The sequence below is a fragment of the Exiguobacterium sp. s138 genome, assembly GCF_018618775.1.
Taxonomy (GTDB): Bacteria; Bacillota; Bacilli; order Exiguobacteriales; family Exiguobacteriaceae; genus Exiguobacterium_A; species Exiguobacterium_A artemiae.
Genome location: NZ_JACSMW010000007.1, coordinates 1 through 56457, shown reverse-complemented (window position 1 = coordinate 56457; position 56457 = coordinate 1). Strand labels below are relative to the sequence as shown.

The following is a 56457-nucleotide window of genomic DNA, read 5'->3' as shown; positions in this document are numbered from 1 at the left end:
GCGGATTACACCGAAAACGAACCTGAACGTTCGACTCGTGTTAGGAGGCATCGCCGGCCTGATTTCTGTCCTATTAATGCTCAACAGCATCCAGATTGATGTCGCCCGGATTGATTTACGGATTGTTCCTGTCGTCATCGCCATGATGTTCGGCGGTTTACCGAGCGCTCTCGTCACCGGTGCGATGATTATCGTGACACGTTTTATACTGACACCGGTCGAACAAATGGATGCCGCTGTCGTGTCAACAATCGTCATCGGAGTGTTCATCCTGACGATTGCCGTCGTCCGTCGCTATATCCGGTTGACCTTCTGGAACTTCGAACTGATGATCGGCATCGGTATCGTCTATTCGTTACCTGGCATCTATCTGCTGACGAACAGCTGGACGACCTTCATCGAGATTTCCCTGGCTTACATATTCTTTAACCTGATTGCCGGTTTCGTGACCTATCATCTGTTGACAGAGTTACGACGACACTTTGAAAATATCCAGTACCAGCAAAAACTGGCCATGACCGACGCCTTGACAGGGCTCGCCAACCGCCGCCGGCTTGATGACTCCCTGTCACTCGTCGGTTCAGCAGAAGAAGGCTACTCGCTGATCCTGATTGACATTGATTTCTTTAAGCACGTCAACGATACATATGGTCATGACGCCGGTGACGACGTCTTGCGGCAACTCGGGACGACGTTAGCCTCACTGGCACGACCGGATGATCTGGTCGGACGTTACGGCGGCGAAGAATTTTTAATCATTCTCCCGAACACCTCACTCGCCGATGCGAAGAGCATCGCGGAACTTGCCCGGACGACGGTTGCCCGAAATCTGTTTCCGACGACAGCCGTCCCTGATCTGCAGATTACGATTTCTCTCGGCATCGCGCACTCGAGCAGCTCGCATACGTCTCTTGAAGCCTTACAGCAGGCAGATAAAGCGCTGTATCATTCGAAGGACAGTGGACGCAACCGGAGCACGACCTATACCAAACAATTGCAAGTCGAACAGGCCTGATTCCCGCCCTTTCCCGTCATCCGGTGAAAGGGCGGTTTTTTGACATCACTTTAAGTCGATTGTTCCGGAAAACCGATGCTCTTGACTGTTCCGAAAACAATCATCCGGCTGAGTTGATCTGCCATGTAGGCCGCCGAATAAGGACGACCGTTTCGTAACCAGGAAATCAGTAGCCCGAGCTGTCCGCCGATCACGTAATTCAACAATAAATCACGATCGACCAGTTGGGTTTCCGTTACCGTGTGCGCTTCGAACACCCGCTGATAATTTTCCTTTAACGTATCGAGAAAACGCGAGATGAACGTTTTGACCGGACCGTTCAGCAACATCGTCCGGTAAAATTGTTCATGTTGTTCAATATGGATGAACAGTCGTTCGAAGTAACGGCTGACCCGATCGAGCGACGGAGCAGCCGGTGCTCCGGTTCCCTGAATCCGGATTGCTTCCATCAGAAGCCGCATATGATCGTCTACAATCTGATTCATCAAATCATATTTATCCGTAAAGTGCGCATAGAAGGTCGATCGATTGACCGCCGCACCGTCCGTTAACATCTTGACGGTAATCGTCGAAAAAGGATGACGGTCCAGCAAACGAAATAATTCTTTTGTAATACGGTCACGTGACCGCTTTGGTCGTGGATCTTGTCCTGAATTCATCTTCTAGAACCACCTTTTTTTGATATTGTATCCGCTATCATTGACTTTTCCAACACTTTGTCGGAAATTGTCGGTTGTATATTGATTCCTTCTCCATATAATTAACTATATTAACTACTCCTCCCCCAGAGGAGTATTTTTTATGTTACGACTGGGGAACTCAGAGTATACGGAAGAAAGGATGCATTTCATATCATGAACATGAAAAAAGTATTATTGATTAACATTTTGACACTGGTTGTTTTAATCGGTGGAGGCGCGATCGGCTACTACTATTACGATCAAGCGACAAGTTACGTGAAAACAGACAATGCCAAGATTGACGGAAAAATGATTACCATCGCAAGTCCCGGTGCCGGTAAACTGACGGACTGGACAGCCAAAACAGGTCAAACGCTCGACAGTGACGCAACACTCGGTCACGTCATGATGGCGCAAGCCGGTCAAAAACCAGTCAGTACAGCGATCTCTATGCCAACAAAAGCAACAGTCGTTCAGTCGATGGCGACAGAAAACGGCGTTGTCGGAGCAGGAACACCGCTCGCTTACGGTTTTAACTTAAATGAGCTTTGGGTAACAGCGAACGTCGAAGAAACCGACATTGATGAAGTCAAAGTCGGACAGACTGTCGATGTTTACGTGGACAGTTATCCGGACACGACGTTATCCGGTGAAGTCGAACAAATCGGTATGACAACAGCTGGAACATTTTCGATGATGCCGTCTTCAAACGGAACTGCCAACTACACGAAAGTTGCGCAAGTCATTCCGGTCAAAGTCTCACTGTCACAAGAAAAATCACTCGACATTCGACCTGGTATGAATGTGACCGTCCGCATTCATAAGGATTAAGGAGGGACGTCTATGTCTACGACCTTCCTCTTCGGATACATCGCTTTTATGGTTGTCACGATCATCGGTGTCAACCTGATTGCACGGCGTTCACGTCCGGCCCGTCTGGCGGGTGCTGCTGATGCCCCTGCTCCTCTCGATGAGGTGCAACTCAACAATCCGGACAGCGCTCCGATGCCTGCACCGCAAGTAAAAACGCAGGAGCGGGCGCCGCTCGTGACGGCAGATATCAGTATTCCAAAAGTCTTGACGGTACTCTTGATCGGGATGTTCATCGCGATTTTGAATCAGACATTGATCAATGTCGCGTTACCCGTCCTAATCAATGATTTTAACGTCTCGACTTCGACGGCACAATGGTTGACGACCGGGTTCATGCTCGTCAACGGCATCCTGATTCCCATCAGTGCCTTTTTGATGCGGAGTTATACGTTCCGCCAATTGTTCCTCGTTTCCATGACATTGTTCTTCTTCGGATCAATCATTTGTTCGATGGCGATGAACTTCCCCGTCATGATGATCGGCCGTGTCGTTCAGGCAGCCGGTGCCGGTATTTTAATGCCGCTCGGTTCAAATGTCTTCATGACTTTGTTCCCGCCTCATAAACGCGGCGCGGCGATGGGGATGCTCGGAATCGCGATGATTCTTGCTCCTGCAGTCGGTCCGACGATTACCGGCTATGTCATTCAGAATTATGATTGGCATGTCATGTTTTACGGAATGGCCTTTTTCGGTCTTTTGACACTCTTACTCGGTGTCGCCTGGTTTAAACTCGTTCAGCCTTTATCAAAACCGAAGTTTGACGCACTCGGTGTTGTTTTCAGTACGATCGGCTTCGGAAGCCTGTTGTACGGATTCAGTGAAGCCGGTAATGACGGTTGGGACAGCCCGCTCGTCATCAGCACGATTCTGATTGGTATTTTAGGGATCGCAGCGTTTGCGCTCCGCGAGCTTTCCATGGATGATCCGATGTTAAATATCCGGGTCTTGAAAGTACCGGAGTTTTCGTTCACTTTATTCATCAACATCATCGTCACGATGGCTTTGTTCGGCGGGATGCTCCTGCTTCCGATTTACTTGCAGAGTATTCGCGGTTTCTCACCGATTGATTCCGGTCTCTTGTTGTTACCCGGATCACTGATTATGGGAATCACGGGTCCGATCGCCGGTCGACTGTTTGACCGCTTCGGTATCCGGCCGCTCGCTATTTTCGGTTTGACGTTAATGACCTACGGTACGTGGGAACTGACACAACTCGATATGAATACCTCATATAATTCGATCATGGGTATCTATATGCTCCGGTCGTTCGGAATGGCTTTCATCATGATGCCAATCATGACAGCCGGAATGAATGCCTTGCCGATGAAAATGATTCCACACGGGAATGCAACACAAAATACGTTGCGTCAGGTCGCCGGTTCAATCGGAACAGCGATTCTCGTCACGGTCATGACACGTCAAACGACAGCTCACCTGGCAGATGACGCCAATCAGTTTACGACACTTGATCCGACCCTTTCACAGCATTTAAATGAGTTGGGACAACAGCTCGGCAGTTCGCAAGCCGCTTCTGTCAGCTGGATGACGCAGTTGACGAAACAAGCGACGATCAGCGGAATCACGGATGCGTTTTGGGTTGCGACCGTCTTGTCTGCACTCGCCCTGATCTTGTCATTTTTCCTACACGGAAAAAAAGAACCGAATCTCGATTAAGGCTTTTCCTGAACCCGTTGGCGGCACATCGTCAACGGGTTTTTAGTTGTTTGCCTTTGCACTTCTTTCCTAAAATCGCTACACTAGGGTCATTGAGTTTCATATCTAAAAGGAGATGCTTTATGGTTGCCTTTCTGCAATTTTATGCGTTCATCTTTGCCTGCTGTTTCGCCTGGCAAGTCGGACGCCCTTCATCCTGGTCTCAAAAGGTCACACGTGCCTTTTTGATCAGTATCAACAGTCTATTCATCTTTTTCCGTGCGTCCGTCTCCATCTTCCTGTTGATCGGACCGTTACTGCTCGTTTCTTATGTCTTATTTCCACACTTATTATACTTCGCAGGACCTTTGTCCATCATCATCAGCATATTAGTGATCGGTCTGCTGGATCGTCTCGTCAGCTTCGTGATTTTGCCGATTATCCGGTCGTTTTTCCTGAAGAAAAACCGGATGATGCCGCAATTACTGGAAGCTGCCCTTTATACTTTCTCGATGGGCGTGCTTCTTTTTGTGAACTTAACGGTCGTGCCCGGGGTCCAGATTAATATCATGATAGCTGTATTCTTTGGCTTCACGCTCTATTTCGCACATTACTTGTTCGCCTTATTCCGAATTCGGCAACTCAAGAAAAAAATTGCTGCTTCACCCGACAAACGCTGATTCGAACCAGCGTTTTTTTAATTAACCGTTGACAATGATAATCGTTATCAATTATATTCTAAGAGTACTTACGTCAGGAGATGATCACCATGAACACCCGACAACTGATTTTAGAACGACGATCCGTCCGTGCTTACACCGATCAGCCGGTTCCAAATGAAATGATTGAAGAAATTCTCGAAGCCGCCATCTATGCTCCGACTCATAAATTGCGTGAACCTTGGCGATTTGTCCTCGTTAACGAAGAAAGCCAAGAGCGGTATGTCGACCAATTGATGACGCTGCTTGCCAAGCGGGGACAGCTGGATCAAAAAACAGACGAACAACGCCAGATGATGCGTCAAAAATTTGCAGATGTTCCTGTTTATTTGACCATTTTATATGAAGTAAAAGGAACAGAGGATCAGCAGATGGAAGATCTGCTCGCGACTGCTGCCATGATTCAAAACGTTCAGCTTCTCGCGACTGAACTGGGTCTCGGCTGTTGCTGGAAAAGCGGAAAACATTGGTTCACGGAGGAATATGCCGAAATGATCGGCGCTTCCGAAAATGAACGTGTCGCAGGAATCATCCAATTCGGATGGCCCGCCTTAATTCCTCCGCTGAAAAAACGAACGGCAGCACGTGACAAGTTAACGCACTTCTAAACCGGTGCGCATTCTGCGGACTACCCCTGTCCGCGCCAATCAAGCCCCATCATAATAGTTAAAGCGTCCTTCTTTTCATTCCCTCCCCAAACGGAATCGTAAAAGACGGACGCTTTTTTTGATGTTTGATTCCGAACGACAAACAAAGGTGGCGGATTTAGTATCCACCACCTTTGTTTCGTTTCATCCGCTTCGATTAAATCAAACGGTCTTCCGTTCTTCTGGACGCATCGGTGCATCCGGGAGCGCTCCCGTCAATATATGATTGACGATCCGTTTTGTCGCCAGTCCGTCTTGATACGTAAAGAACCGTGCCGCGAAATCTTCAATCTGTTCCGGTTCGAACTGACCTGCCTTGATCCAGGAAATGACGTCATTGAATGACGAAACAATTGGTCCCGGTACAAAGGATTCGTATGGGAAGTAAAAATCACGTTCTTCCCTATACGCGTTCAAATCGTTCACGAGGAAGATGATTGGTTTTTTCAGTAAAGCAAATTCAAAAATAACGGAAGAATAATCGGTCACTAAAATATCCGCTACCTGCATCAAGTCATTGATATCCGGATAATCCGTCATATCAATGATTTGGTTTGAAAATTCTGCCGGTACGACCGGACGGTTCAAGACAAACGGATGCATCCGTAACAGCAGGATATGATCCGGTCCCAACTGTTCACGAAACTGCTGGAAATCCAGTTCCTGATCGTAATGCGCTGTCGTTTGTCCATTTCCTCGGAATGTCGGTGCCAGTAAAATCAGCTTTTTCGACCGCCACTCCGGATACCGGTCATAGAGTTTATGCTCAATCTGAACTTGCCGCTCCCGGTTCAGTAACTGATCGGTCCGCGGAACACCCAGCGGATGGATCCGGGTGGAATCCATCCCAAATGCTTCAGCAAACGGTCCAATGCAGGCTTCTCCGGAAACATACACTTTCGAATAGTTCCGGTGGATCGCCACCATCTTCAAGTAATCGTCATCCGGTGAATAGGACTTATCGAGGACGCTGTAGCCGAACTTCTTGAAGGCGCCGCAGGCATGCCACAACTGAATGACTTCCGTCCCCTTGCGCAACTTCGAGACATAGACCGGATAGTAATAGTCATCAATGATGAAGTACCGGGCCGTCGCCAGTTCGTATGTTGCCCGCATCATATGAAAGACGTATTTGATTTGTCCGATCAGATTTTGTGGAAAACGTTTCAATAAAAAGACATATTGAAAACCGAGTTCACGACTTTCAAGTTCATCATAAACGGCGCGAAAGTTATCGACGAGCTTATCCGAACGATAGGTCGCAAAGACGACTTTTTTTGTCTGTACCGGAAAGAACTTCGAGATCCAATACGTCACGACAAGCAAATAGTGGACTGTTCGCCGCTGAATCAAACGTAATTTCTGTTTCATAACGTGATCCCTTCTCTTTCCGCTTTCATTCTTACATGCACCATTCCATGACGGTTTTACCGAAACGATTCGTCAAATCACTTTCAAATGCTTGATGAATATCTTCGATTTGTCGAATCTGGAAAACACCGGACACGAGATTCGACAAATAGGCCGGAATATCCGGATACATTTGATACAATTCCATCGTCCGTGCAAAATCAGCCGGTGTACTCCGGCTTGATCCGTAGACACGTAATCCTTTTTCAAGAATCATCCGCGTATTGACGGAAACCGGGTCTTCGGAAACGCCGAGCAGTGCCATCGTTCCTTCTGGAATGATGTAATCAATCATTTGATTAATCGCATACTGACTTCCGATTCCACCAACACATTCAAATCCGTGATTAAATGATACGTCGTCCGGAATTTGATCAATATGATATGTTTCATCAGCAAACGAGAAGTAATCGAGCTTCGATTGCGTTTTTCCGAAGACAAGCAATTTTGCTTCCGGATACAGTTTGCGTAACATCAATGCTGTAATGAATCCGAGGTTCCCGTCTCCCCAGACACCGAATGTTTCCCGACGGCTGTGGGCAATCTGATCAAAACGTGTCATGGCATGAACGGATACACTGACCAGTTCCGTGAAGGCTGCGACTTCCGGGTCAAGATCAGCCGGTACTTCGACAAGACGATCGGGCTGAATGAAGACATAATCCTGCATATAGCCGTCATAACCGCTCGAGCGGAAACGGCTTGTCCGCAAGTAGTTTTCTCCGATGATGTCATCTGTTTCCGACGGTGTGTTCGGAACCATTGCGACCAACGTACCGATCTTAAACGTTCCAGACGGGTCATGCACTACTTTCCCGATGCCTTCATGAATCATCGCCATCGGTAACTTCTTTGCCAATACTTCTGCACTGCGGCTGCCCGTAAAGTAACGTTGATCCGCGTGACAAATCGATAAATACGTCGGACGAACGACGACCCGGTCTGAATTGAGTGACCGTTCGTCGTACGTCACCTCGATTTGGCGTGGCGCCACGAGTTGATAGACTTGGTTAATCATTGGTGAATCCGCTCCTTCAAAATAGCATTGGCGATGCGGAGATCGTAAGGTGTCGTTACTTTAATATTAAACAACTCACCTGTGACGAGAGCCACCGCTTCCCCTTTAAGCAAGAGAATCTTACAGGCATCCGTCAAAATTGCCCGCTCATCGCTTGATAATGCTTCGTAATGATTTTTGAGTTTTGTGATTTGGAAACTTTGCGGCGTCTGTCCTTGATACATCTGATCGCGGACCGGAATATCGGAAATCGTTTTTCCGTCCGTCGAAGCGACGATCGTATCAATCGCCGAGATGACGGTATCACATGCTCCGTACTCGAGTGCCGTTGAAATGTTTTCTTTGATGATCCGGTGCGTCAAGAACGGACGGACTGCATCGTGTGTAACGATGACGTCTTCGTCTGTCAAACCGTTTTTATTTTCAATCCAGTTGATCGCCGCCATGATGGACTCGTTGCGGTCGCTTCCGCCTGCCGTGATGACGATCCGCTCATCGGTTCCGATATATTTCTCAAGAATATCACGTGTATAGTTAATCCAAGCCGTTGGGGTCACAATAATGATTTGATCAAAATCTTCGTGTAAAAGAAACTTTTCAACGGTATGCACGATAATCGGACGTTCTCCGATTGACAGGAATTGTTTAGGACGATCGACATTCCCCATTCTCGTTCCTTTTCCGCCTGCTAAGATTGCTGCATAAATCATCTTGTATCGCAAAGGACCCATCCATAGACAATGGCGCTGTCATGGGTCACTCTGCTTCCCTCCCTTAATAAAAAAAGTTTTTTGTTTCCACTTACCAGCGATGTGGGTATGTTTAAAAAATATGATCTTTTTCTAATGACTCTATCCGCCAAAAGCAAAAAAAATAGACAAAGTTCTATTTTTTTTGCTTCGTCACGATATAATGATGGATGATTTCTAATATCACTATACTATGTTCATGATGATTTTAAAAATCTGTCATTGTTGTGTAAATGCATTGTAATCATTTAAGCGAGGAGAGATTGTTTTGACAGAAGAAACACAGATGCCGACGTTACAGGCACACGTTAACTATCTAGAACTGGCGGGAACCAAATTCCGCTTCGAGGCACGTCTTTTCGGATTAACTGATTTCCTTCAGGCCGAACAGCTACTTTTTGAGAATCCTGCCGCTCCTGAAGACACAGAAGAAACACAACCGGACGATGGATACGTCCAGTCCGAGGCACCAGCGGAACCGATTCCTTTAGAACGGGCCGTCATTTTCCGCAACAAACGGAACAAGCGGACATTCATTCTTCGTTTCCCGTTCGAAGGTGACTGGACAGAAGAAACATTCAGCGGTGAGCTTGATCTCAATCACCTGACTCCGACCGGACGCCCGCTCCCAATGGGTTACTTCGATGCTTTCTTCGCAATCGTCCAAGGAAAGTCCGTTTTACATGAAGCACCATTTGGAGACACACGTTCCTTGATTCCGGTCATTTATCGTGTTGACACAAAACATAGTAACGTCCTGCTCAAACTTGAATATGAACTGGTCGTCCAGTATTCAGAATACAGCAATACCTTAGGTTTCCATTCCCTTAAGCAGGGAGAGACGAAACGGTTTATCCGCTTGATTGAAAAATTCAATAAATCCAAGAAGAATTGGCGGAAGCGTGCGTTCAAATTCCGTCGTTTTACATTCAAGAGCATTTACAATGTCACGAAGTGGACACAACCGATTCAAGACAATAAAGTTGTTTTTGCTTCCGACTCGCGAAGTGACGTCAGCGGAAACTTCGCCTATATCTTAAACGAAATCGAGCGCCGGGATTTAAACCTGGACGTGAAGACGTTCTTCAAACCGAACTTACAGTCCCGCCGTGATTGGCGCGACAAATTTACATTGCCTTACCACCTCGCGACGGCGAAAACGATTTTGGTCGACGATTTTTATCCGATGATTTATCCGCTCAACATCCGAAAAGGAAGCGACCTGGTCCAGGTCTGGCATGCTGTCGGAGCTTTCAAGACATTCGGATACAGCCGTCTCGGCAAGCCGGGTGGTCCAAGTGCCAACTCGCTCAGCCACCGGAATTATACGAAAGCCATCGTCAGTTCGCATAACGTCGCCCGTCATTACGCGGAAGGGTTCGGCTTACGGGAAGATCAAGTCATCGCAACCGGGATTCCCCGGACCGACATGTTCTTTGATCAAACGTATATCGCCGAAGCCAAAGAACGGATTTATGAAGAATACCCTGTCTTCAAAACCAAAAAAGTCATCATGTTCGCCCCGACTTTCCGTGGGAACGGCGCCAAAAGTGCCCATTATGACTTCAGTCAACTTGATTTGGATGCTTTATACGAAGCGTTCCATGAAGATTATGTCTTCGTCTTGAAGATGCATCCGTTTGTCCGCCGCCGGATGGAGATTCCGGAAGTATATGCGGACTTCTTCCTCGATTTGACGGACCACCGGGAAATCAACGAATTGCTGTTCGTCTCTGATATTTTGATTACCGATTATTCTTCGACTTGTTTTGAATTTTCACTGCTCGACCGTCCGATGTTATTCTTCGCTTACGATTTGGAAGATTACATCTCAAAACGCGACTTCTACTATGACTTTGAAGAATTCGTCCCGGGACCGATCGTCCGTACGTCGGAAGAGTTGATTGAACGGATCAAAAACGAAGATTTCGAGATGCAGAACGTCAAAGCCTTTGCGGAATATTTCTTCGAACACCAGGACGGAAAATCGAGCCAGCGTTTCGTCGATCAAATCATTCTTGGAGAAGACAAATGAATCCAACACCAAAACCAATGACCTTTTCTTATGATCATTGGCTCGGGAACTACAAAGTATTATTGATTTTCATGGTCGTGTTCGGCCATCTGATTGAAACGTTCCGTAATCTTGAGCAAAATGATCCGGTGCAGATGGTCTACAACATCATTTATTTACTGCATATGCCGGCGTTCATCTTCATGAGCGGGTACTTTTTTAAGGAAGTCAGACCCAAACGAATCATTTCGTTTGTCGTCCTCTACTTCATCTGGCAGTCGATTCATGAAGTCTATCTCGCTTACGTCAATGAAAAGACGGTCGACGGCTTGATTGACGGGTTGCTTCATCCGCTTGTTCCGAGCTGGACGCTCTGGTATCTGCTCGGGATCATCATTTGGCAAATCGTGACGCCTGGATTCCTGGCCTTACGTTATCCGTTGTTAATCAGTATTGCGTTTGCCCTGCTGATCAATGCCAATCCGGGTTCCATCACGAACTTCCTTTCCTTACAGAAGGTCGTCAGTTTTTATCCGTTCTTTTTGATGGGCTATCTCATCAAAGAGCGGGGATGGCTCGCGGACGGGCAGATTCGTGACCGGCTGACGTCACCCCTCGGTCGTTTGACCGGATTGATCATTTCCGTTGCCATCGCTGTCGCTATGGCCGTTTGGACTAAAAATGGATTTGATACAGTCTGGTTGTTCTACCGGGATACGTACGGTGAATTCGATGTACCGGTTCTCAAAGGTGCCTTGATCCAGCTCTTTTTATATGCGGTCAGTACCGTGATGATCTTCTCTGTGCTGATGATGGTCCCGCATCGCTCCTTCGGCGAACGGTTTGATCAAATCGGAATTCAGACGTTGGCGATTTATCTATTACATTCGTTTATCGTCCGGCTGTTCCGTGATTTTTTTCCGCCGTGGATTGCCGAATCACCGGTGCTATTAATCGGTTCATCCTTCTTGCTTGCGATGTTCTTCGTGTGGATTTTATCCAGTCGTCCGATCGTTCGATTGTTCCGACCGTTGTTATCTCCAAACGTCAACTGGCTTTTCAAGAAAACACCGTAACCGTTCACTTAATAGTTGATACAAAGACCGACTCCAAAAAGAATCACTCGTTTTTTCACGCTCCATCCTGCAGGAGTGGCGTGAAGCGAGTGATTCTTTTTTTGTAACGGGCGGTAAAATTGACAGGATCTTTCTCTTGAAACTAAGATAGTAAAGGTAGATTAAATAAACGCTTACACCAGCGTGTAGAAAGAAGGGATCCCCTTGCAAGCGGATCAACGAAAAAAATTAACGGTTCTGATGATTAACATGTTCATTGCCGTCGGGAGCTTCGGGATCATCATTCCGATTCTGCCCGCTTACTTAGCTTCCATCGGTCAAGGTGGTACGGCAGCCGGTCTGATGATTGCGATTTTTGCCGGTGCCCAGCTCGTCATGTCACCGGTCGCCGGGAAATGGGCCGATCAATACGGTCGACGGAAGATGATCATTTACGGATTGATCGGATTGACGTTATCGATGTTCGTCTTTTATTTCTCGAACTCTGTTACGATTCTCTACATCTCCCGGGCGATCGGCGGTTTCGGTGCCGCGCTGTTGATCCCTGCGATTTTTGCCTACGTCGCAGATATCACGACGATGGATCAGCGTGCAAAAGGTAACAGCTTCGTCTCTGCTGCCATGTCACTCGGTATCGTCATCGGTCCCGGAATCGGCGGTTTCCTTGCCGAGTTTGATTTAAAATTACCGTTGCTCGTCTCGGCACTTGTCTCACTCCTTGCCGTCTTATTTAGCGTTTTACTGTTGCAGGAGAGTGATGTCCATGATGCGACGGCGATGGCACCGGATGAAGGCTCGATGTGGAAAAAGCTTGGAGCATCGTTCCATAAGCCGTATTTCGTTCCGCTCGTCATCACTCTTGTCATGAGTTTCGGCTTGATGGCATACGAGTCTGTCCTCGGTCTGTTCGTCGACAACCAGTTTGGTGCTTCACCAAAAGATATTGCCATTATGGTAACGTCGACCGGTATCATCAGTGTCATTGCCCAGATTTTTGTCGTTGATAAGTTATCACGCAGTCTCGGCGAAGGAAAAGTCCTGAATATCTTCCTGTTGATTGCGACACTCGGATTCTTGTTGTCTCTTTTGACGGCGAGCTACGGCGGATTCTTCGCTGTCACGCTGGTCATTTTCCTCGCGACTTCAATCTTACGTCCGGTCCTGAATACGATGATTTCAAAACTGGCCGGTAACGAGCAGGGATTCGCGATGGGGATGAACAATGCCTACATGAGCATCGGGAACGTCCTCGGTCCGACCCTGGCCGGTCTGTTATATGATGTCAACATTCTGTATCCGTTCATGCTCGGACTCGTTTTCCTTGCCGTGACATTGGTCGGATCCGTCATTTGGCAACGTCGTCAGTCCCGTTTAATTAAAAAGATTGAACAGACATCTTGATTCCGATGTCTAAACAAAAGCAGGAGGTCGCCCGATTAAATAATCGGATGGCCTCCTGCTTTCTTCATCTGGTAGAGAAATATCAGCCGTGCAACGTCGTCCGGTCCCACCAGAGCACTTGCAGGAAGCGGAGCGTTTTGACAAGCGTTTCGACGACCAACAGGACGAGTAAAAAAGCCGTCATCCGCAAATCCAGTACATGATTCAGAACCAGTCCAAATAAAAGGGTCGTCACAAAGACACGCCTAGTAAGCTCAAACGAAGACACTTCGAACGTCGCGACGATGCTGAGTCCGATACTGTATATCAGTAAACCGATCAAAATGCTGACAGGAACGGTTTCCACTGTATAGTCGACCAACAGATACATACTTATAATCAATCCGATCAACGCCGCCCAGTACGTATAACGCATATATTCTCCTCCCTTTTAATCCCATCATAGCAAATTTTGAATCCTTCATTTCCAGTGCCAAGAAACAGGCAAATGGAAAACTAAAAATCCGTTCATCCGTACTGTTTTTGATGAGCTTTCTTTAACTTCAAGTACTCTTCATCCGCCCGGATCAAATCCCATTTTTCCTGAAAAATTTCTGCTGATTTCGCTTTTTCCGGATCAATTTTCCGCTCGTTTAATTCACCCGTCTCTTTGTTTTTATACTTACGTCCGCCTTTATAATTCGTATACCGACGTGCCCGTGTATGTCCCATCTGGATGAACTTCCGCGCCATGTCCATTCCGACGAAGTCTCCGGCCTCTTTATAGTCGAGATACATCTGATAGATTTTTTCGGAAGATTCTTTGGCAATTTCCGGTGTCTTGAACCGCCAATGCGGCAAGATTTCCCCTTTATACGGTTCGACGAGCAACACACCCTGTTCACCCCGTCCGACCCGGTATTTTTCCGGTTCCTTCCGAAAATCGGTTGTCTTAAAATCAAGGTCATAATCAAATGCCATGTGCAACGCCCCCTTCTCCTACAGGTTTCCCGGGAACGAGCTTCTTTAACCGTGTTCGTACAGTCCGGTCGTATACACAGCGGTTAAGGTTTTGGCGATTTCTTCGATTGACGCGGTCGTCTCTTCGCGAACGACTTCGAACAGATACATTTCATTGGCAAAAAACCAGCCGCGGGCAACGAGTGCCGGATTTAAGTCCGGACGAGCCAATCCGGTTCTTTGCGCATAGCGGATATCGCAGCTGATCCGTTCAATAAACCGCTCACGAATCTGTTTCCACTTCGTCCGGATGACGTAAGAGATGCCAATCGCCTGCTCGACGACCCGTAACATCTCCCGCTCCTGCTCAGCCAGCTGTAAAAAGGCCATTGCCTGTTGCTCGATTTGTTTTTTCGCCTCTTCAGCCGTTCCCGGCTCAAACGGCTGTTCCGCCACTTGATGGAAACGATCCATCACGTCTTCCATCAAGACAATCAGCAGTTCATCTTTTCCTTCAAAATGGACATAGGCCGTTCCGTAGCCGACACCTGCCCGTTTGATGATTTGCGAAATCGTCGTCGTCTGAAAGTCATTTTCAAGAAAGACAGCCCGTGCTGCGACCAGCAACTTTTCCCGCGTCCGAACGGTCCGTAAATGCCGTTTGTCCATTTTAAATTCATCTGCTTTCATCGTGATCAACCACCTCTCCTGATTCTCTATCCGATAATATTGACACAGTGTCAATTTGTTTGCTACGCTTTTCTCAAAATTGATTACTGATTCATTTAAGGAGGAACGGACATGACATTGAACGCATCACGCAAGCATGCCATCGAACAGGATCAACAGGATATACTCGCTCCGTACCGGAACGAATTTTATCTGCAGGAAGGTTCGATTTATATGGACGGCAATTCGCTTGGTCTGTTGTCGAAACGGGCGGAAGCGACGTTACTCGAATCGCTCGCCGATTGGCGGGAACTCGGGATTGACGGGTGGATGAAAGGCCGGCACCCATGGTTCGACCTGTCGGAAAAACTGGCTGCCTTGAACGCACCGCTTGTCGGTGGAAGTGCGGATGAAGTCATGGTGACCGGTTCGACGACGGTCAATCTGCATCAACTCGTCGCAACCTTCTTTGCACCAAGCGGAACACGGACAAAGATTTTAGCAGACAGTTTAACGTTCCCGTCTGATATTTATGCGCTGCAAAGCCAACTCCGGTTGCGCGGACTTGATCCGGCAGAACATCTCGTTCAGGTCGAAAGCCGCGACGGACGGTTTCTCGATGAAGCCGATATCATCGACGCGATGACGGATGACATTGCCTTGATCGTTCTGCCGACGGTGCTTTACCGGAGCGGACAAGTTTTAGATATGGAACGGCTGACCCGGGAAGCGCATGCCCGCGGTATCCTGATCGGCTTTGACGGGTGTCATTCCGTCGGCGCGATTCCCCATGCGTTTCACGACTGGGGCGTCGACTTTGCTTACTGGTGCAACTACAAACACTTAAACGGCGGTCCCGGAACGGTCGGCGGTCTGTTCGTCAATGAACGGCATTTCGGAACATTGCCGGGTCTGACCGGTTGGTTCGGTTCCCGTAAAGACAAGCAGTTTGACATGAATCATACGATGACACCGGCTGAAAACGCTGCGGCCTTCCAAATCGGAACACCCCACGTCTTAAGCCTCGCGCCGCAAATCGGGGCACTCGAACTGTTTGCGGAAGTCGGCATCGATGCCGTCCGGACAAAATCACTGGCACTGACCGACTACATGATGACGCTTGTCGATCAGGAACTGACAGCATACGGTTTCGTCATCGGCAATCCGCGTGACGCGAAACGACGCGGTGCCCACCTGAGTCTTGAACATCCGGAAGCGGCGCGGATCTGTAAAGCGCTGAAAGCCCATCACGTCATTCCTGATTTCCGGGCACCAAATATTGTCCGCCTGGCACCCGTTGCCTTGTATAATAGTTTTGAAGACGTTTATGAAGTCGTTTCGATTTTGAAAACGATCATGGATGAAAAACAGTACGAACAATTCAAGAACGAACGCGAAGTCGTCGCGTAAGGAGGCATTATGAAAGAACATCCTACTGAATTACGGCGTGATTTAAAAACACGCCAACTGACGATGATTGCGATGGGCTGTGCGATCGGAACGGGACTTTTCCTCGGAAGCGGTCTCGCCATCAGTCTGGCCGGACCAAGTGTTCTTGTCAGTTACGCCATCGGAGCATTTATCGTCCTGCTGTTGATGGGATGTCTCGCGGAAATGACCGTTGCCCATCCGACGTCCGGCTCATTCGGAACGATTGCGGAGAAGTACATCGGTCCTTATGCCGGCTTCCTCGTGCGTTATTCCTACTGGGTCGCGAATGTCCTCGCGATCGGCGTCGAAGTCAGCGCCATCGCCATCTACATGAAATACTGGTTCCCGGATGTGCCCGGGTACATCTGGATTTTCGTTTTCGCAGCGGCGTTGATTTATATCAATGCCACGACCGTCAATACGTTTGCGACATTCGAATACTGGTTCTCCGTCATTAAAATCAGTGCCATCCTGATGTTCATGATTCTCGGCGCGTACTTAGTCTTCGGCAGCAGCTCACCGGAGATTGGTCCGCAAAACTTTACGAATGACGGCGGCTTCATGCCGTTCGGATTCTCCGGTCTCTGGATTGCCGTCTTCATCTCGCTGTTCAGTTTCCTCGGGACCGAATTGATTGCCGTGACAGCCGGTGAAGCAAAAGATCCGGATGTCGCAGTGCCGAAAGCACTGAAGGCCACCGTCTTCCGTCTGTCGACGTTTTATGTCATCACGATTGCCTTGATGCTGATGATCGTTCCGTGGCAACAGGCCGGTGGTGTCGATGAAAGTCCTTTCGTGAAAGTCATGGAGATGTTGTCGATTCCCGGTGCAGCCGGCATTATGAACTTCATCGTCCTGACAGCCGCCTTATCGGCGATGAACAGTCAGCTCTATGCTTCGACGCGGATGATGTATTCGCTATCGAAAGCCACCTATGCCCCGCGGATGTTCAGCCGCCTGAATGCGAAAGGCGTACCGCTGTTTGCCCTGGCTGTTTCGACGCTTGGGATTTTCCTCGCTGCCGTCATCAGCAGCCAATCGAGTGTCTCTTATCCATTTATGATGGGGATTTCGATGTTCGGTGCCATCTTCACCTGGTTCATGATTTTCATCTCCCATCTCTACTTCCGCAAAGCCTGGGAACGGGACGGCGGACGAAAACTGCCGGTCCGGATGATGGGATATCCGTATTTGACCGCACTTGGTGCGCTCTTGTTGTTTGCGCTTGTCATCACGACCTGGTTTACCGATTTCCAAATTGTCTTGAAGTTCGGTATCCCGTGGTTGATTTTCCTGACAATCGCCTATGTTTTTTGGAAACGAAATCATCCGCCGCAAGCGGATCAGACAAACCGTTCACAATCACTTTGACGTAAAGGGGATCGATCGGCATGAAACAGACGGATGCGACGAACATTGAGGAGTCGATTCAAACCGACTTTAAAAAAGACATGTCTTACGGGGATTATTTACAGCTGGACTCGCTTTTGACGAGCCAACAACGGTTATCGGATCACCATGACGAGATGTTGTTTATCGTCATTCATCAAACAAGTGAACTCTGGATGAAACTGATTTTGCATGAGATGACGGCTGCCATTCAGGCAATCGCCGATGATCAACTCGAACGGTCGTTTAAGATGCTCGCCCGTGTCTCAAAAATTCAACAACAGCTGATCCAGTCGTGGAGCGTCCTCTCGACACTGACACCGGCCGAATATCTCGAATTCCGGGACTCACTCGGACATTCCTCCGGGTTCCAGTCTTATCAGAACCGGCAAATCGAATTTTCGCTTGGCTTTAAAAATGCTCAGATGTTACGGGTCTATGAACATGAAACGGCGCTGTTTGCTCAATTGAACGATGACTTACAGACACCGAGCATCTATGATGAGACCGTCCGGGCGATGCACCGGCGCGGCTTACCGATTGACGAGGCGGTTCTCAACCGGGATGTCACGCAAGACTGGGAAGCCGACGCGAGTGTTGAAGCGGCCTGGGCCATCGTCTATCAAGACGTCGAACAGTACTGGGATTTATATGAACTTGGTGAAAAGTTACTCGATATCGGCAGTCAGCAACAAATGTGGCGCTTTAACCACATGAGCACCGTCGAACGGATCATCGGTCAAAAACCGGGCACAGGCGGTTCATCCGGTGTCAGTTACCTGCGCCGGGTGCTCGACCACCGGTTCTTCCCGGAACTCTGGTCGGTCCGGACAAAACTTTGAGGAGGAATGTGAAATGAACCGTTGGATTGATGTCTCACAACCGTTAACCTCGTCGATTACGACATGGCCCGGCGATACGAAATTTGACTATACGATCAACTGGAGTAAAGCCGATACCGGCTCCGTCAATGTCGGGCAGGTCACGATGAGCCTGCATACCGGTACCCATATTGATGCACCGTTCCACTTTGACGATGCCGGTCAAAAAGTCATCGATTTGGATCCGGATCTTTATATCGGTCATGCCCGTGTCATTTACTTGCCCGGCCGGACCGAACTCGTCGCACGTGATCTGGAGGCGTTTGATTTAACCGATGTCCGCCGGTTGATCATTAAAACGGACGGATGGGTCGACAAGTCCGTCTTTCCGGAAACCATCCCGGTACTGACACCAAGCCTTGCCGAACGGCTCGGCGAACTCGGTATTGAATTGATCGGACTTGATTTACCGTCCGTTGATGCAATCGACAGTAAAGAGATGGCGGCGCATCACGCGCTCGCCGCCCATGGCGTTCACATACTCGAAGGGTTGGTCCTCGATACGATCACGCCGGGTGATTATCATCTCAATGCCGTTCCGCTTCCGCTTGTCGACGGTGACGGCAGTCCCGTTCGTGCATTGATGCGACCGTATTAAAAAAAACCGACAGAACGCTCTTCCGAGAATGTTCTGTCGGTTTTCAGTTTTCCTTGACCGTTACGGGGAACAATACGTCTTCAATGCGTTGCATGATCTGTCCGAGTACTTGCAGGGACGGCTTGACATCAAAATCGATATCGAGTGAATGGTTGGCTCCTGTTACGAGTTCCAGTACAAGATTCGAGTTACCGAACCGTTCCAACGCTTCCGGACTGTACTGGCGGTCCTGATCACCGATGACGAGTAATCCGTGATGCCGGCTGTTCGCAATCTTTTCGACGATAGCCGGATCTTTTAAGAGTGGCGTCAGGAGGACGACACGCGCTTCCGGAAACATCCCACGGTACATCATTGAAACCAGCGGCACCGTCCCAAGCGATTTGGCAATGAAGTGAATCGTCTGATACGACCGCGCCCGTAACACGTCCCCGATGACCGCTTCGATCCGCCGGCTCATCTCGGCGTCCCCTTGCTCGTCCGGCATACTAAATAAATCATCTGAGACATATTGAATTTCAATGACGTTCACTTTTCGCTTCAACAACATCATCCGGCTGAAGTAAAAATACGGATGATCATAGGCGTAACCGGCTCCGGACAACATAAAACAGATTTCGTCTGAATCGGAGTAGTAATGATTATAGGCAATCGTTTGATCTTCCAGTTGCGTCTCGCAACGGCGAATTCCCATCATGGCTCACCTCTTATTTTTTCCTTACTTTACCATTCCTGCAATCAACCGTCCATTTGAATTCTGTTCAATCAAAACAGCCACATCCTTCGCCGACAGAGCGTTGGATGTGGCTGTTTTCAATTCAGCGGACCAGTTGATCCGGTGTAAAGACGGATTGTTCGACCTGTTTCAAGGCATAAAAGGCACCTTGCTTGGTCATTAAGTCCGCGTATGTCCCGACTTCGACGACCTGCCCCTGCTCCATGACAACGATTTGATCCATCGTCTCAAGTCCCGCCAACCGGTGGCTGACCAGCAACAGCGTTGCGTCCACCGCGCGGGAAAACAGATGGCGTAAAATCATCTGTTCCGTCAACGCATCGACCGATGAGGTCGGCTCATCGAGCAGATAAAGCGGTGTCTGACGTAAGAATATCCGGGCAATCGCCAGCCGTTGCTTTTCACCACCGGACAGGTTCTCCCCTTTTTCGAGCACCCGGTCGTCGAGTTCAAGTAACGAAAGACCGACGTGTTCCAGTGCTTCGATCATTTGTTCATCCGTTGCTTTGCTGCTGGCGAGCTTCAGATTGTCACGAATCGTCCCGTAAAAGAAATGGTTTTGTTGCAGGACGACGTTCGACTGTTGCCATAACGCTTCCGGATTAATTTCTTTACCTGGAGTTCCTTCAATCCGGATTCCGTCTGCCGGATACATCCGCAACAACAGTTGCAACAGCGTCGATTTTCCGGAACCGCTCGCTCCGACAATCGCCGTTTTACTGCCGGCAGGGAACGTCACGCTGACATCGCGTAAGACGGGACGGTCCTGTCCGGGAAACGTAAAGCTGACATGTTCCGCACGGAGTTCCGGAGCCTGCGTCAACGCAAACGGACGATAGTCCGGTTCCACCGTCGCTTCGACGACATCATCCAGCCGGCGTGCCGCATGACGGCTGTCTTCGAAGAAGCCAGGTAAAATCGCCATCGGAGCGGCATTTTCAAACACCGTCAACGAAGTCATGACCAACAAGGCGAGGAAAACGCCGTCGAGTTGTCCGTCAGCGACCAGATATGCCCCGAGTCCGAGGACAATCCAGGAAATGATCAACGTCGCCAGTGTATTCAAGGCAAGGTTCGAGACCGCATGCAGTCCGTTCCGTTTTTCTTCCGCCACGTAGCGTGCGGCGACGGCATTCAGTTCCGCTTCCTTATTGCCGAGTTGTTGATAGATCTTTAAGTCGCGATACCCTTGGAACAGTTCTGTCACTTCCGTCGACAGTTCCCCGCGTCGGGCCCGGACGGACCGGGCAAACCGTTGTTCCCGGTAGGCAAACCAGCCGGGAATGACGAATCCCGTTAAGATCAGACCAAACACAAGGACAAGCGCGACACTGAGTGAAAAGAAACTGACAAAAAAGATTGTACATAGGAAAACGAGCACCAGGATAATCGGCGGATAGACGACGCGTAAAAACGTATTTTGCAGACTTTCGACGTCCCCGACGATCCGGGCCAATAGGTCTCCACTCCGATACTTGGCAAAGATACCCGGTGCGAGCGGTTCAAGCCGTTTATAAAACGTCGTCCGCAAGTCACTGAGGATCGTAAACGTCGCCCGGTGTGAGTAATACCGTTCGGCGTACCGGCTGACAGCCCGTGTCAGACTGGAGATTTTCTGTAGGGCAATCAGGACGGCAAGTGTCTGAATCGGCGGCAGCAAGGCCGCTTTTGAAATCAGGAAGCCGCTCGCGGCAAACAGTCCGACCGCCGTGATGCCGGCCAATACACCAAAGATAATCGAGAGCACGATGTCCCGTTTCTGGTGCAGCATCAAACGAAAAATTCCCATCAACTCTTTCATCGTGTCTCCTCCCCTCGTTGAACGGCGCGCATCATCGCATATTCCGATTCACGTCCGAGTAATTCTTCATGTGTTCCGCGGTCGACGATCCTTCCGGCTTCCAGCACGACGATTTGATTTGATTGTTCAATCGTATGCAGACGGTGGGCGACCGTGATGACGGTCGCTTCACGTCCGAGAACAGTCATTGCTTCCTGCAACACCCGTTCCGTCTTCACGTCAAGACCGGTCGTCGGTTCATCAAACAAGATGACGTTCGGCCGTTTCAGGAAGGCACGTGCCAGCGCCACGCGCTGCTTTTCCCCACCGGATAAGCCGCGTCCGCCTTCTCCGATGACCGTGTCGAGTCCGTTCGGCAACTGTGCGATCAATTCGGTCAGACCGGCGTCAGATGCCGCCTGTTCAATCGCAGCGCGCGACGCTTCGCGCAATTCACCAATGGCAATATTATCCGCCAGCGTCCCGGCATAAAGATACGGATGTTGCGAGATGTAGCTGAGCTGGCTGAACCAACTTGTTTCCGTAACCGTCTGACGGTTTTGACCGTCAAGCAACAGCTGTCCGTCCTGCGGATCGGCAAGACCCGCCAGCAATTGGAGGACCGTCGATTTTCCGGCACCGCTGCGCCCGATCAAGGCCACCTTTTGATACGGTTCAATCGTCAAATTCAACTGTTCCATCGCAAAGCGGGCATCCCGGTACGAAAAAGCGACGTCTTTCAGCTCAATCCGCGGCGGACGGGCCGCCGGCAGATCCGTTCGTCCGAAAGCGACATTCCGGTCATCGTCCGTCAGTTCGGCCGCAATCTGTTTTGCGGCGGCGACACTGCCCCGACCGGTATGGAAAGCGGCTCCCATCTCTTTTAACGCCAGATAGTATTCCGGTGCCAGGACCAACATCAAGAAGGCCGGTACAAAGGTGATGCTTTGGAATAAAATCAACCGGAGACTGACTTCCAGGGCAATCATCCCCATACTGAGCATCGAAATAAACTCAAGCATCAACGACGACAGGAAGGCCAGTTTTAAAACGGTCAAGGTCGCGTCCCGAAAATCGAGACTGCTTCGTTCGATCACGTCCTGTTGCGCCTTCGCCCGACCGAATAACTTCAGCGTCGTCAGTCCCTGTAATGTGTCAAGGAATGTACCGGAAAAGGCATTCATCTTCTCAAGCTGCGTATCGGCCCGCTTTTGCGTCATGATTCCGATGACGATGTAAAACAGAGGAATGAACGGCGCCGTAATCATCATGACGAGTCCTGTCACCCAGTCGTAGCTGAAGGCGGCAATCAAGACCATCAACGGAACGATCGACGTCTGAATGACTTTCGGCAGGTACTGGCTGTAATAGCTGTCCATCTCATCAACGGAATCGAGCAGAATGCTGACCTTTTGACCCGATTGTCCTTCAAGCATCGATTCGACAGAGTTTCGTGTATATTTCGCGACAAGCGCCTGGCGCAAGTCCTGTTTAACCCGTGCCGCAAGACTCGTTCCGAGGCGGCCGTTCCAGTAGGTGACGCCGACGCGTAGCATCAGCATTAACAACAGAAAACCGAGCAACGGCATGACGGCCGCGAACGGATCACCCTGCAGGAAAATCCGGTCGACGATGATGACGATCAGATAAGATTGACCGATGACGGCGACGCCCATCAGGACGGCGGCCAACATCAGTTGTATAAAAATCGTACGTGGAATCGTGATGATTCCTTTGAGTGGATTCATAAGAAAACGTCCTTTCACTAAGTGTGAACGACTTTTAGTGAATATTTTCACATATCGTACATTCAGTATACCGAATCCATTCTGTTGATGCCACGGGTATGCAGTCGAAAAGGTGTGACGGTTTTGTGAGGAACCTTTTGTTGGACAATTCATTTATTCGGATGTATTGTAGACAATAGTTATCCACGATATACAGAAAGGAGAATGTTTCATGCAAATGAAGACAGGTGTCGAACAATCGGTGTACGCGATGCTCTTATTGACGTTTTTACCGGAGAAAGGTGTTCTACCGGGAGAATTCATCAGTCAGCAGCTCGGGGCTTCGCCGTCCTACTTCCAAAAGTTGCTCCGAAAACTTGTGAGTGCCGATCTGCTGATTTCTGTTCCCGGTGCCAAAGGCGGCTTCCGGCTCAAAGCGTCACCGGAAACGATTCGCGTGTTTGATATCTATGAAGCAATCGAAGGCAAACAGTCGTTATATGCCTCAAGCGGCGTCTTTGAAGACTTGATGGGCATTCAAAATCAGAATATCTGTCTGTTGTCCGATCTGATGACAGAGGCGGAACAATCCTGGCAGTCGACGCTTAAACGCGAGACGATTGACTCGATCCGCCGGGAAATTTATTTGAACTGTCCGCCCGACCACCTGACAAAACTGCAAAGCTTAATCGAAGAAAAAATGATTCGCAACTAAAAGGAGAATGAACCATGACTATATCTACACTTGGCCGCTATTTTGATTTATTTGATGCTTCCCGGACTGATGAAAAAGCTTTTGATGACTTGATTTCCCTATTCTCGGACGAGATTACGTTTGTCTTAAACGGACAGGAACAGCACGGAATCGAAGCCTGGAAACAGTTTGTCCGGATGGTCTTTACGGCTAACCAGGACATCAAACACATGTACGCCGGCTGGGTCCCGTCTGCAGCAGGCGATACGATGGAAACACGCTGGGCCGTTTGCGGCAAACGGGCAGACGGATCAGTCTTCACGCAGGACGGCACGGACATCGCCCGGCTTGATGCAGACGGAAAGATTGTTTATCTCGCCAACGTCCCCGATGATACAGCGATGTTTAACCAGTACAATGGATAATCTGATAATCTATAGAAAAAAGGCATCACTTCGGTCATGAAGTGGTGCCTTTTGACGTTTCTTATAAATTTTTCGCTTTGAATGTGTCGCCGCCTTCGATCGTTCCGTTATCGAATCCTTTTTGGAACCACCGTTCCCGTTGTGCCGAAGTACCGTGTGTAAAGCTTTCCGGTACGACATACCCTTGGCCTTTTTTCTGAAGTGTATCATCACCGACCGCATTGGCCGCACCGAGTGCCTCTTCGAGATCGCCTTCTTCGAGCAAATTTTGTCCTTGTGCGTGATTTGCCCAGACACCGGCATAATAATCCGCCTGTAATTCAAAACGGACCAGATACTTGTTGAACTTTTCTTCGCTCATCTTTTGGCGGAGCGGCATGATTTCGTCAGATGTCCCGAGCAACGTTTGAACATGGTGTCCGACTTCATGGGCAATGACGTATGCCATCGCGAAGTCTCCCGGTGCCCCGTATTTATTTTGTAACTCATCATAAAAACTAAGATCGATGTATAATTTCTGATCACCCGGACAATAAAACGGTCCAACCGACTTTCCGGCTTGTCCACACGCTGAACTGACTTGATCGGTATATAAAACAAGCGTCGGTTCTTTATACGTCATACCGTCCTGTTTAAATTCCTTCGTCCAGACTTTTTCCGTATCCGCCAACACGACAGATACAAAGTCCGCTGCTTCTTTTTCCTTGGCCGTTTCCTGATATTCGCCCTGGCTGTCGCCCTGCGAACCAGACAGCCCTCCAAGGATGTCTGCCGGATTCCCGCCCATCAACGTAACGACGATTAAAATGATGATCCCGAGTCCGCCTCCGATGCCGGCGACCCCTTTTCCACCCATTCCCCGCCGGTCTTCAACGTTCGAACTTCTTTCTCTACCCTTCCATTTCATACACAGTTCCTCCTAAGTCTCAATGCACTTCTATACCCCATATCGTGTCTGTTTAGCCATGATTTTCTATTTTAAAATTTAATTTTGTTTTAAGTATCTTGAAGCTAAACAATCTCATTTTTCCGACCGATAGTGGTATACGTTTAGCATGTTTATTCGTGATTTGTTTCAGTTTCTACTAAAAAACGGGGGAATTTAATTTTATGAAACGTCAAAATCAGCTTATGCTTTGGATTAGTTTTCTTGTCGTCTGTTTATCGTTAATTGTCCATGGTTTACACCAATTTACCAACTTTGCAGACGATTATCAACTCATTCACGGAAACGTGGCCGCCGCTTCACCAGCGACACTTGCCTGGATTGCCTTGTTACCGTTTGTCTGTTGGATTGCTTCCTCGGGCCTTTACCGGATTCGCCCCAACAGCCCGTCTGTTGCCCTTCTTTTAACGTTGACGTTGACGTTTTCCAGTATGTCGATTGTTGCCGGTGGGAACGGACTGGTCGAGTATCATTTTTCCATCTTCATGGTCCTGGCTTTGATTGCTTATTTCCGCCGGATTGACTTGATTCTCGTCAGCACCGTCCTGTTTGCCGTCCAACATTTCGCCGGCTTCTTTTTTGCTCCGTCTCTGATTTGCGGAACAACCGGGTATCCATTCAGCATCCTCATGATCCATGCTGTCTTCTTGATTTTGACGAGTGTAGCTCTGGTCATCCAAATTGCCGTACAGAATCAGGAACGCTCTGCCTCTTCCCGACGTGAAGCGGACGCGACGACGCTGATGACAAATGCCAGTCAGCAAATCGAAACTCTGGTCGGTAATTTAAAAACGAATACGAAGCAATTGCGACAGGCAGCCAGTCAGTCTGTTGAAGCAACGAATCAAATCGCGACGGCAATCGCCCCAATCGTCCAGTCCGCTGATGGTCAGCATCAATCGATGCAACACGGAACGGATCAGTTGCATCAGGTCAATGCATCCATCGCATCGATCCAGGCGAAAATGGCGCAGACCGTCACGACGACGGAACATATGACGAAACGCGCGTTGACCGGAAACGAGGAGATGAACCTGATGGATCGCCGCGTCGAAGAGATGGTCGAATCGACGAACGGTCTGCATACTTCGGTCACGGCTATGGCCAGCCGATCCGATAAAATCCAGAAAATCCTCGCCAGTCTGGAAGCAATCGCCGGACAGACCAATCTGTTGGCGCTGAATGCGGCGATTGAAGCAGCGCGTGCCGGTGATGCCGGACGGGGGTTTGCCGTCGTCGCAATGGAAGTCGGGCACCTCGCCGTCCAGTCCCGGAGTTACGCGAATGAAGTGACGGAAGTCTTGCAGGCCCTGATTGCCGATACCGACCAAATTAAGACGACGGCTGCCGGTTACACGAAAACGCTGGCTGAAAATCAGAAGATGACCAGCCGCGTCCGTCAGACTTTTTCCGATATCACACATCTCGTTCAAGAGGTCGAACAGAGTATCAGCTCGATTCAAACAGCCCGTCAAGGAGTCGGTGTTCAAATGCTCAACATCGAACAACGGATGGAAACGACCCGAACGGCTTCGCTCGAAGTCCGTCACGGCATTGAATCGACGGCCGTCTCACTTGAACAACAAACAACCGTTCAACACGAATTTGAGTCCATGACAGAATCTCTCAGTACGATGACGGCGTCGCTCGAATACCTCGTCGATGAATTAACACAACATATGACCCGTTGAAATAACGTTCCTCCCCATCAGGAGGAACTTTTTTTGATTCTTTCGAGGAGTTCTTTCTACCTGTCTCGAATAGACATACAAAAGAAATTCAGTAAAGGGGACGAGTCAAATGCGTAAATCTTTACTGTTTCTAACTTCCTCTGATGTTCAGAATCCGGATGCTGATTTTTCAGATTACCTCTTACATGAACTTTTTAAGCGGATGACGGATGAATATGACGTTACCTGTCTGACCCCGGCATTTTTTGGCGGGCGTGACGTCGAGTCAATCGGCGGCGTGACATATATTCGACGTGGAACGTCTGGCAGTTTTTTGTGGCATGTCTTCTGTCAGATCCGGTCTCGTCCTGAGGCATTTGTTTTTTTAGCCAATATTCCGTTTCTTGAATACCTGTTTCAATGGGGTCCCGTTCCACATGCGCGATTTCTGACCCGTTCTTCAACATATCCGATGGCATCCCCTTCTCAGACCAGCTTTGTATTCCACCCCTCCGTTCTGACGGCAGAGAGCGCACAAACAGACCAACCGTTCGTCCGTCTTCCGGAAGGACTGGATTTACTGTCCCCTGAGTCGGCTTGGCTCGAAAAAGAAAAACGGCCGACGTTTGTTTACGTCAGCCGTCCTTCTCAACCAAAAGAATTATTTGATGCCCGCCAAGCTTTCATTGCCGTTCGCCAGGAGTTCCCGAAGGTTCAACTCTGGATCATCGGACATTGTCCGACCCGGTTCGACTCATCGATTCCTGAAACGATGCGGCCGCATCTCCATTATCTCGGTGATATGGAACCGGCCGCGCGCAACCGGTATATCAGCCGGGCAACCGCCCTGCTCGTTCCGTCCCGCGAAGATAACTGGGGAATGATCGTCTATGAAGCGGCTCGTGTCGGCACACCGGCAATCGTCTATGAGACACCGGGTCTCTGTGACGCCGTTCAGTACGGCATGACCGGTTATCTGGCTAAAATCAATCACCCCGGCGGTTTAGCTGCAGAAATGCGTTCTTGTCTGCTCGATCAGACAACGTATCAGATGTTACGTTATGCTGCTCATCAATTCTCGACAACGAAACATCATCACGATCTGGAACCACACTTCCGCGAATGGTTACGCACACAACTCTGACATCAGAGCAACTTAATCACTGCTGACGGATCCGTCCGTTTCGTATAATCGTCCGGGACGTCGGCAAATGAAATTTTTCCGGACGGCTGAATGATGAATGTCGCCGGTTTCGGCAATTGCCAGTCTTCATTCCCGTTGTGTCCGGCCACGTCGAGCCCCGATGCTTTGTACACATCGATTAAATAGTCGGGCATGTTGAACACGAGATCAAACTGGCGGGCAACGACGTTCTCAACGTCACTCAGCACTTGAAATGCCAGATCATTTTTTTCCTGCGTCGACAGCGAGTGGTCCGGTGTTTCCGGACTGATGGCGACAAGTGTCGCTCCGTTTGCCTCGATTTTTCCCAACTCCCGTTGGTAAGCCCGAAGTTCCAAATTACAGTACGGGCACCAGCCGCCCCGGTAAAATGTCACGATGACGGGACCGTTCTGCAACAGGTCTTCAAGCGACACAGATTGACCGGATGCGTTCGGTAATGTGAAACGCGGTGCCTCGTCTCCGACGGTTAATCCTTTTGCTCCGTCTGATGCGGCAAGCTCCGCTGTCGCTTGTGCCATCAACCGTTGTTTTTCTTCCGGTGCTTTTTGACGGAATTGTTTCTGATAGGCTTGAATTTCTTCTAACAATGTAGACATGATCTATCCCCCCTTATGTTTGTCTTACAGCATAACAGGGACTTCATAATCCGTCTGTCATTTTGCTCCGTCCGGCTTTTTACGGAATTTCTTAAGGAAGCCCATCAGACTTTCCGGTGTCAGTTCCAATTTGTTCTCATAAGCATATTTTGTCCCGTATCCGAGGGCGAGTGTCGCCGTCGAGGCGACCCCTGCCCCAATGACGGCGCCATATCCCGGAACCATCTTCGCCAGTTGGCGGAATGCCGTTTTCCCGGAGTTGCCGACAATCGTCACGACCAGCAACTCTTTTGCACTTTCTTTTGAGAGATTCCGCTCGTACAAGTTCGACAGCTTCAGCATTAGTCCGATTTGAATCGACGTCAACGGAATGATGTCAGCTCCCGGAAACGGTACAGCTCCGATTGCCCCGGCGGCCGTTCCGGCTCCGACAATCCAGTTGTTCGCAATTTTCCCCCGCAACGCCGGATCGATCTCGCGAACAAACAGATTATCCTTGTTGAACTTTTTTAAGATATCGAGCACCTCACGCCGCAGACGGTCAATGTTCGTTCCGTCCAGTGCTGAGACCGGTACGACTTTCGGACCCGGCAGCTGCGACTCGATATGGGACAGAATCGTCGCGAGGTCATTTGTCGCATCAATTTTCGTGACGACGATGACGATGTTTTTATTGTGGGCATAAATCTTCTTGAAATTTTTAGTCTCCGTTTCCGATAAGACGGTTCCGGCGGCGTTCAAGAAGTAAAGGATGACGTCCGCACTCTGGTAAAACTTCCACGTCGTATCCGAGTTCAGGCTGTTTGCATCATTTAATCCCGGCGTATCAACGAAGACGACCTTGTCTTCCGGATGTTGCCGGATTTGATCGATCCGTGTCGTTTCCCCCGGCTTTGCCCCGACGGTCGCGACTTCCCGACCAAGGATCGCATTCAGCGTCGAGGATTTGCCCGCATTGACGTCCCCGATCAGCGCAACGGTCACTTCCTGCTCGAGTGATTGATTAAAGTCGCGCCGTTCCGACTCAAACGACTGGTCGAATACTTCTTCAAGTTTTCGTTTTCGTTTCTGCTCATTGGTCTCAAGACCTTCTCCAAAAAAATCATCCATCTTTATCCCTCCTGAAAATACCTACTGCCGGTCTTTTCCCGTTCTCCATTGAAATCATCCAACAAAAACGATACGATTAATTATGGATAATGTTACCAAAAAATGAAAAGAGGTGCTTTTTATGAAAAAATGGTTCTACATACCACTTGCTGCCCTTGTCTTGACCGGCTGTAACCAAGAACAGGCGCAGGAACCGGCTACGAAAAAAGCAGCATCGGCTGACTATACATCGAGTCTGACGATTTCTCCCGTCTCCATCACCGAAGGCGAAGAAAAATTTGCGGCTCTCGGTAATCAGCAAATCGGCAGCGTTAAATTAAAAGGCACGTTAAAGACTACGCACTGGCTTAAGGGAGTCGAATATCTGCCGAACAAAAAAGAACGGACCCTTTTTACACTCGAACTCGAACCTAAAAAATACGATACACAAGTCCGCTTCAGCCAATCGTTCTCGGACGATAAAATTCATCTTGGTTTGGACGTGGATGATACAACCGTGCAAGGAGACGATTCTTTCAAGCATCTGGATGACTACATGATCCAGGGAGCCGATTTCCGCTCGCGTGCTTCTGCCGCTACACCGTATAATCTGCTGATGGTTTATCATATGACAACAAAAAACGGAATCCGCGGCTTTAACTTAAACGAAGTGACACGTCCGGCTGATGTACCGCTCAAAAAAGGTGAACGGATTTTCGGCATCGTCCTGGCAAATCAGAAGTAAGGCTTTGGGCGTCTTGTCTCTCGACAAGACGTTTTTTGTTTGTTACCTTAACCCTTTAACTAAATTTAGCGAGAATTCTCCCACCTCTAAGCGTCTCAGGGCGAAGCCCAGCATAGGTGGGAGATGAATCGCCCTGTTTTTCAAGCCTGAGATTGTTTGATAAAATCAGTGTAACGAATCAAAAGGAAAGGTGTGATTGCGTTGCTGAAGGCGTACAAGTTTCGACTCTATCCGACGAAACCCCAACAAGAATATTTCGCGAAGACGTTCGGTTGTGTCCGTTTCGTCTACAATAAGATGCTCGAAGAGCGGATCCGATTGTATGAAGATTCGAAGCTCAATCCTGACGCGAAGCAGAAGCTCCCAACCCCAGCAAAGTATAAGCCCGAATTCCCTTTCCTCAAAGAAGTCGACAGCCTGTCTCTGTCGAACGCTCAGATGGATTTGAACAAAGCGTATAACAACTTTTTTCGAGATCCGTCTGTTGGATTTCCGAAGTTCAAATCGAAGCACAACGTCCGTGCCTCTTACACGACAAATAATCTGAAGGGTAGCATATGAATCGAAGATCGTAAGGTGAAGCTTCCTAAAATCGGTTTTGTGAAGTTGAAGCAACATCGTTCGTTCGATGGTGTGATCAAGTCCGCTACGGTCTCGATGACGAAGACCTCAAAATTCTTCATCTCCATTCTTGTCGATCAATCCGAAGAGCCATGGGTTCCCGCTAAGAATAAAGTAGGAATTGACCTTGGTCTGGAACACTTCGCCATCATGACAAACGACGAGTGGACTTCTGAGAAAGTTGCCAATCCTCGTTTCCTTCGAAAGTCCGAAGAGAAGATTAAGAAAGCACAGCGTGCCTTGTCCCGCAAAAAAAAGGGAAGTAAGAATCGAGACAAGGCGAGGATGATCCTCGCCAAGAAGCATGAAAAGATTGTAAATCAACGTCAAGATTTTCTTCATAAGCTGTCGAAACGGATGGTTGACGATAACCAAGTCATCGTCGTCGAGACACTGAAGTCGAAGAACATGATGAAGAACCATAAGATCGCCAAATCGATCGGAGACGTCCGTTGGTATGAGTTCGTTCGGCAGTTGGCCTATAAATGCACCTTCTACGGACGAACACTGATCAAAGCGGACCAATGGTACGCCTCGACGCAAATCTGTTCTTCTTGTGGAACGAAAGGCGAGAAGAAAACGTTGGATGTGCGGGAGTGGACATGTACTTGCGGTGCGCATCATGATCGAGATATCAACGCAAGTATCAACTTGTTGCTGTTAGCAGACTGAAAACCCTTCAGGGTGGGAACCACCCAATGAGCTTGGTCAATAATCGTAGCTCGTAAAAGTACGGTCTTCCCAAGAAGCTCCCCCTTCAATTTGCGAAGCAAATAAGTGGTGAGTAGTTCACGAAAGGATGTTTTTTCCATGAGAAAATTTTGGATGATCTGCTTACTGACTGCTTTCTCCCTCAGCGGTTGCCTGGCACCTCAAAAAGAAACGGTGACGGTGACACCGCTCAAACTAAAAGCTGGTGAACAAGCTTTTGCTGCTATCAATGATCAGGAGATTGCGGCCTTTCACTTGAAAGGTAAACTCAAGAAACCATATCTTTTGAAAGGCATCGAGTACTTACCCAATCATAAAGAACGGACGCTCTTTTATATGGAAATTCCCGCGAAAACCTATGACTCGACGTTGCGGATCGTCCAATCTTCCTCAAGCAAATCCGTCCGCTTCGGTGCCAATTTGGACGGAGGCAGTTTCCGGGCGCATGAAGACTTAAAGATTAAACCGGATGCCGTCAACACACAAAATCCGTCAAGTGAGTTCACACTCACGGATTATAATGTCCTTTTTCTCCGCCAACTATCAGCAGACGGAAAACTCTCGTCGAATCCGTTTAATGACATTCAGGGGCCCGAAAACGTTACCGTAAAAAAAGGTGAACAGGTTTTTGCTTTCGTTCTGACAAAACAAAACTGATGAACGAAAAAGGAAGACGGATTTGACATCCGCCTTCCCTTTTTACAACTGCTGTTAGATCCGACTTCTGCGCTCCAGTAAAATCGTATCCCGCCAGACGCCGGCCAATTGTCCGATCCGTTCCCGCCGGCCGACTTCCCGGAAACCAAACCGTTGATGGAGTTTCAGACTGGCCGTGTTTTCCGGAAAGATTTGCGAATGCAGCGTCCAGATGCCGGCTGCTTCACTCGCTTCAATGACAGCTTGCATCAATGCAGTACCGACGCCTTTTCCGCGGACCTTTTCGTCAATGTATAAACTGACTTCCGCGACTCCTCGATAAGCGGGAATCGACGAAAACGGACTGATTGCGACCCATCCGAGCAACTTTCCGTCTTCTTCCGCTACCAGCCGACTGTGCTTGTGGTGATGGGCATCCCAGTAATCAAACGGCGGTACTTCCGTCCGAAATGTCGCATTTTGGGTTTCGATTCCCTGTTGGTAAATCCGTCCGACTTCCGGATAATCGGTTGCGGTCATTGCCCGTACGTTCATACTCTCCCACTCCTTATTCAATTGCTATTCGTTTGGAGTTCGACATCGGGTCCGATTTTCCTGTTAGTCGACCGTAAACGGAATCGGTTGTAATTCAAGTGGTGTATTGACGAGGGTATTGCTGTAACCCGTTTCGAGATAATATTCTTCCCGCGTGTGTTCAGATGGTTCCGGCAGTTGGAACGTCGCCCGGAACGTCTGTTTGTCCGCATCGAGAACCGTGACTTTTGCTTTGATTTCCCGACCGTCCGGTGGTTCTGTTCCCTTCAGTAAATACATCGAGTTACGGATATCAAGCTTCGTATCAAATTGAGACGAGCGGGAATTCGTTGAAAATTCAACGACGACTTGCTCGGATGTTGTCTCAATCGATGTGATTTCCATCTTGAGCGGATGCGTTTCCGACTGCTCGCGGTATGGTAACGGCTTAGTTAGCGGAATTGGTTGTGTCTTTAAATCAATTCGCAAAGAAGGCTGCAACAGATAGCTCCCTTTTGGAATCACATAGTTCCCGAGAATTAACCGTGACTGTTCGACGGCTTCCGTTGCCGTTTTCGTCCGTTTGACAGATTGAGTCGACCATGTCCAGTTACGGATGATTTCCTTACCGAACTGATCGAGCAACGTCAGCTCAACACGGGCGCGTTCTTTTTTCGGCGAGCGAGTCGTGTAGTCGAACGAGGTGCTGCCTTTGCCCTGAATCAACCGATCCAACGTGATATCTGTCCGGTATATCGGATTTTTGACCGTTGTCCCGTAAACTTGTTCAGTGACAGGAAGCCGCTTGACCGGAACGTTGAACGTCCAGTTTCCATGGACGCCGAATACGTCTGTCAACACGACCGGAATCTGGATTTTATCCTGCAGTTTAATTTCACCGAGTGTATATTCAATTCGTGCTTGCCATATCCCTTTGACCTGCTTGAACTGAACCACTTCTTTCGTCTCCGTCCCGGCAAAACGTTGATCTCCTTTAAACAGTTCATATAGCCCTGACCGAATTTCTGGCTTCACATCCGGGACCCCGGTTGCTGTCAGGTTCATCCCAATCGTTGCTCCGTCGTAATACGCATCGATGACCTGAATCTCAATTCCCTGATCACTTGCGACTTGATTGATTTTGGTCGCGAGCTGTTTTTGACCAATCGCAGTACCGGTATTTTCCTGTTCAAGGAACGGTCGGTACATCTGACCGAGTAATGGAACTTTTGCCATCGCCGTCGCAAAGGACGGGATGACGAATGTCGATGTGATCAACAGTGATGCCGCCAGTCCCGTCGAAACAACCAGACGTCGCAGACGTTTCGGCCGTTTGATTTGTTGCTCGCGCTTCCCCTGCTTTATTCCCTGCCGAATCCGCTCCTGTAAGGCGGCCTGCGGTACCGGAATCTGGTTATACTCCTTTTGAAGATCGTGCTTCGACATAATCAAGTCCTCCCAACTGTTTCTTCAATTCTTCCCGGCCCCGTTTGAGATACGTCTTGACCGTATTCAAGGTAATGCCGATAAAAGAAGCAATCTCCTTCATCGGGACATCGTGAAAATAAAAGAGCACTAAAACATCCCGGTATTCTTTTCGCAAGTGCGACAACGCATCAATCAAGTCCAGATGTTCTTCCCGCGAAGATTCCTTCACCGGAACCTGTTCAATGAGATCCGCTACCGCTGTCTGTTGATTCAGAACACGGTAACAGTTCCGGATCAGAATTTTCGTCAGCCAGGTCACGAAGTATTTGGGTTCTTTGACTTGTCTAATGGAAATGAAGGCTTTGTAGACCGTTTCCTGGACGACGTCGAGCGCATCCTGCTCGTTTTTAACATAGACGTAGGCCGTCCGGTAGAGCTGTTCACTATGTAGGAGAGTCAATTGTTCAAATGCTGCCTCGTCCTGCTTGATGGCACGCCGGACAAGCTCCGTGTGCTCCGTTCGTAAGTCCAATTCCGTCCCCTCCTTTTACTGATTAGAGCGCGGCAGACATGAAAAGGTTTCAAAAAATATCCAATCCAGCAAAAAAGACCTTAGCGAGGCTAAGATCTTTTAGTTTAAAGCGTATACCGGACCGCCATCTCTTTGCCGAACCGGTCCCCGTAATCGATAAAGCCGAGTCGTCCATACAACTGATGCCCCACGTGATTATCCGGATGGTAACCGACGACGATACACGCCGCTTGCGGAAGCTGTTGCATTTCCGCAAGCAATAACCGCACTGCTTCCCGGCCGATTCCTGCCCCTTGATGGCGGTGATCAACCATCAACCGGTAAATCCAGTAGCCGTCCAGTTCTTCCCGTTCCGTATTGTACATCAAAAATCCGACTAACTCATCTGCCCGATAAATCGCTCGCATGACGAGCGTCGGCTCAAAGCCGGCCTGGGCAATCGAGTAGACGTTCGGTTCTAAAAATCCCTGTTGTTCCACCGTTAATTCAAGCGCACAACACGCTTCCCAGTTCTCGTGCGTAACCGGTCGTAATTCAATCTGCATATCCATTCCCCCGTTTTTTTAAGAAAAGCGGGTTACACGTCGTGCCCCGTTTCCTGTTTTGTTTGCGTCATGTTCACCATGATCGCCCCCTTTCGTGATCTTTTAATTACTATCGGATGGTATCCAAAAGATATTAAGTCCATCTCATTACTTCGATTTTATTTTGAAGTTGTCCAATCTACCTCTTTCGTCCCGAGTAGCGTCACAAGCTGATCAAGTCGCTCAATCGTATAGGTCGGCGTCAGTTCTGCCGAAGCCGCGATATGACCGGGATTAAACCAACATGTCGCAATTCCTGCCGAGATGCCGCCCTGGATGTCTGCCGTCAACGAGTCGCCGATGATCAACGTCTGATCGCGCGTCGCGTGCGGAATCCGGTCAAATAGGTAGTCAAAAAAGGCTGCCATCGGTTTTTGATAGCCAGTTTCTTCCGAGACAAAAATTCTGTCAAAATAAGGAGCCAGACCGGATCCCGTCAGCCGTGCCCGTTGCGTCGCTGCGACACCGTTCGTTACGACGTACAGCTGATACTTTCCTTTGAGTGAGTCGAGCAACTCGATTGCCCCTGCAATCAATTCCGTCCCTTGACTCAAGTACGCGCGGTAACGCGTATCCATTCGACTGCCGTCGACCGTCCGGCCCTGCTCGGCAAAAAACGTCACGAACCGTGATGTGATCACTTCCTGCCGTGTTATCTCGCCCCGTTCAAGTGCCTGCCACAAGGAGCGGTTGATTGTCCGGTAACGGGCTTCCCGCTCTTCTGTCCATTCGAGCTGCTCGTCTTCAAACAGTTGCCGCAAGGCCGCGCGTTCCGTCGCATCAAAATCAAGTAATGTATGATCGATATCAAATAACAATGTCGTGTAGTTCATCTGTCAGGCTCCTTTTCGTAACATCCGTCGTTCGGTCAATTTGCCGCCGAGTTGGAACAATAAAACACCGCCGCCAATCAGGACGACGCCGACAGCTTTCGTCCAGGTGAACGCGACTTGATCGAGTCCGAACCAACCGAGTGTATCCCACAGCAAGGCAAACAGGATTTGCGAGACCATGACGATCGAGATTGCGTAACTTGGTCCGAGCTGTTGCACCCCTTGCGTTACGCACAAAACGACGCCGACTCCGATGATGCCGCTGAACCAAAACCACGGTTGCATCCCACTCGTCGAAAAAAGACCGCCGCCTTCAACAAGCAGTCCGATTGTCAGCGACGCCAGGAATCCGAGTCCGAGGACAAGCGTCGTTGTCGCCCATGCTCCGACCCGCTCCTTGACCTTGGCATTAAACGTATTCTGAATACAGACCATCATCCCGCCGAATAAAGCCAGAACTATTCCAAGTGTCATCTTTTCTCCTCCTCACTCATAGATACTTTCGCCGACCCGTTCCGTCAAACCCTCCCGGTCGATAATCGTGATCGTCCGATTCGTCCGCTCAATCAAGCCGTCCTGACTGAACTGCCGCAGGACACGATTCAAGTGACGATAGCTCGTGCCGATCAGATCCGCCGCATCAACCAGATCGCTGACCGGTAACGTCGGTGTTTCCGGTGTCATCGATAAAAGATAACTGGCGAGCCGGACCTCAACCGGATACAGCAGATTAAAGCTCATCGAATGCGACTTCAGCTCAAACTTCATCGTAATCGTCTCGAGTAAAAAGCGGAGCAGTGCCGGATTATCGGCTCCGTTTTGTTCCAGTGCCGCATAAGAAATACTGACCGCTTTGACCGGTGTAACCGCTTCGACCGTATTCATCAATGGTGTCCGGCGGACGTATTCAATATCGCCGACCAGATCAAACGGATGTTTAAACGATAAGACGAGCCGTTTCCCCGTTGCCGACATATGGGTAATCTTCAGCTTCCCTTCGAGCAACAAGTACATCCGGTCCGCTGCGTCGCCTTGACGACACAACCAGTCTCCGGCTTGAAAAGCGACCGGTTGTAAATGCTCCCGCAACCCGCCGGCAAAGACGTCCGTCAACTGAAACCGCGCCAAGTACTCATCCAGTTGTGCTTGTTCCACGTTCTTTCCCCCCTTACCATTTCAAGATCAGCACGCCACCAATCATCATTAAAATGCCGATTACTTGCGGCAGCTGCAACCGCCGCTTAATCATTCCGAACCATCCATTCCAATCAATCACCAGTGCCAAGCCAAGCTGGGCAATCAGGAATAAAGAAATCGTCAGCGTCACACCCATCAAATGAACGGCTGTCATGTTACTGAACAGGACGGCAGCGGCCAAAGCCCCGCCGGATAGATACAATACCTTTACGTCCTTCATCTGCCGGAACGTCCGATCGCGCAAAATCAACGTGATTAATAAAGCAACGACAAAACCGGTCATCTGTGTCAGTGTCGCTGCTTGCCAAGTGCCGATACCATTACTGATCCGGGCATTGGCGACACTTTGGAGTGTCAGAAAAAAACCGCCGCTGATTGCAAAAAGAATACCACGCATACTGGTTCCTCCTCTCTCCTATTTTCCTCTCTTTATTTAAACGGAGTCTTCCTGAATGATAAAGGACATTTGTCCTGAATGGAAACTCATCCCTTTATCCATGAAAAACCGCCTCGTCGTCAGACAGGCGGTACAGGTTTAAATTTTCTTCACAAACTCCGACTTCAACTTCATTGCACCGAGTCCATCAATTTTGCAATCGATATCATGATCCCCGTCGACGAGACGGATTCCTTTGACACGTGTCCCTTGCTTGACGACGAGCGACGTGCCCTTTACTTTTAAGTCTTTGATGACCGTAATCGTATCCCCATCATTCAAGACATTGCCGTTTACATCCCGGATGACAGTGGACTCTTCTGCCGCTGCTGCGTCATCCGCCGTCCATTCATGGGCGCATTCCGGACACACGAATACATTCCCGTCTTCATATGTATACGCTGAGCCGCAGTTCGGACAATTCGGATAGTCGTTCATTTTAATTCCTCCTGTACTTGATCGATTCTTCCACTTGATTATAACAGCGATTTTCCACAAGGAATCTGTTTTTCGACATGACAAAGAGGACAGATACTAAGATCTGTCCCCTGTCCTCATTCGAAAACTGGCTGCAAAGTCAGTTCTCACAGTTATTCATTTTCGAGCTTTTTAATCGCTTCATCGAGTTTTTCCTGATCTTCATCCGTCAGTTTCGGATACTGCGGATCGATTTCACGTAAGACGTCATTCATGACTTCCGTCACGATGTAACGGGTGAACCATTCGTCATCGGCCGGCAGGACATGCCACGGTGCATGTTCCGTTGATGTGTGCGAAACGAGTTCAGCAAAAATATCCTGGTATTCGTCCCAATGCTCCCGTTCCTCGACATCACTGAACGAAAACTCAAAGTTTTTCTTCGGATCTTTAATCCGTTCAAGCAATCGTTTTTTCTGCTCGTCTTTTGAAACATTAAACAGAAACTTCACGACGCGGAAACCGTTCTCGACGAGATACCGTTCAAAGTCATTGATTTGGCGGTACCGCATCTTCCAGACATCCTGGTCGTCCGGCACTTCCTCGTCTTCCAGCAAATCATGAATCCGTGGTGCAATGACTTCCTCATAATACGACCGGTTTAAAATACCGACTTCGCCTTTTTCCGGCAAGCCTTCGTGAATCCGCCACAGATAGTCATGCTTTTGCTCCGTATCGGACGGTTTTTTGACGGACAACGTCCGCAGACCTTGGGCATTGAGGTTCGAGAAAATATAGCTGATCGCTTCATCTTTTCCGCCGGCATCGATGGCCTGCAGGATGACAAGAACGCCGTTTTTTTCTTCCGCATGCAGACGCCAATGCAGTTCTTTTAGTTCTTCGACGCTTTTCGGAATGTGCTGATCCAGTAACTCGTCTTCGGCAATCCGGTTTTCATCTGACGTTGGATAATCCGATAACTGAATTGATTCACCCGGTGTGACACGGTATTTTTTTATGTCCATGGTAATCCCCCTCGTTTTAAGTACATAAGGGATATTTACCCAAAGCGCCTCAGAAAGAAACGTTCAGATGAACTTATTCTTGAACGAGTTTCCGTAAGCCATCCTTTAGGGAAACCGGTGACCGACCGAGAATCCGTTCGAAGTCCTGACTCTCAACGGCCAGTGTGCCGGCTGCAATGCCTTCCTGAATCGACTGTAACATCGGCAGTAAAAATTCCGGAACTCCCGCCTTCTGCATGATTGCCGTATAAGTCGCGCTGTCGACTTGCTTCACCTGTACCGGGCGCCCGAGAACCTGTCCGAGTGCTTCTGCGATATCTTGTTGTGTGTGCAGAGGTCCCGACAGTTCATAAATAGACTGTTCCGGTTTCGGATCGACCAGCACCGTCGCAATCGCTTCCGCATAGTCTTCCTGCAATGCCCAGCCGACTTTGCCGTTCCCGGCACTCGTCAACCAATCCTGGCCGGCACGGACGGCATCGATCGTCGACTGTTCATTCTCTAGGTACCAGTTGTTGCGGAAAAACAGGAATGGAATCCCCGTCTCGCGAATCAACTGTTCCGTCACCTGATGGGTGCGGGCCAAGAAGTTTTGACTGGCTTCCGCGTTGGCGATACTCGTGTAAGCAATCAAGCCGACTCCCGCTGCTTTAGCTGCCTCGACAGCTGCCGTATGTTGACGGATTCGTGTCGCCTCTTCGCCGTCGGTCGAAATGATCAGGAGTCGGTCGACGCCGTCAAAAGTTTGTTGTAACGTATCCGGCGCATCAAAATCACCATGACGCACTTCAACCCCGCGCGATGCTAAATCCGATGCTTTTTTCGGATCGCGGACGCTGACAATCAGATCTTCTGCTGCGATTTTCGTTAAGAGGTGCTCAACAATTTTAGTTCCTAATTTTCCGGTTGCACCGGTTACAAGTAATTTCATGGACGTAAGCTCCTTTTTTTAATAAGTTTCCACCTGTATCCAATTGTATTACAGGTGGTACACTGTTAAAAGTAGGCACTTTTTCGATACCAAGTCATACAAACCGAACTATAGGAGGAATTCCCGATGAATCCAGCTTCGACAACTGACTCCCCTCTTTCCCAGCGAACGGCGTGCCCTGTAACCCGAGCCCAGACCATCATGGCCGGTAAGTGGAAAATCGTCTTACTTTGGCATCTCAGTACCGGAACAAAACGATTTCATGAACTCGAACAGCTCTTGCCCGGGATTTCAAAAGGCATCTTAACCCGACAGTTGCGTGAACTTGAGGCCGACAGCATGATCAACCGGAGAGTCTACCGGGAAATCCCGCCGAAAGTTGAATATTCCTTAACAGAAATCGGACACAGTTTTCTGCCGATCCTCGATCAGATGGCGGCTTGGAGTAATCAGCATTTTCCACCTGAATCGTAATCATCAAAAAGAGCGACTTCCACTAACGGAAATCGCTCTTTTTCACTCACTGTTCTGTCAGGACTGCTTTAAAGTGTGTATCCATGGCTGACGCAACACGCAACCCGGAAATGACGGCACTTTCGACCCGTGTCCGACCGGACGTGTCTTTCGGATCAAGGAACGCATCACCGGCCAGCCAGAGCGGATGCTGATCGAGCTTCAGGTAAGGTGTACGGAAGACATCGCGTGCCTGCGCATACCGCCAACGCTTCAACTGCTTGGAAATCACTTTGACCGGTCCGAGTTGTTCCTGCAACAACCGTTCGATTTCCCCGAGCGTCGCGTCTTCTCCTTTGTCATACCAGACTTCACTCCAGTCACCGGCCATGTAGACACTCAGAAGCGGGGTCGCCGACACTTCTTTTTGCGCATTGTTGACGATTTTTAACATTCCGGATACAAGACCGTCGTCGAGCAAACCGACTTCTCCAAGATTGGGCGATTTCTCCAGTTCAAACAATCCGACGAACGTCGGCTCGAACGTCACTTTCCCGAGACGGGCGTGATCGGACTCCACCAGCACTAACGGTGAGGCTGCGAGCAAGTCATAGGCTTGTGGAACCGGTGCCGTCAGCAAGATGGCATCATACATCCGTGTTTGTTCCAATGACATAGTCTGGAGCCCATGTGTATCCGATCTGATTTGTTCAATCTGTTCATTCAGGTGAACCGGAATCCCGCGGGCAATTGACTGGACGAGCTGATTCATCCCGTTGACCGCGACATACCGCGGAAAATCATCCCCGAACCATTTTCGGATCAGGCATTGCTCGAGCCACTCGTCGACTTCCTGCGCCAACTCGTCCGTCCGGACCGTAAAGAAGACGGCTCCATGATCCGCTGTCCCCTCGTCAATCCGTCTCGTTGCCATCCGTCCCCCGACACTTTGGCTTTTTTCGATGATCTCGACCGCATAACCTTCCGTCATCAATTGCCGGGCTGCAAACACGCCCGCGAGTCCGCCGCCGATAATCCCAATCCGTTTTTGTTGTTCCATCCGAACTTCCCCCTCTACCTGCATCATTTCTACAAGTATAGCGGTTCCTACGTCAGACGACGTCTTTTAACGTTCTTCGAATATGCTCGTTCGTTCTAGTTCCATAAGTACACGGGCAAGATTTTTATTGAAAAACAGCTGATGACGGTCCAGTCCGCGCTGCACACACCAGCCGATTCCCGTCAGCGCTTCAAACAGACGGTAATATGGCAAGTAGACTTCAATCGGCTCCGGTTCCCTTACTTGTCCGTATCCCTGTTGATAGGCATCAAACAAATCGGATTCGCCTTCGAACACATCCCGGTCAAGTTTCGTAAAATCAATTTCCGTCGCTCCGAAACGTGAGGTCTCAAAGTCAATCAATCCAGTGAGGTTTCCCCCGTCTGCGAGCAAGTTGCCGAGCCGGAAATCAAGATGGACCGCGACAGGGCGGGACGGCTCCGGCAATTCACGTTCACGCCGCTTCAATTCTGTAAAGGCTGCCTGATACAGATCCGGTGACAGCGCCTGGCGAATCGTCGGTTCGAACGACGTCATTTTTGCATTCCGGAAGACACGCCAGTCCTGTGAGGTAAAGGCGGTAAAGCCGTTCTCCTCAAAATCGCCGTACCTCTCACCCGTACACGTATGGAGTGTTGCGTGAAGTTGGCCGATTTGCGAGACCAATTCTGGTGTCACTTTCTCAATCGTCGAACCGGCAAGTGCTTCGAGCACAAACGCACCCGTCGTCTGTTTGGTTGGTCGCGCCGCCATGAGAATTTTCGGCACGGCGACACGACTGTCCAAATACGTTAACCAGCCGTGTTCCCGGTACCATTTGTCTGCCGTATAGGGACGCTTTAAAAAGACGGTCCGTCCGTCGCGCAGTACCAACCGGTCGACATCTGAACTGTACGAATCGGTCACGGGAAAAATCTCTGCGACATCGAGACCAAACGCTTGAATCCATTCTTCACGGGTCATGAGGGTTCCCCCAATCGTTTTTCGAGGATTTCACCGGGTAATCCGTCAATCGGTCCGAGATACGTCGAACGGAATCCAAGCTTCGTCAAAATCTTTTTCGACGCCGTATGATTCGGATCAATCGTTGCCGTGACGACTGTCAATTCATGTTCCTTCGCCAGTTCTAGCAGGCGGGAAGCGAGTGAGGACGCATACCCGTGCCCACACTGTTCCGGCAATAGCATATAGCCGAGTTCCGCTTCAAACGGTTGCCGTGTATCGCGTGTGATATGACCGATCCCGATCCACGTCCCGTCCTGATAGACGAGATATGATCCAAGACGGTCATGCCGTTGCTGTTCCATGATTGACGCAAACCGCCGCTTCGCCTCTGCTTTCGTTAAAGGGTGTTCTGTAATGTAGCGCATGACCCGCTCATCCGTGACAAGCGTTTCGTAAGCCGGATAATCCGCTTCGTCCATCTTTCGCAGTTCAATCATGCAGTCACCCCTTTTATCTATACTGATGATGAATCGGTTCAAATAACTTTTCCGTCGAAGGACGGACCATCGCAAAGTGTTCGACATTGTAGTGTCCGTGCAAGACCTGATTATGATGGGCAATCATTTGTTCCGCCGATAAGACGTCGGAACCGTTCGTCGTATGTCCGTCAGCGACGAGCGTCACGTCAAACCCGTTGACGGTCGCACTGCGGACTGCCGTATCGATACAGTGTTCCGTCTTACACCCGAGGATGACGACATGTTCGACCCGGTGCTGCTTTAAATAGTCCAGCAACGGTGTTCCATGGAACGAGTTCGTGGCCGCTTTATCAAACGTGACCGACTTCTCCGGAATCTGAATCGACGAATGCACCGCAAACCCTTCCCCTTGTCCGTTCGCGACATCGAGATCCCGGATGAAGATGATGACATGATTCTGAGTGTCTGCTTCCTGTACGACCTGATTGATTACTTGAATCACGTCTTCCTTCGCGTGGACGCCGGCCTCTTCCGCCGTCCCTTCGACGAGATCCTGTTGAAAATCAATGACTAGCACTGCTTGTCGCATTTGCCTATCCCTCCTTTTAAGTTCTTTACTTCCCTCTTTTCCCTTTCCGGTCGGAAAATCCTGTTTTTCATCAGCAATTTCAAGTCTTAATGAAACTTTTGGTCTGCCGGATGCGTTGAATAAGGCGACGGAAAGGATGTTATGTATGGAATTAGTCTCGCTCTTTTTTGTAACGTTCATCATCGTCTTGGCTGTAAATCTGTTTCTCGACAAGATGATCATGAACCGCGAAATGACACGACCTGTTTTTTTGAAAAATCTGCTGATTTGCTTCCTGATTTCGCTGGTTCTGTTAAACGTCTTTTACTTACAATCTTTGATGAGCTGAACAATAAGACCGTCCACTTGAATCAAGTGGACGGTCTTATTTCATTCAATAAACTTCATAATTTTGTCCGGTCTGTGCCCCTTCGACACTTTTCTCGAACGCTGTTGCGACGCGCGATGCCGGAACGGCTTCGAACCCTCGGAAAAACGGTCCGTACTTGTCGAGCGACTCAATCAGAACATTCGGACTGACACTGTTGATCCGGATTCCCCGCGGCATTTCAATCGCTGCTGCATGGACGAACGCTTTAACCCCGCCGTTTGCAAGGGCCGCCGACGCGCCTTGCCGAATCGGATCGTCCATCATGATGCCGGTCGTCAATGTGAAACTGCCTCCGTCGCGGACAGCTTCCAGTCCAAGCAACACCAGATTAACCTGCCCTTTCAGTTTGCTGTCGATTCCGATCTGATTCAACGCCGGTGTCAAATCCGTCAATGGTCCGAAATGCGCCCCGCCGGTTGCACTGATGACGGCATCGACCGGACCGACCGTTTCATACATCGAACGGATACTGTCTTCCGACGTGATGTCGACCTGGACATCCACACCCGTCCGCGCGGCCTGGATGATTTCATGCCGCTCCCCTAATTGTGCGACGACGGCTTGTCCGATTGTCCCGCTCGCTCCGACTACTAAAATTCTCATCTGGTTATCCCCCTTCTGATCTGAACTACGTGTTCAGCCTACCGTAACCCGGCCGTTTGTTTCAAGAATGAGCACGGGATGAACGATAATACTGGGCAATCCGAAAGCCGACATAATCGGAATTCCATAACACGGGGTAAGCGGTCCGTTGATGTAAGTCCCAATAGCTGATGATGCGTCGTTCAATCCGTTGCAGATAACGCTTGTTTGCTGCGGCAAAAGTTCTCAGCTGTTCTTCGGGCCAGATCTGCAGCACCGGTTCGATGCGTTCGAGAATCTCGCGAACATATTCTCCGGTCAGTTCAATTAAATACAGCAGTACCCAATCTGTTTTTGCCTGTTCCTGTTCCAGCCGGCGGACATATTTTTCGCGGATATATCCATCATGATGACGGGTGTACATGCAGTACAATATCCACCGTTGGCGATCCGTCAGAGTTTGAATTTTTTCTTCCTTTACTTCATTTAAGTACAGGCGGTACGGGAGAATCAACGGTTCTCCGTAAAACGTGACCTCAATCGTTTCCCAGGTCACTGTTCCAAAGAGCCGGCGCGGTAAAAGGCGTGCCACGACTCGAACATCATCCGTACAAGATTGCGGAAACGCGGCTGCCCAGCTCCATTTTCTGTTCACGTATTGTTTCCTCCTCCATACATCGTTTCTGTCTTTTATCAACTTATCATTTTAACGACAGAATGAGTTACTATATATTTACAGGTTACATTCAAACTATTGATGAGAGGCGGCTTAGCATGGACAACGCTTTAGGAATCATAGCTGTAATTATCATTTTACTTCTCTTTAGTTATTTACTTTTCCGTAAATTCAGTCGTCATGATGCTGTAACGGATTCGGTGCTTCCACCGATTCCTGCAAAAACAGACGTTCCGGAACTTCATGCCGATGAACTACCCTGGGAAATTGAATCATATTCCTTAACTGATATGACATCGTATCGCCATTCCGAATCATTAACTGTCACACAACGTCTAAAAGATCAGGTCGGTAATATTATTAAACTTTCGCCACATGCTAAAAATCTCATCCAAAAAGAACAGAGAGTCATCATCAAATTCAGTGAAGAAGCTCTTGCCAAGCTAGCATCCCGTGAATTACGAATTATGAAGGCCAAGGGATCAGTGGATCAATTTAGAGCACTTGCCGTTGATCATCAACATAAAATCAGACATCACGCAAAGTTCGAAATTCAAGATATTAAAAAAATCAACCCCGCTCAACTGGCGAATTTAGCTCTTGGAGTCGCGACCATGGTCACTGCTCAAGAACATTTGGACCGGATTAATCAGCAACTCACATCTTTGAATCGAAAGATCGATATATTAATTCGTCAATCCAAAAATGATAAAGCCGGCATCATCAAAGGCCATATCAAATATCTGCTTTCGATTCTGCCAAGTATCCCTGATGAAGAAGAACGATATTCGGTAAAATTAGAAGATATGGCAGTCATTTCTTATCAAGAGCTAGAATCAATTTTACCGGAGTTGGATTTTTTAATCAGAAGTGCTAACGACATTGAAGAAAAAACAACATTCAAATTGGATAAAACGGTTGATGAGATAAAAGAACTCGCCGCATCATTTGAACAGACTATATTGATTGGATACGGAAATTTAGAAGTCATGTCGATTTGCTTAAAAATCATGAATGATTGGAATCAGGATTCACAAACAAATGCAACGAGGTTATCAGATATCGAAAAATATCATCAGCAAATTACCGAGTACCATCACAAATTCGAAAAAATACTAAACGATAAACATATTAGTCTTGATGCGACCTTCAGAAGAAATAAAACAATTACCAGCAAAAAAGAAGATATCGATAAACAGCTAACCTATCATCAGGAAAAAATACGCTCTAGTAAATCAATCATTACCGATCACATCATTCAACTGAAAGGACAGGATTACGACTCGATTCCCGAACCCGTGGATTTGAGCGTAGATTTTGATGAGACCGGCGATATTCATACGATTCATCGATTAAAATAAGCCTATCTGATGAGAGGCATTCTATTCTCGTGATTAGATAGATTTTAATTTTATGCTAAAAAGACCCTTTGGACGAAAATCGTCCAAAGGGTCTTTGAAAATTATTTTGATTTTTTCACGCGGATGAACTGTTTTTACTCAACTGTTACTGACTTCGCCAAGTTACGTGGCTTGTCGACGTCGCAATCACGGCCAAGTGCCGCGTAGTACGAGATCAACTGAAGCGGTAAGACAGACAAGAGTGGTGACAAGAGCGGCTCGACTGCTGGGATGACGAATGCATCCGTCGGCAATTCGAGACCTTCTGCTGCGATGACACACGCGTTCGCGCCACGTGCGACGACTTCCTTGACGTTACCTCGGTTGTTGAGGTGAACGTGTGGTTGTGTCACGAGGGCGATGACCGGTGTGTTGTCTTCGATCAAAGCGATTGGACCGTGTTTCAATTCGCCGCCGGCGTAACCTTCTGCTTGGATGTACGAAATTTCTTTGAGCTTGAGAGCCCCTTCCATTCCCACATACGCATCTTGACCACGACCGATGAAGAAGGCATTGCGTGATTCAGACAAGTATTCTGAAGCGATTTCCTGGAACCGTTCTTTTTGTGACATGACGGATTCCATTGCGCTTGAGATTTTTCCAAGTTCTTTCATGAGATCGAAGTTCACGTCGACACCTTTTGCTTGAGCGAGGTCAAACGCAAGAACTGCGAGAACAGCGATTTGTGCTGTATACGCTTTTGTTGACGCCACGGCGATTTCAGGACCCGCATGCAACAAGAGTGTTGCGTTCGCTTCACGTGACAGAGTAGATCCTGCAACGTTCGTGATTGTCAGTGCCGGGTGACCAAGTTTTTTCGCTTCGACGAGAACCGCACGGCTGTCCGCTGTTTCACCTGATTGTGAAAGGAAGAGGAAGAGTGGTTTCTCAGTCAAAAGCGGCATGTTGTAGCCGAATTCAGACGAGATGTGAACTTCTGTCGGGATACCCGCGATTTGTTCGATCAATTGTTTTCCGATCAATCCTGCATGGTAGCTTGTTCCGCAACCGATGATGTAGACACGGTCACGTCCGAGGACTAAATCACGGACCGATTGATCGAGTGTGATTTCGCCTGACTCGTTTTGGTATTTTTGAACGATATTACGGATAACAGCCGGCTGCTCATCCATTTCTTTGAGCATGTAGTGCGCGTACGTGCCTTTTTCGATGTCTGATGCATCGATTTCTGCTGTATACGCCTCACGCTCTTTGACGTTTCCGTCTAAGTCCTGGATTGTGACACTGTCACGCGTCAAGATGATCATTTCGCCGTCATGCAACTCAACGAACTGATCCGTGACTTGAAGCATCGCCATTGCGTCAGATGCGACAACGTTAAACGTACCGTCACCGAGACCAACGAGAAGCGGTGATTTGTTTTTAGCGACGTACAAGACGTCCGGGTTTTCAGCATCGATCAACGCGAGTGCGTATGAACCGTGAAGCACACGAAGTGTTTGACGGAATGCTTCGACGACGTCATTTGTTTCAGCAAAGTTCTTTTCAATCGTCTGAACGATGACTTCTGTATCTGTGTCGCTGAGTAAATCAACATTGAGTTCTGCTTTTAACTGCTCATCGTTTTCGATGACACCGTTATGCACGAGTGTGAAACGTGATGAAGCACTTTGATGCGGGTGGGCATTCGGTACACTTGGGACACCGTGTGTCGCCCAGCGTGTGTGACCAATTCCAACAAGACCGTCTGCTTCTGCAGGAACGACTTCGCGTAGCGCAGCAATCCGGCCGACTTCTTTATGGACTTGAACGCCGTCGTTGACGAACGCAAGACCAGCCGAATCATAACCGCGGTACTCGAGCTTTTCGAGTCCCTTTAATAAAATTTCCTTTGTGTTAACCTGTCCGATCATACCTACGATACCGCACATAATGTTTTTCTCTCCCATTTACAAGTATTTCCCTGAAGAGGAAACGGCTCTTGCCGAGAGTTGTCATGACGCATCTGTTTGTCCGTCTAATCACTTAAACGATTTCAGATGTGTTTTCGGTACTGACATGGTACCGGGAGGCATCCGCCGAATGATTCGATAAACCTCCACCTCGTCAGCTGCCTATCACATAGTCAGCCCTGGCGCTTTCATTTCTGTCTGACCCCGTTTCTGTCCGACTTTACAATCATACGAACTTTATTTAGAAAAAGCAAGAAAGGTAACGTATTTGTAACTATTCCCGATATTTTTCTAAACGATACCTCTAATACCTAGATTCTGTAAAAAACGTTCGTTTTTTTACTTTGCTTATTGGGTTGTCGATGATTCTGTCACAACAGAAGTGCTGTATCACGTGACCTCTACAGGGAAAGGAAGCTCTGCTTCCGTCAGGAACAGGCAAGACCCGGTTGTCAAAGACGACAGCCCGCTTGTGTTCCGTCTGAGAAAAGCGCGTGAAAAAATTACTTCGGCACTTTCTACGTGAAAATCGTCCCAATAAAAAAAGGAGCAGATTTTCATCCGCTCCTTCCGTTCACTCAGTTTTCCTGTAACGCGTAGTTTTCACGGACGACGTTTGCAATCCGCTCGACATACATGTCGCATGCTTCTTGCGTCGGCGCTTCCGCCATGACGCGTACTAGCGGCTCTGTACCCGATGCCCGAACGAGAATCCGACCGTTGCCGGCCATTTCCGCTTCGACTTCTGCAATGATGGCTTGAACCGCCGGACCGTTCATTGCACCGTTTTTATCCGAGACACGGATATTGACGAGACGTTGCGGGAAGACCGGCATTTCTGCTGCAAGTTCCGACAATTTCTTGCCTGTCGCCTTCATGATTTGTAAAAGCTGGACGCCTGACAGCATGCCGTCTCCTGTTGTGGAGTAATCCATGAAGATGATATGACCCGACTGTTCGCCGCCGAGTGTATAGTTGTTTTTACGCATTTCTTCCACGACATACCGGTCACCGACTGCTGTCTGTAAAGCCGTCATACCGTGTTCTTCAACCGTCTTGTGGAAACCGAGGTTACTCATGACGGTCGCGACGATCGTGTTGTCTTTTAAGCGGCCGATCTCGTTGAGGTATTTCCCGCAGATGAACATGATTTTATCGCCGTCGACAATTTTACCGTTCTCGTCAATCGCGATCAAGCGGTCGCCGTCGCCGTCAAATGACAGACCGACGTCTGCGCCTTTTTCAAGGACGAAGTCAGCTAAATGTTCAGGATGCGTCGAGCCGACACCTTCGTTGATGTTCAAACCGTTTGGTGTCGTTCCGATTGTCGAGACTTCCGCTTCGAGATCGCCGAACAGGCGTGGTGCGAGGCTTGATGTTGCACCGTGTGCGCCGTCGATGGCGACATGGATGCCCGAGAAGTCTTCATCTGATGTCTGACGTAACATGTGAAGGTACTTTTGTGCGCCTTCATAGTAATCGTGGACGAATCCAAGCTCTTTACCGGACGGACGCGGCAACGTATCTTCCGCTTCGTCAAGCAAGCCTTCGATTTCAAGTTCTGTTGCATCATCGAGCTTAAAGCCGTCTGATCCGAAGAATTTGATTCCGTTGTCTTCGACCGGATTATGTGACGCGGAAATCATGACGCCCGCTGTCGCATCCATCGTTTTCGTCAAGTACGCGACACCCGGTGTCGAGATGACACCAAGACGCATGACTTCTGCACCGATTGACAGGAGTCCAGCAATCAGGGCGTTCTCGAGCATTTGTCCAGAGACACGTGTATCGCGGCCGATCAAGACTTTCGGACGTGTGCTTTCGTGTTTCGTTAAGACATACCCGCCGGTCCGACCGAGACGATATGCCAGTTCAGGTGTCAATTCTACGTTTGCGACGCCGCGGACGCCGTCAGTTCCAAAATACTTACCCATGTTCTATTTCCTCATTTCACAAAGTTGATTTAATTGGCTTGGACCGATGTCCGGGGAACCGCTTTAAGCGTGATATCCATATTATCCGGACGAAGTACGTCAAACGCTTTTGACGTCTGATACGAAATCGGCAAGCCGTGTGTACCTTCTTTTAAGCCGGTCACGTCAATGACGGCTTTAATATCTGTCGCATCAATCGATGCAAGATCCGCTTCACTTCCACGGACGACGAGATCAATCGTCTGTTCGTAATCGATCGTATACTTCGACTCATCAAATCCGTTCAACGTCACCGTGACACCGGAAATTGTTTTCTCGGCCCGGTCCTCGACGGTTTCCGTCGTCGCTTTCGCATTTTCCTTCTCGACGACGATGCTGACCGTAACCGAAGTCGGTTCCATTGCGGTTACGTTGTCCGGTTCAATCAGTTTGACCGTACGATCAACAGTTTTCGTCAATCCTTTTAAGGAGACCGCTTCCGTCGACACGGAGCCGATCCGTGACAGCTCTTCTTTTGTTCCATATAAGCGGGCTTCCGTCGTGACCGGAACAATCTTGACGACTTTATACCCTTTCTTGACTGCATCTTTTGTTTCGACATTAATCGGAACCGTTTTGCTTTCCTTATAGACCGGAACCGTCACTTCCAGCTGTTCCGGATCATATGTGGCACTGATCGCATTTCCGTTCGCATCCGTTGCTTTGACGTTGAAGGACTCCGTAAAGGTCTCCGCACGGCCCGTGACATCGATTGGAACTTGAATTGCCGTGATGGCCTGCAGTTTTTCCGCCCCGCCGGTCACAGAGACCGTTTGACGGGTCGGCTGGGCTTCACCGACGACATATCCTTCTGCGATTTTATTTTTGTTCAGCAACGCTACTTGAACCGGAACTTCTTTTGTGACCTTTTTATCGAGGAACACTTCAATCGTTTCCTGTTTTGGTGTCACTTCGACATCTTTGCCAAATCCATTCGCCGTCAAGCGGACACGATGATAGCCAGGATCAAGACCGGTCAAGTCAATCGACAATCCAAAATCTTTGACGAGCCGAAGCATCGTCAAACTGCTCGACGGACCTTTGACCGTCGTTTCAATCGTTTTTGGAATATTATAGGCGACCCACTGCGTTTCATCATAATTGACTGTCACCGGTACGTCAAACTTCGTTGAGCCTTGACCGGCGATTGGTAACAGACTGGCCGCATCACTTTTCCCGGTCGTATTTGATCCTGCGACCATCAGATAGAGCATGATGGCGAGCAAAACAGCCACGATGCGGAGGAACCAGCGTTCATTGAACCATTTTTCGAACATTATTTTTTCGCCCCCATCCAATTCAAGAAGGAAGTATTCGTCGGTTCGACTTTGACGATTGTTTCAAGCAGCTTCGTCCGGAGCGATTCTTCATCGAGTTCCCGGTAAAGCCGTCCGTTGATGGCAAGTGAGACGCCACCCGTTTCTTCCGATACGACCAGTGTGACACTGTCCGTCACTTCACTGACACCGATGGCTGCCCGGTGACGTGTCCCGAGATCCTTTGAGATATGTGCACTCTCGGATAACGGTAAGTAACAAGCCGCCGCTGCCAGTTTCCCTTGTTGGACGATGACGGCGCCGTCATGAAGCGGTGTATTCGGAATAAAGAGATTGATCAATAACTGACTCGTAATTTGTGATCCAAGCGGAATGCCCGTCTCGACATATTCACTGAGCCCCGTCTCCCGCTCAATCGTCACAAGTGCCCCGATCCGGCGTTTCGACATGTATTGAGCCGATGTGACGAGCGCATCGACGATTCGGACTTGTTCATCCTCATCACTGATGGCACTCCGTGAAAAGAATTTACTCGTTCGACCGAGGTGTTCGAGTCCCCGGCGTAACTCTGGCTGGAAGATGATGATAATCCCTAACAAGCCATACGTAATAATTTGATTCAACAGAAATTGTAAGGTCTTCAGTCCGAAGAATCCGCTTAAGAACCAGCTGATCAAAATGACGGAAATCCCTTTGATCAATTGGACGGCTTTTGTACCTTTGACAATGATCATCAGACGGTAAATGACGAATGTCACGACCGCGATATCAATCACATCATTAATATAATCGTACCAATGTACGTTTTCTCCCAGTTTCAACAATTGAAATTGAAGTGGTTGCCAGTTGAAGTAATTCACCAACCGTGCCCCCTATCTCATCTGATTTAAACAGCTTTCATTATAGCACAAAGGGACGAGTTAGACTCGTCCCACTTGACTCATTCAAAGATTCGTTTAATTCCGTACCAGACCCGCTCAAAGAGTTGATCGATTTGTTTGATTTCTCCTGTGACGTTGCCGGCACTGGCGGTATATGCTTTGCCGTCGACGGTCATCACGTCTCCGTTGACCTTGCCTTCGATCCGGACATTGCCGCCTTCGACATAGAGGTCCTGGTTGACGGTGACGCCTTCCGGTACGACAACTTCGCCGTTCTCTGCGACGATTCCCGGTACATTCGTATACGATAAATCATGTTCTTCCTGTGTCAGGTAGCCGCCGAGACTACCGACCGACAACAACATGAAAATCGAGGCTGCCGCAAGAAACGGATACTGCTTCATCTTCCCGCCGAAACGGGATGTCTTCCTGAGCGGAGTCACATTCGGTTGGTCCACCTGTTCGGGCAGTTGTGCCAGCACGCGGGATGTAAAATCCGCCGAAAGCTTGGGTGCTGAAAGCGCGCGTAACTCTGCATCGAGGAGCCGATACTCTTCGAACTCGTCCATCGCATTCGCTTCCCGTAACTCCGCTTCAAGTCGTTTGAAGTCTTCTGGAGGTTGGTTTTGATCTAAATAATCCTGTATCCGTTCATACACTTTTTCTCGTGTCATGGTGAGTGCCTCCTTCTCATCTCATCGTTTGCCGAAATGCTTTTTCAGCGCTTCGCGTCCCCGATGAATTCTCGTTTTAACTGTAGCGACGGGTAAATCGATCATCTCACTGATTTCCTTGAGCGAAAGATCTTCAATATATTTCAAGACAAGCGGAATCCGGTATTTTTCCGGCAGGCCGGCGATGGCTTCCCCTACATCTTGTCGTTGTTCCGAATCAATGACTTGATCTTCCGGCAACTGATCCTTACTTTCAAGCTGGGAATACAACGTGAGTCCTTCAGTTCCCGACATCTCGGCATCAAGGGAATAATCCGGACGTTTTTTGCGGAGCCGGTCAATCGAAACATTCGTCACGATCCGATACAACCATGTCCGGAACTTCCACTGGGCATTATACGATTCAATTTTCGTGAAGACGCGGATAAACGCTTCTTGCGTGGCATCCTCTGCTTCCATTCGATCCCGTAAAACACGGAAGGCGACTAAAAAGGCACCTTCTTTATATAGATCAACAAGTGCCGCGAATGCATCGCGGTCTCCCTGCTTCACCCGCTCAATCAAGCGTAGTGTCGTTTCTTCCACTTTGAATACCCCCCGCTCTATGCGGTCAATCTCTTATACGGAGTCGACCAACAAATGTTTCATCTCAATTTGAATTGTAACAAAAAAAACTTGAACCCTGACGAAAAGAGTTCAAGTTCTATCCATTATTTTACTAAACGATGGGTCTGCATATACTGGAGCAAGTTTCCAATCAACTCATTTGCAAGAATCGCTGTTCCGTTTCCTTCTTCGAGTAATGGATTCACTTCTACGAATTCGGCGGCGATAAACTCATCCTGCTCGGCACAATGACGTAAGACGGTCTTTGCATCATCAAGCATAATTCCGTCCGCAACACGTGTCCCGGTTCCTTCGACCAGGCTCGGATCCAGTCCATCCATATCAAAACTGAGATAAAACGCATCTGTCGTCTCTTTGAGATAGGCAACAGCCTCCTCCATGATGGCATCCATCCCGCGTGTCCGAATCGCTTCCATATCATAAACGCGGATCCCGAGACGATCAATCAGTTCCTGTTCTCCTGCATCGACATCACGTAAACCGATGAAGACGAGGTGTTCCGGTTGCAGTTTGACCTCACTGCCGCCGATTTCCGTTAACCGCTGATGCCCTTCCCCTAACGCGACAGCAAGCGGCATTCCGTGAATGTTGCCGGACGGTGATGTTTGAGGCGTATTCAAATCGCCGTGTGCATCAAACCAGATGACTCCAAGACGCGGAACGACTTGCCGCAGACCGGCAATCGTTCCGATCGCCATGCTGTGGTCACCTCCGACGAGTAACGGAAAACGTTGCTCTGTCAGCGCCTCACGCACAAGTAAGTGTAAATCGTTTGTCGTGTGGACAACACCTTCGAGCCGTTTTAATTGCGGATCTTCTTCACGAACAGCATCTTCAGACAAAACAGCCGCTTCCCCGTAGCGAACTGCTTCCTGTCCGTTTGCTGCCAGTGTTTCGAGTAATCCTGCCTGTTCAACGGCAGCCGGTCCTTGCTCTGTCCCCGGTTTTCCTTGACCATAACGATACGGTACGCTGATATATGCAATGTTCATCGACCTGTTCCCCTTTACTCAGTAAGTTACCTTAATTGTAAGCGGTAACAAGAAGGTGGTTCAACTCGACACGATGACGCATGATTATACAGAATTTGACGACAAAAAAGCACTGTGAGAGTTACTCACAGTGCTTTCGCGTACGTACATTAATTCCAGGCATTTCAAGTATAAAAAAACTTAAGACGAACGAAACTCGCTTAAGATCTTTAAGCAAAATTTGGTGGAGCCTAGCGGGATCGAACCGCTGACCTCCTGCGTGCAAGGCAGGCGCTCTCCCAGCTGAGCTAAGGCCCCAGATATAAAAAAAAGCGGAAGACGGGATTCGAACCCGCGACCCCGACCTTGGCAAGGTCGTATTCTACCACTGAACTACTTCCGCAAAATATGAGCCATGCAGGATTCGAACCTGCGACCCTCTGATTAAAAGTCAGATGCTCTACCAACTGAGCTAATGGCTCGACATGGTGGGGGGGGGCGGATTCGAACCGCCGAACCCGAGGGAGCGGATTTACAGTCCGCCGCGTTTAGCCACTTCGCTACCCCCCCAGTTTGTCTAGGAACTATACAATTGAAAAAAACAGTGCCGGCAACAGGAGTCGAACCCGCGACCTACTGATTACAAGTCAGTTGCTCTACCAGCTGAGCTACACCGGCAAAAAATAAAAATGGTGACCCGTACGGGAATCGAACCCGTGATACCGCCGTGAAAGGGCGGTGTCTTAACCGCTTGACCAACGGGCCATTGGCTCCGCAAGTAGGATTTGAACCTACGACCTACCGGTTAACAGCCGGTTGCTCTACCACTGAGCTATTGCGGAATAAATAAAAATAAATTGCCTGGCAACGTCCTATCCTCACAGGGGGAAGCCCCCAACTACTTTCGGCGTTCAAGTGCTTAACTTCCGTGTTCGGCATGGGAACG

General features: G+C 49.0%; 58 protein-coding genes, 7 tRNA genes, 1 rRNA gene and 1 pseudogene (1 of these 67 only partly in view). 22 read left to right on the top strand and 45 right to left on the bottom strand.

What is annotated here, in order from left to right:
• Positions 1-1015 carry the 3' portion of a GGDEF domain-containing protein gene (locus KNP91_RS13365; RefSeq protein ID WP_251136058.1) on the top strand. It extends 77 nt beyond the left edge of the window, so 1015 of the gene's 1092 nt are visible here — the last part of the coding sequence; its start codon lies beyond the left edge, outside the window; its stop codon occupies positions 1013-1015.
• A gap of 50 nt (positions 1016-1065) precedes the next feature.
• On the opposite strand, the gene KNP91_RS13360 is transcribed toward KNP91_RS13365, so the two are convergent.
• Entirely contained in the window at positions 1066-1674 is a 609-nt protein-coding gene (locus KNP91_RS13360; protein WP_214766665.1) for a TetR/AcrR family transcriptional regulator, read from the bottom strand.
• A 195-nt stretch (positions 1675-1869) separates the two neighbouring features.
• On the opposite strand from KNP91_RS13360, the gene KNP91_RS13355 reads away from it, so the two are divergent.
• The 4 genes from KNP91_RS13355 (at position 1870) to KNP91_RS13340 (ending at position 5548) form a co-directional block, all read left to right on the top strand.
• On the top strand, positions 1870-2526 hold the full coding sequence (locus KNP91_RS13355) for an HlyD family secretion protein (protein ID WP_012369107.1): 657 nt from the start codon (positions 1870-1872) through the stop codon (positions 2524-2526).
• 12 nt (positions 2527-2538) lie between these two features.
• On the top strand, positions 2539-4242 hold the full coding sequence (locus KNP91_RS13350) for a DHA2 family efflux MFS transporter permease subunit (RefSeq protein ID WP_214766667.1): 1704 nt from the start codon (positions 2539-2541) through the stop codon (positions 4240-4242).
• A 122-nt stretch (positions 4243-4364) separates the two neighbouring features.
• Positions 4365-4901, top strand: coding sequence for a hypothetical protein (locus KNP91_RS13345; RefSeq protein WP_214766669.1), 537 nt, complete (start codon positions 4365-4367; stop codon positions 4899-4901).
• Between the two features lie 89 nt (positions 4902-4990).
• The gene (locus KNP91_RS13340) at positions 4991-5548 is read left to right on the top strand and encodes a nitroreductase family protein (protein WP_214850502.1); all 558 of its coding nucleotides are present in this window, start codon (positions 4991-4993) and stop codon (positions 5546-5548) included.
• Positions 5549-5749: 201 nt separating this feature from the next.
• On the opposite strand, the gene KNP91_RS13335 is transcribed toward KNP91_RS13340, so the two are convergent.
• Genes KNP91_RS13335 through KNP91_RS13325 form a run of 3 tightly spaced genes read right to left on the bottom strand, consistent with a single transcriptional unit; the run spans position 5750 to position 8725 of the window.
• On the bottom strand, positions 5750-6958 hold the full coding sequence (locus KNP91_RS13335; protein WP_214766673.1) for a CDP-glycerol glycerophosphotransferase family protein: 1209 nt from the start codon (positions 6956-6958) through the stop codon (positions 5750-5752).
• A gap of 31 nt (positions 6959-6989) precedes the next feature.
• The gene (locus KNP91_RS13330; RefSeq protein ID WP_214766675.1) at positions 6990-8015 is read right to left on the bottom strand and encodes a ribitol-5-phosphate dehydrogenase; all 1026 of its coding nucleotides are present in this window, start codon (positions 8013-8015) and stop codon (positions 6990-6992) included.
• Complete coding sequence (locus KNP91_RS13325) at positions 8012-8725, bottom strand: IspD/TarI family cytidylyltransferase (protein ID WP_114597238.1); 714 nt, start codon at positions 8723-8725, stop codon at positions 8012-8014. The genes KNP91_RS13330 and KNP91_RS13325 overlap by 4 nt, the downstream gene beginning before the upstream one ends.
• A 307-nt stretch (positions 8726-9032) precedes the next feature.
• On the opposite strand from KNP91_RS13325, the gene KNP91_RS13320 reads away from it, so the two are divergent.
• The 3 genes from KNP91_RS13320 to KNP91_RS13310 all read left to right on the top strand — a co-directional run bounded on the left by KNP91_RS13320 (position 9033) and on the right by KNP91_RS13310 (position 13255).
• Positions 9033-10799, top strand: coding sequence for a CDP-glycerol glycerophosphotransferase family protein (locus KNP91_RS13320; RefSeq protein ID WP_251136057.1), 1767 nt, complete (start codon positions 9033-9035; stop codon positions 10797-10799).
• Positions 10796-11854, top strand: a complete 1059-nt coding sequence (locus KNP91_RS13315; protein ID WP_214850491.1) for an acyltransferase family protein — start codon at positions 10796-10798, stop codon at positions 11852-11854. The genes KNP91_RS13320 and KNP91_RS13315 overlap by 4 nt, the downstream gene beginning before the upstream one ends.
• A 204-nt stretch (positions 11855-12058) precedes the next feature.
• Positions 12059-13255, top strand: a complete 1197-nt coding sequence (locus KNP91_RS13310) for an MFS transporter (protein WP_012369097.1) — start codon at positions 12059-12061, stop codon at positions 13253-13255.
• 82 nt (positions 13256-13337) lie between these two features.
• Here the strand turns inward: KNP91_RS13310 and KNP91_RS13305 are convergent, their stop codons facing one another.
• The 3 genes from KNP91_RS13305 to KNP91_RS13295 form a co-directional block, all read right to left on the bottom strand.
• Positions 13338-13670, bottom strand: a complete 333-nt coding sequence (locus KNP91_RS13305; RefSeq protein WP_214850489.1) for a hypothetical protein — start codon at positions 13668-13670, stop codon at positions 13338-13340.
• 92 nt (positions 13671-13762) lie between these two features.
• Complete coding sequence (locus KNP91_RS13300) at positions 13763-14215, bottom strand: DUF4385 domain-containing protein (protein WP_012369095.1); 453 nt, start codon at positions 14213-14215, stop codon at positions 13763-13765.
• Between the two features lie 45 nt (positions 14216-14260).
• Positions 14261-14884 (bottom strand): TetR/AcrR family transcriptional regulator, encoded by a 624-nt coding sequence (locus KNP91_RS13295; RefSeq protein ID WP_214850487.1) that lies wholly within the window; start codon positions 14882-14884, stop codon positions 14261-14263.
• 111 nt (positions 14885-14995) lie between these two features.
• Here KNP91_RS13295 and kynU point away from each other — a divergent pair, with 111 nt between their 5' ends.
• Genes kynU through kynB form a run of 4 tightly spaced genes read left to right on the top strand, consistent with a single transcriptional unit; the run spans position 14996 to position 19162 of the window.
• Complete coding sequence (gene kynU, locus KNP91_RS13290; RefSeq protein WP_214850485.1) at positions 14996-16273, top strand: kynureninase; 1278 nt, start codon at positions 14996-14998, stop codon at positions 16271-16273.
• 9 nt (positions 16274-16282) lie between these two features.
• On the top strand, positions 16283-17665 hold the full coding sequence (locus KNP91_RS13285) for an amino acid permease (RefSeq protein WP_012369092.1): 1383 nt from the start codon (positions 16283-16285) through the stop codon (positions 17663-17665).
• Positions 17666-17685: 20 nt separating this feature from the next.
• Complete coding sequence (gene kynA, locus KNP91_RS13280; protein WP_012369091.1) at positions 17686-18525, top strand: tryptophan 2,3-dioxygenase; 840 nt, start codon at positions 17686-17688, stop codon at positions 18523-18525.
• A 13-nt stretch (positions 18526-18538) separates the two neighbouring features.
• Positions 18539-19162, top strand: a complete 624-nt coding sequence (gene kynB, locus KNP91_RS13275; protein ID WP_214850483.1) for an arylformamidase — start codon at positions 18539-18541, stop codon at positions 19160-19162.
• Positions 19163-19205: 43 nt separating this feature from the next.
• Here kynB and KNP91_RS13270 read toward each other — a convergent pair whose 3' ends face one another.
• The 3 genes from KNP91_RS13270 to cydD form a co-directional block, all read right to left on the bottom strand.
• Positions 19206-19859 carry a cyclase gene (locus tag KNP91_RS13270; protein ID WP_214850480.1) on the bottom strand — a complete coding sequence of 218 codons (654 nt, stop codon included), beginning with the start codon at positions 19857-19859 and terminating at the stop codon, positions 19206-19208.
• 121 nt (positions 19860-19980) lie between these two features.
• The gene (gene cydC / locus KNP91_RS13265) at positions 19981-21699 is read right to left on the bottom strand and encodes a thiol reductant ABC exporter subunit CydC (protein ID WP_214850478.1); all 1719 of its coding nucleotides are present in this window, start codon (positions 21697-21699) and stop codon (positions 19981-19983) included.
• The gene (gene cydD, locus KNP91_RS13260) at positions 21696-23426 is read right to left on the bottom strand and encodes a thiol reductant ABC exporter subunit CydD (RefSeq protein ID WP_214850474.1); all 1731 of its coding nucleotides are present in this window, start codon (positions 23424-23426) and stop codon (positions 21696-21698) included. The genes cydC and cydD overlap by 4 nt, the downstream gene beginning before the upstream one ends.
• Before the next feature lie 211 nt (positions 23427-23637).
• Here cydD and KNP91_RS13255 point away from each other — a divergent pair, with 211 nt between their 5' ends.
• Together KNP91_RS13255 and KNP91_RS13250 are read left to right on the top strand one after the other, a co-directional pair.
• On the top strand, positions 23638-24120 hold the full coding sequence (locus KNP91_RS13255) for an RrF2 family transcriptional regulator (RefSeq protein ID WP_214850473.1): 483 nt from the start codon (positions 23638-23640) through the stop codon (positions 24118-24120).
• A gap of 14 nt (positions 24121-24134) precedes the next feature.
• Positions 24135-24524: a nuclear transport factor 2 family protein gene (locus KNP91_RS13250; RefSeq protein WP_214850471.1), complete on the top strand. Its 390-nt coding sequence runs from the start codon at positions 24135-24137 to the stop codon at positions 24522-24524.
• 61 nt (positions 24525-24585) lie between these two features.
• Here the strand turns inward: KNP91_RS13250 and ypfJ are convergent, their stop codons facing one another.
• The gene (ypfJ, locus tag KNP91_RS13245; protein ID WP_214766693.1) at positions 24586-25431 is read right to left on the bottom strand and encodes a KPN_02809 family neutral zinc metallopeptidase; all 846 of its coding nucleotides are present in this window, start codon (positions 25429-25431) and stop codon (positions 24586-24588) included.
• Positions 25432-25634: 203 nt separating this feature from the next.
• On the opposite strand from ypfJ, the gene KNP91_RS13240 reads away from it, so the two are divergent.
• A complete protein-coding gene (locus KNP91_RS13240) occupies positions 25635-27161 on the top strand; it encodes a methyl-accepting chemotaxis protein (RefSeq protein ID WP_214850469.1) in 1527 nt (508 codons plus the stop codon).
• Between the two features lie 109 nt (positions 27162-27270).
• Positions 27271-28284, top strand: coding sequence for a glycosyltransferase family 4 protein (locus tag KNP91_RS13235; protein WP_214850466.1), 1014 nt, complete (start codon positions 27271-27273; stop codon positions 28282-28284).
• A gap of 2 nt (positions 28285-28286) precedes the next feature.
• Here the strand turns inward: KNP91_RS13235 and KNP91_RS13230 are convergent, their stop codons facing one another.
• Positions 28287-28922: a peroxiredoxin-like family protein gene (locus KNP91_RS13230; protein ID WP_214850460.1), complete on the bottom strand. Its 636-nt coding sequence runs from the start codon at positions 28920-28922 to the stop codon at positions 28287-28289.
• 57 nt (positions 28923-28979) lie between these two features.
• On the bottom strand, positions 28980-30032 hold the full coding sequence (locus tag KNP91_RS13225; protein WP_214850457.1) for a YcjF family protein: 1053 nt from the start codon (positions 30030-30032) through the stop codon (positions 28980-28982).
• Positions 30033-30153: 121 nt separating this feature from the next.
• Between KNP91_RS13225 and KNP91_RS13220 the strand changes: the two genes are divergently transcribed.
• The 3 genes and pseudogenes from KNP91_RS13220 (at position 30154) to KNP91_RS13210 (ending at position 32745) form a co-directional block, all read left to right on the top strand.
• Positions 30154-30756, top strand: coding sequence for a hypothetical protein (locus KNP91_RS13220; RefSeq protein WP_214850456.1), 603 nt, complete (start codon positions 30154-30156; stop codon positions 30754-30756).
• A gap of 201 nt (positions 30757-30957) precedes the next feature.
• Positions 30958-32049: pseudogene (tnpB, locus tag KNP91_RS13215) on the top strand (IS200/IS605 family element RNA-guided endonuclease TnpB).
• Positions 32050-32187: 138 nt separating this feature from the next.
• Positions 32188-32745 carry a hypothetical protein gene (locus KNP91_RS13210; RefSeq protein ID WP_012369079.1) on the top strand — a complete coding sequence of 186 codons (558 nt, stop codon included), beginning with the start codon at positions 32188-32190 and terminating at the stop codon, positions 32743-32745.
• Between the two features lie 54 nt (positions 32746-32799).
• Here the strand turns inward: KNP91_RS13210 and KNP91_RS13205 are convergent, their stop codons facing one another.
• The 11 genes from KNP91_RS13205 to KNP91_RS13155 all read right to left on the bottom strand — a co-directional run bounded on the left by KNP91_RS13205 (position 32800) and on the right by KNP91_RS13155 (position 40641).
• A complete protein-coding gene (locus KNP91_RS13205) occupies positions 32800-33279 on the bottom strand; it encodes a GNAT family N-acetyltransferase (protein WP_214850454.1) in 480 nt (159 codons plus the stop codon).
• 63 nt (positions 33280-33342) lie between these two features.
• Positions 33343-34704: a DUF4179 domain-containing protein gene (locus KNP91_RS13200; RefSeq protein WP_214850452.1), complete on the bottom strand. Its 1362-nt coding sequence runs from the start codon at positions 34702-34704 to the stop codon at positions 33343-33345.
• On the bottom strand, positions 34673-35218 hold the full coding sequence (locus KNP91_RS13195; RefSeq protein WP_214850450.1) for a sigma-70 family RNA polymerase sigma factor: 546 nt from the start codon (positions 35216-35218) through the stop codon (positions 34673-34675). Before KNP91_RS13195 ends, KNP91_RS13200 begins: the two co-directional genes overlap by 32 nt.
• 104 nt (positions 35219-35322) lie before the next feature.
• Positions 35323-35763, bottom strand: coding sequence for a GNAT family N-acetyltransferase (locus KNP91_RS13190; RefSeq protein WP_214850448.1), 441 nt, complete (start codon positions 35761-35763; stop codon positions 35323-35325).
• Between the two features lie 158 nt (positions 35764-35921).
• Positions 35922-36635, bottom strand: coding sequence for a YjjG family noncanonical pyrimidine nucleotidase (locus tag KNP91_RS13185; protein ID WP_214850446.1), 714 nt, complete (start codon positions 36633-36635; stop codon positions 35922-35924).
• Between the two features lie 3 nt (positions 36636-36638).
• Positions 36639-37109 (bottom strand): DMT family transporter, encoded by a 471-nt coding sequence (locus tag KNP91_RS13180; RefSeq protein ID WP_028107220.1) that lies wholly within the window; start codon positions 37107-37109, stop codon positions 36639-36641.
• Between the two features lie 12 nt (positions 37110-37121).
• Positions 37122-37790: a Crp/Fnr family transcriptional regulator gene (locus KNP91_RS13175; protein WP_214850443.1), complete on the bottom strand. Its 669-nt coding sequence runs from the start codon at positions 37788-37790 to the stop codon at positions 37122-37124.
• A 13-nt stretch (positions 37791-37803) separates the two neighbouring features.
• Positions 37804-38229 carry a DMT family transporter gene (locus KNP91_RS13170; RefSeq protein WP_012369071.1) on the bottom strand — a complete coding sequence of 142 codons (426 nt, stop codon included), beginning with the start codon at positions 38227-38229 and terminating at the stop codon, positions 37804-37806.
• Positions 38230-38367: 138 nt separating this feature from the next.
• Positions 38368-38706 (bottom strand): zinc ribbon domain-containing protein YjdM, encoded by a 339-nt coding sequence (locus KNP91_RS13165; RefSeq protein WP_214766714.1) that lies wholly within the window; start codon positions 38704-38706, stop codon positions 38368-38370.
• Between the two features lie 152 nt (positions 38707-38858).
• Entirely contained in the window at positions 38859-39710 is an 852-nt protein-coding gene (locus tag KNP91_RS13160) for a PPK2 family polyphosphate kinase (protein WP_214766716.1), read from the bottom strand.
• Positions 39711-39783: 73 nt separating this feature from the next.
• A complete protein-coding gene (locus tag KNP91_RS13155; protein WP_214850440.1) occupies positions 39784-40641 on the bottom strand; it encodes an SDR family oxidoreductase in 858 nt (285 codons plus the stop codon).
• A 126-nt stretch (positions 40642-40767) separates the two neighbouring features.
• Between KNP91_RS13155 and KNP91_RS13150 the strand changes: the two genes are divergently transcribed.
• A complete protein-coding gene (locus KNP91_RS13150) occupies positions 40768-41115 on the top strand; it encodes a winged helix-turn-helix transcriptional regulator (protein ID WP_012369067.1) in 348 nt (115 codons plus the stop codon).
• 46 nt (positions 41116-41161) lie between these two features.
• Here the strand turns inward: KNP91_RS13150 and KNP91_RS13145 are convergent, their stop codons facing one another.
• The 4 genes from KNP91_RS13145 to KNP91_RS13130 all read right to left on the bottom strand — a co-directional run bounded on the left by KNP91_RS13145 (position 41162) and on the right by KNP91_RS13130 (position 44167).
• Positions 41162-42154 carry an NAD(P)/FAD-dependent oxidoreductase gene (locus KNP91_RS13145; protein ID WP_214850437.1) on the bottom strand — a complete coding sequence of 331 codons (993 nt, stop codon included), beginning with the start codon at positions 42152-42154 and terminating at the stop codon, positions 41162-41164.
• A gap of 66 nt (positions 42155-42220) precedes the next feature.
• Positions 42221-43117: a phosphotransferase enzyme family protein gene (locus KNP91_RS13140; RefSeq protein ID WP_214850434.1), complete on the bottom strand. Its 897-nt coding sequence runs from the start codon at positions 43115-43117 to the stop codon at positions 42221-42223.
• A complete protein-coding gene (locus KNP91_RS13135) occupies positions 43114-43596 on the bottom strand; it encodes a GNAT family N-acetyltransferase (RefSeq protein WP_214766726.1) in 483 nt (160 codons plus the stop codon). The genes KNP91_RS13140 and KNP91_RS13135 overlap by 4 nt, the downstream gene beginning before the upstream one ends.
• Positions 43597-43609: 13 nt before the next feature.
• A complete protein-coding gene (locus KNP91_RS13130) occupies positions 43610-44167 on the bottom strand; it encodes an isochorismatase family protein (protein ID WP_214850433.1) in 558 nt (185 codons plus the stop codon).
• Between the two features lie 145 nt (positions 44168-44312).
• Here KNP91_RS13130 and KNP91_RS13125 point away from each other — a divergent pair, with 145 nt between their 5' ends.
• A complete protein-coding gene (locus KNP91_RS13125; protein ID WP_214850431.1) occupies positions 44313-44495 on the top strand; it encodes a hypothetical protein in 183 nt (60 codons plus the stop codon).
• 45 nt (positions 44496-44540) lie between these two features.
• On the opposite strand, the gene KNP91_RS13120 is transcribed toward KNP91_RS13125, so the two are convergent.
• The gene (locus KNP91_RS13120) at positions 44541-45140 is read right to left on the bottom strand and encodes a short chain dehydrogenase (protein ID WP_214850429.1); all 600 of its coding nucleotides are present in this window, start codon (positions 45138-45140) and stop codon (positions 44541-44543) included.
• 61 nt (positions 45141-45201) lie between these two features.
• Entirely contained in the window at positions 45202-45774 is a 573-nt protein-coding gene (locus KNP91_RS13115) for a hypothetical protein (protein ID WP_214850427.1), read from the bottom strand.
• A 119-nt stretch (positions 45775-45893) separates the two neighbouring features.
• Here KNP91_RS13115 and KNP91_RS13110 point away from each other — a divergent pair, with 119 nt between their 5' ends.
• Positions 45894-47156, top strand: a complete 1263-nt coding sequence (locus KNP91_RS13110; RefSeq protein WP_214850425.1) for a hypothetical protein — start codon at positions 45894-45896, stop codon at positions 47154-47156.
• 134 nt (positions 47157-47290) lie between these two features.
• Here the strand turns inward: KNP91_RS13110 and glmS are convergent, their stop codons facing one another.
• The 15 genes from glmS to rrf form a co-directional block, all read right to left on the bottom strand.
• Positions 47291-49087, bottom strand: a complete 1797-nt coding sequence (gene glmS / locus KNP91_RS13105; protein WP_214850423.1) for a glutamine--fructose-6-phosphate transaminase (isomerizing) — start codon at positions 49085-49087, stop codon at positions 47291-47293.
• Between the two features lie 599 nt (positions 49088-49686).
• The gene (gene glmM / locus KNP91_RS13100; protein WP_214850422.1) at positions 49687-51042 is read right to left on the bottom strand and encodes a phosphoglucosamine mutase; all 1356 of its coding nucleotides are present in this window, start codon (positions 51040-51042) and stop codon (positions 49687-49689) included.
• A gap of 29 nt (positions 51043-51071) precedes the next feature.
• Positions 51072-52358 carry a CdaR family protein gene (locus KNP91_RS13095; RefSeq protein WP_214850421.1) on the bottom strand — a complete coding sequence of 429 codons (1287 nt, stop codon included), beginning with the start codon at positions 52356-52358 and terminating at the stop codon, positions 51072-51074.
• Positions 52358-53218 carry a diadenylate cyclase CdaA gene (gene cdaA / locus KNP91_RS13090; protein ID WP_014969179.1) on the bottom strand — a complete coding sequence of 287 codons (861 nt, stop codon included), beginning with the start codon at positions 53216-53218 and terminating at the stop codon, positions 52358-52360. Before cdaA ends, KNP91_RS13095 begins: the two co-directional genes overlap by 1 nt.
• A gap of 80 nt (positions 53219-53298) precedes the next feature.
• A complete protein-coding gene (locus KNP91_RS13085) occupies positions 53299-53913 on the bottom strand; it encodes an anti-sigma factor (RefSeq protein WP_214850420.1) in 615 nt (204 codons plus the stop codon).
• A gap of 21 nt (positions 53914-53934) precedes the next feature.
• Positions 53935-54498 carry an RNA polymerase sigma factor SigW gene (gene sigW / locus KNP91_RS13080; protein WP_214766740.1) on the bottom strand — a complete coding sequence of 188 codons (564 nt, stop codon included), beginning with the start codon at positions 54496-54498 and terminating at the stop codon, positions 53935-53937.
• A 125-nt stretch (positions 54499-54623) separates the two neighbouring features.
• Positions 54624-55532 carry an arginase gene (gene rocF, locus KNP91_RS13075; RefSeq protein ID WP_214850418.1) on the bottom strand — a complete coding sequence of 303 codons (909 nt, stop codon included), beginning with the start codon at positions 55530-55532 and terminating at the stop codon, positions 54624-54626.
• A gap of 221 nt (positions 55533-55753) precedes the next feature.
• Positions 55754-55829 (bottom strand) — tRNA-Ala (locus KNP91_RS13070).
• A gap of 13 nt (positions 55830-55842) precedes the next feature.
• A tRNA-Gly gene (locus KNP91_RS13065) sits at positions 55843-55914 on the bottom strand.
• A 6-nt stretch (positions 55915-55920) separates the two neighbouring features.
• Positions 55921-55993 (bottom strand) — tRNA-Lys (locus tag KNP91_RS13060).
• Positions 55994-55997: 4 nt separating this feature from the next.
• A tRNA-Tyr gene (locus KNP91_RS13055) sits at positions 55998-56081 on the bottom strand.
• Between the two features lie 35 nt (positions 56082-56116).
• Positions 56117-56189 (bottom strand) — tRNA-Thr (locus KNP91_RS13050).
• 12 nt (positions 56190-56201) lie between these two features.
• Positions 56202-56276: transfer RNA gene (locus KNP91_RS13045), tRNA-Glu, on the bottom strand.
• A 2-nt stretch (positions 56277-56278) separates the two neighbouring features.
• Positions 56279-56353: transfer RNA gene (locus KNP91_RS13040), tRNA-Asn, on the bottom strand.
• A 17-nt stretch (positions 56354-56370) separates the two neighbouring features.
• Positions 56371-56457 (bottom strand): 5S ribosomal RNA (rrf, locus tag KNP91_RS13035); the annotation flags it as partial.

Excerpts from the sequence above, each read along its gene's own strand:
- KNP91_RS13225 (WP_214850457.1), bottom strand. The coding sequence starts at position 30,032 with ATGGATGATTTTTTTGGAGAAGGTCTTGAGACCAATGAGCAGAAACGA.
- KNP91_RS13360 (WP_214766665.1), bottom strand. The coding sequence starts at position 1,674 with ATGAATTCAGGACAAGATCCACGACCAAAGCGGTCACGTGACCGTATT.
- kynU (WP_214850485.1), top strand. The coding sequence starts at position 14,996 with ATGACATTGAACGCATCACGCAAGCATGCCATCGAACAGGATCAACAG.
- KNP91_RS13295 (WP_214850487.1), bottom strand. The coding sequence starts at position 14,884 with ATGAAAGCAGATGAATTTAAAATGGACAAACGGCATTTACGGACCGTT.
- KNP91_RS13240 (WP_214850469.1), top strand. The coding sequence starts at position 25,635 with ATGAAACGTCAAAATCAGCTTATGCTTTGGATTAGTTTTCTTGTCGTC.
- KNP91_RS13085 (WP_214850420.1), bottom strand. The coding sequence starts at position 53,913 with ATGACACGAGAAAAAGTGTATGAACGGATACAGGATTATTTAGATCAA.
- KNP91_RS13165 (WP_214766714.1), bottom strand. The coding sequence starts at position 38,706 with ATGAACGACTATCCGAATTGTCCGAACTGCGGCTCAGCGTATACATAT.
- KNP91_RS13145 (WP_214850437.1), bottom strand. The coding sequence starts at position 42,154 with ATGGAACAACAAAAACGGATTGGGATTATCGGCGGCGGACTCGCGGGC.
- cydD (WP_214850474.1), bottom strand. The coding sequence starts at position 23,426 with ATGAATCCACTCAAAGGAATCATCACGATTCCACGTACGATTTTTATA.
- KNP91_RS13210 (WP_012369079.1), top strand. The coding sequence starts at position 32,188 with ATGAGAAAATTTTGGATGATCTGCTTACTGACTGCTTTCTCCCTCAGC.
- rocF (WP_214850418.1), bottom strand. The coding sequence starts at position 55,532 with ATGAACATTGCATATATCAGCGTACCGTATCGTTATGGTCAAGGAAAA.
- KNP91_RS13170 (WP_012369071.1), bottom strand. The coding sequence starts at position 38,229 with ATGCGTGGTATTCTTTTTGCAATCAGCGGCGGTTTTTTTCTGACACTC.
- KNP91_RS13220 (WP_214850456.1), top strand. The coding sequence starts at position 30,154 with ATGAAAAAATGGTTCTACATACCACTTGCTGCCCTTGTCTTGACCGGC.
- KNP91_RS13285 (WP_012369092.1), top strand. The coding sequence starts at position 16,283 with ATGAAAGAACATCCTACTGAATTACGGCGTGATTTAAAAACACGCCAA.
- KNP91_RS13205 (WP_214850454.1), bottom strand. The coding sequence starts at position 33,279 with ATGAACGTACGGGCAATGACCGCAACCGATTATCCGGAAGTCGGACGG.
- KNP91_RS13200 (WP_214850452.1), bottom strand. The coding sequence starts at position 34,704 with ATGTCGAAGCACGATCTTCAAAAGGAGTATAACCAGATTCCGGTACCG.
- KNP91_RS13270 (WP_214850480.1), bottom strand. The coding sequence starts at position 19,859 with ATGATGGGAATTCGCCGTTGCGAGACGCAACTGGAAGATCAAACGATT.
- KNP91_RS13325 (WP_114597238.1), bottom strand. The coding sequence starts at position 8,725 with ATGATTTATGCAGCAATCTTAGCAGGCGGAAAAGGAACGAGAATGGGG.
- KNP91_RS13135 (WP_214766726.1), bottom strand. The coding sequence starts at position 43,596 with ATGATTGAACTGCGAAAGATGGACGAAGCGGATTATCCGGCTTACGAA.
- glmS (WP_214850423.1), bottom strand. The coding sequence starts at position 49,087 with ATGTGCGGTATCGTAGGTATGATCGGACAGGTTAACACAAAGGAAATT.
- KNP91_RS13110 (WP_214850425.1), top strand. The coding sequence starts at position 45,894 with ATGGACAACGCTTTAGGAATCATAGCTGTAATTATCATTTTACTTCTC.
- KNP91_RS13350 (WP_214766667.1), top strand. The coding sequence starts at position 2,539 with ATGTCTACGACCTTCCTCTTCGGATACATCGCTTTTATGGTTGTCACG.
- glmM (WP_214850422.1), bottom strand. The coding sequence starts at position 51,042 with ATGGGTAAGTATTTTGGAACTGACGGCGTCCGCGGCGTCGCAAACGTA.
- KNP91_RS13160 (WP_214766716.1), bottom strand. The coding sequence starts at position 39,710 with ATGGACATAAAAAAATACCGTGTCACACCGGGTGAATCAATTCAGTTA.
- KNP91_RS13340 (WP_214850502.1), top strand. The coding sequence starts at position 4,991 with ATGAACACCCGACAACTGATTTTAGAACGACGATCCGTCCGTGCTTAC.
- KNP91_RS13120 (WP_214850429.1), bottom strand. The coding sequence starts at position 45,140 with ATGAGAATTTTAGTAGTCGGAGCGAGCGGGACAATCGGACAAGCCGTC.
- KNP91_RS13185 (WP_214850446.1), bottom strand. The coding sequence starts at position 36,635 with ATGAACTACACGACATTGTTATTTGATATCGATCATACATTACTTGAT.
- KNP91_RS13180 (WP_028107220.1), bottom strand. The coding sequence starts at position 37,109 with ATGACACTTGGAATAGTTCTGGCTTTATTCGGCGGGATGATGGTCTGT.
- ypfJ (WP_214766693.1), bottom strand. The coding sequence starts at position 25,431 with ATGAAATGGAAGGGTAGAGAAAGAAGTTCGAACGTTGAAGACCGGCGG.
- kynA (WP_012369091.1), top strand. The coding sequence starts at position 17,686 with ATGAAACAGACGGATGCGACGAACATTGAGGAGTCGATTCAAACCGAC.
- KNP91_RS13355 (WP_012369107.1), top strand. The coding sequence starts at position 1,870 with ATGAACATGAAAAAAGTATTATTGATTAACATTTTGACACTGGTTGTT.
- KNP91_RS13130 (WP_214850433.1), bottom strand. The coding sequence starts at position 44,167 with ATGCGACAAGCAGTGCTAGTCATTGATTTTCAACAGGATCTCGTCGAA.
- KNP91_RS13140 (WP_214850434.1), bottom strand. The coding sequence starts at position 43,117 with ATGACCCGTGAAGAATGGATTCAAGCGTTTGGTCTCGATGTCGCAGAG.
- KNP91_RS13190 (WP_214850448.1), bottom strand. The coding sequence starts at position 35,763 with ATGCAGATTGAATTACGACCGGTTACGCACGAGAACTGGGAAGCGTGT.
- KNP91_RS13250 (WP_214850471.1), top strand. The coding sequence starts at position 24,135 with ATGACTATATCTACACTTGGCCGCTATTTTGATTTATTTGATGCTTCC.
- KNP91_RS13095 (WP_214850421.1), bottom strand. The coding sequence starts at position 52,358 with ATGTTCGAAAAATGGTTCAATGAACGCTGGTTCCTCCGCATCGTGGCT.
- KNP91_RS13345 (WP_214766669.1), top strand. The coding sequence starts at position 4,365 with ATGGTTGCCTTTCTGCAATTTTATGCGTTCATCTTTGCCTGCTGTTTC.
- KNP91_RS13235 (WP_214850466.1), top strand. The coding sequence starts at position 27,271 with ATGCGTAAATCTTTACTGTTTCTAACTTCCTCTGATGTTCAGAATCCG.
- KNP91_RS13150 (WP_012369067.1), top strand. The coding sequence starts at position 40,768 with ATGAATCCAGCTTCGACAACTGACTCCCCTCTTTCCCAGCGAACGGCG.
- KNP91_RS13125 (WP_214850431.1), top strand. The coding sequence starts at position 44,313 with ATGGAATTAGTCTCGCTCTTTTTTGTAACGTTCATCATCGTCTTGGCT.
- KNP91_RS13315 (WP_214850491.1), top strand. The coding sequence starts at position 10,796 with ATGAATCCAACACCAAAACCAATGACCTTTTCTTATGATCATTGGCTC.
- KNP91_RS13255 (WP_214850473.1), top strand. The coding sequence starts at position 23,638 with ATGCAAATGAAGACAGGTGTCGAACAATCGGTGTACGCGATGCTCTTA.
- KNP91_RS13300 (WP_012369095.1), bottom strand. The coding sequence starts at position 14,215 with ATGGCATTTGATTATGACCTTGATTTTAAGACAACCGATTTTCGGAAG.
- cydC (WP_214850478.1), bottom strand. The coding sequence starts at position 21,699 with ATGAAAGAGTTGATGGGAATTTTTCGTTTGATGCTGCACCAGAAACGG.
- KNP91_RS13335 (WP_214766673.1), bottom strand. The coding sequence starts at position 6,958 with ATGAAACAGAAATTACGTTTGATTCAGCGGCGAACAGTCCACTATTTG.
- KNP91_RS13305 (WP_214850489.1), bottom strand. The coding sequence starts at position 13,670 with ATGCGTTATACGTACTGGGCGGCGTTGATCGGATTGATTATAAGTATG.
- kynB (WP_214850483.1), top strand. The coding sequence starts at position 18,539 with ATGAACCGTTGGATTGATGTCTCACAACCGTTAACCTCGTCGATTACG.
- KNP91_RS13330 (WP_214766675.1), bottom strand. The coding sequence starts at position 8,015 with ATGATTAACCAAGTCTATCAACTCGTGGCGCCACGCCAAATCGAGGTG.
- KNP91_RS13230 (WP_214850460.1), bottom strand. The coding sequence starts at position 28,922 with ATGTCTACATTGTTAGAAGAAATTCAAGCCTATCAGAAACAATTCCGT.
- KNP91_RS13155 (WP_214850440.1), bottom strand. The coding sequence starts at position 40,641 with ATGAAATTACTTGTAACCGGTGCAACCGGAAAATTAGGAACTAAAATT.